This is a genomic window from Streptomyces sp. NBC_01451, assembly GCF_036227485.1.
Classification (GTDB): Bacteria; Actinomycetota; Actinomycetes; order Streptomycetales; family Streptomycetaceae; genus Streptomyces.
This window is the reverse complement of record NZ_CP109479.1, coordinates 8,306,821-8,362,574: the sequence shown is the minus strand read 5'-3', so window position 1 is coordinate 8,362,574 and position 55,754 is coordinate 8,306,821. Positions and strand designations below refer to the sequence as shown.

Annotated in this window: 58 protein-coding genes and 1 pseudogene (2 of these 59 only partly in view); 30 read left to right on the top strand and 29 right to left on the bottom strand. The window is 70.7% G+C overall.

The genetic code is table 11. The features are described 5' to 3' along the window. Positions 1-1,087: the 3' portion of a hypothetical protein gene (locus tag OG595_RS36785; protein ID WP_329279752.1), read on the top strand. It extends 5 nt beyond the left edge of the window; the window shows 1,087 of its 1,092 coding nt (coding positions 6-1,092); the start codon falls outside the window, past its left edge; the stop codon is at positions 1,085-1,087. Positions 1,088-1,242: 155 nt separating this feature from the next. Continuing rightward, complete coding sequence (locus OG595_RS36780; protein WP_329279750.1) at positions 1,243-2,544, top strand: MFS transporter; 1,302 nt, start codon at positions 1,243-1,245, stop codon at positions 2,542-2,544. A 31-nt stretch (positions 2,545-2,575) separates the two neighbouring features. Here OG595_RS36780 and OG595_RS36775 read toward each other — a convergent pair whose 3' ends face one another. Both OG595_RS36775 and tuf read right to left on the bottom strand, forming a co-directional pair. After that, entirely contained in the window at positions 2,576-3,421 is an 846-nt protein-coding gene (locus OG595_RS36775; protein ID WP_329279748.1) for a spermidine synthase, read from the bottom strand. A 95-nt stretch (positions 3,422-3,516) separates the two neighbouring features. Further along, a complete protein-coding gene (gene tuf, locus OG595_RS36770; protein ID WP_329279746.1) occupies positions 3,517-4,686 on the bottom strand; it encodes an elongation factor Tu in 1,170 nt (389 codons plus the stop codon). A 455-nt stretch (positions 4,687-5,141) separates the two neighbouring features. Between tuf and OG595_RS36765 the strand changes: the two genes are divergently transcribed. Then, the gene (locus tag OG595_RS36765; RefSeq protein ID WP_329279742.1) at positions 5,142-5,927 is read left to right on the top strand and encodes a TVP38/TMEM64 family protein; all 786 of its coding nucleotides are present in this window, start codon (positions 5,142-5,144) and stop codon (positions 5,925-5,927) included. 39 nt (positions 5,928-5,966) lie between these two features. Here the strand turns inward: OG595_RS36765 and OG595_RS36760 are convergent, their stop codons facing one another. From OG595_RS36760 to OG595_RS36750, 3 genes are read right to left on the bottom strand one after another with little or no spacing between them, the layout of a single operon-like run. Further along, positions 5,967-6,677, bottom strand: a complete 711-nt coding sequence (locus OG595_RS36760) for a cupin domain-containing protein (RefSeq protein ID WP_329279740.1) — start codon at positions 6,675-6,677, stop codon at positions 5,967-5,969. A 16-nt stretch (positions 6,678-6,693) separates the two neighbouring features. Beyond that, positions 6,694-7,629, bottom strand: coding sequence for a PmoA family protein (locus tag OG595_RS36755; protein WP_329279737.1), 936 nt, complete (start codon positions 7,627-7,629; stop codon positions 6,694-6,696). Then, positions 7,626-8,948, bottom strand: coding sequence for a Gfo/Idh/MocA family protein (locus OG595_RS36750; protein ID WP_329279735.1), 1,323 nt, complete (start codon positions 8,946-8,948; stop codon positions 7,626-7,628). The genes OG595_RS36755 and OG595_RS36750 overlap by 4 nt, the downstream gene beginning before the upstream one ends. A 346-nt stretch (positions 8,949-9,294) precedes the next feature. Between OG595_RS36750 and OG595_RS36745 the strand changes: the two genes are divergently transcribed. The 3 genes and pseudogenes from OG595_RS36745 (at position 9,295) to OG595_RS36735 (ending at position 11,374) form a co-directional block, all read left to right on the top strand. Continuing rightward, positions 9,295-10,170, top strand: a complete 876-nt coding sequence (locus OG595_RS36745) for an undecaprenyl-diphosphate phosphatase (protein WP_329279733.1) — start codon at positions 9,295-9,297, stop codon at positions 10,168-10,170. A gap of 491 nt (positions 10,171-10,661) precedes the next feature. Then, a pseudogene (locus OG595_RS36740) lies at positions 10,662-10,776 on the top strand (DUF742 domain-containing protein); the annotation flags it as partial. Continuing rightward, positions 10,763-11,374: a GTP-binding protein gene (locus OG595_RS36735; protein WP_329279731.1), complete on the top strand. Its 612-nt coding sequence runs from the start codon at positions 10,763-10,765 to the stop codon at positions 11,372-11,374. The pseudogene OG595_RS36740 and the gene OG595_RS36735, both read left to right, overlap by 14 nt. On the opposite strand, the gene OG595_RS36730 is transcribed toward OG595_RS36735, so the two are convergent. Together OG595_RS36730 and OG595_RS36725 are read right to left on the bottom strand one after the other, a co-directional pair. After that, complete coding sequence (locus tag OG595_RS36730; protein WP_329279729.1) at positions 11,355-12,878, bottom strand: M81 family metallopeptidase; 1,524 nt, start codon at positions 12,876-12,878, stop codon at positions 11,355-11,357. The genes OG595_RS36735 and OG595_RS36730 overlap by 20 nt on opposite strands. 57 nt (positions 12,879-12,935) lie before the next feature. Continuing rightward, a complete protein-coding gene (locus OG595_RS36725) occupies positions 12,936-14,132 on the bottom strand; it encodes an ROK family transcriptional regulator (protein WP_329279728.1) in 1,197 nt (398 codons plus the stop codon). 182 nt (positions 14,133-14,314) lie between these two features. Here OG595_RS36725 and OG595_RS36720 point away from each other — a divergent pair, with 182 nt between their 5' ends. From OG595_RS36720 to OG595_RS36700, 5 genes are read left to right on the top strand one after another with little or no spacing between them, the layout of a single operon-like run. Beyond that, the gene (locus OG595_RS36720) at positions 14,315-16,072 is read left to right on the top strand and encodes a peptide ABC transporter substrate-binding protein (RefSeq protein WP_329279726.1); all 1,758 of its coding nucleotides are present in this window, start codon (positions 14,315-14,317) and stop codon (positions 16,070-16,072) included. 3 nt (positions 16,073-16,075) lie between these two features. Then, entirely contained in the window at positions 16,076-17,035 is a 960-nt protein-coding gene (locus OG595_RS36715) for an ABC transporter permease (protein WP_329279724.1), read from the top strand. After that, positions 17,032-17,913 (top strand): ABC transporter permease, encoded by an 882-nt coding sequence (locus OG595_RS36710; protein ID WP_280874655.1) that lies wholly within the window; start codon positions 17,032-17,034, stop codon positions 17,911-17,913. Before OG595_RS36715 ends, OG595_RS36710 begins: the two co-directional genes overlap by 4 nt. Next, positions 17,910-19,652 carry an ABC transporter ATP-binding protein gene (locus OG595_RS36705; protein ID WP_329279719.1) on the top strand — a complete coding sequence of 581 codons (1,743 nt, stop codon included), beginning with the start codon at positions 17,910-17,912 and terminating at the stop codon, positions 19,650-19,652. Before OG595_RS36710 ends, OG595_RS36705 begins: the two co-directional genes overlap by 4 nt. Continuing rightward, positions 19,649-20,599, top strand: a complete 951-nt coding sequence (locus OG595_RS36700; RefSeq protein WP_329279717.1) for an ROK family protein — start codon at positions 19,649-19,651, stop codon at positions 20,597-20,599. The genes OG595_RS36705 and OG595_RS36700 overlap by 4 nt, the downstream gene beginning before the upstream one ends. A 270-nt stretch (positions 20,600-20,869) precedes the next feature. On the opposite strand, the gene OG595_RS36695 is transcribed toward OG595_RS36700, so the two are convergent. After that, the gene (locus OG595_RS36695; RefSeq protein WP_329279715.1) at positions 20,870-21,424 is read right to left on the bottom strand and encodes a nucleotidyl transferase AbiEii/AbiGii toxin family protein; all 555 of its coding nucleotides are present in this window, start codon (positions 21,422-21,424) and stop codon (positions 20,870-20,872) included. A gap of 248 nt (positions 21,425-21,672) precedes the next feature. Here OG595_RS36695 and OG595_RS36690 point away from each other — a divergent pair, with 248 nt between their 5' ends. From OG595_RS36690 to OG595_RS36680, 3 genes are all read left to right on the top strand, one after another. After that, a complete protein-coding gene (locus OG595_RS36690; RefSeq protein WP_329279714.1) occupies positions 21,673-22,458 on the top strand; it encodes an IS481 family transposase in 786 nt (261 codons plus the stop codon). Further along, complete coding sequence (locus tag OG595_RS36685) at positions 22,455-22,580, top strand: UDP pyrophosphate phosphatase (protein WP_329279712.1); 126 nt, start codon at positions 22,455-22,457, stop codon at positions 22,578-22,580. The genes OG595_RS36690 and OG595_RS36685 overlap by 4 nt, the downstream gene beginning before the upstream one ends. Positions 22,581-22,689: 109 nt before the next feature. Further along, positions 22,690-22,869, top strand: a complete 180-nt coding sequence (locus OG595_RS36680) for a hypothetical protein (RefSeq protein WP_329279710.1) — start codon at positions 22,690-22,692, stop codon at positions 22,867-22,869. Positions 22,870-23,003: 134 nt separating this feature from the next. Here the strand turns inward: OG595_RS36680 and OG595_RS36675 are convergent, their stop codons facing one another. Next, entirely contained in the window at positions 23,004-23,747 is a 744-nt protein-coding gene (locus OG595_RS36675; protein ID WP_329279709.1) for an SDR family NAD(P)-dependent oxidoreductase, read from the bottom strand. A 77-nt stretch (positions 23,748-23,824) separates the two neighbouring features. Then, on the bottom strand, positions 23,825-24,457 hold the full coding sequence (locus OG595_RS36670) for a DUF4291 domain-containing protein (protein WP_329279707.1): 633 nt from the start codon (positions 24,455-24,457) through the stop codon (positions 23,825-23,827). Positions 24,458-24,547: 90 nt separating this feature from the next. Between OG595_RS36670 and OG595_RS36665 the strand changes: the two genes are divergently transcribed. Continuing rightward, the gene (locus tag OG595_RS36665; protein WP_329279705.1) at positions 24,548-25,039 is read left to right on the top strand and encodes a nuclear transport factor 2 family protein; all 492 of its coding nucleotides are present in this window, start codon (positions 24,548-24,550) and stop codon (positions 25,037-25,039) included. Between the two features lie 177 nt (positions 25,040-25,216). Next, entirely contained in the window at positions 25,217-26,791 is a 1,575-nt protein-coding gene (lnt, locus tag OG595_RS36660; RefSeq protein ID WP_329279703.1) for an apolipoprotein N-acyltransferase, read from the top strand. On the opposite strand, the gene OG595_RS36655 is transcribed toward lnt, so the two are convergent. Continuing rightward, positions 26,709-27,620, bottom strand: a complete 912-nt coding sequence (locus OG595_RS36655) for a Gfo/Idh/MocA family protein (protein ID WP_329279701.1) — start codon at positions 27,618-27,620, stop codon at positions 26,709-26,711. The two genes, lnt and OG595_RS36655, sit on opposite strands and share 83 nt — an antisense overlap. A gap of 127 nt (positions 27,621-27,747) precedes the next feature. Here OG595_RS36655 and OG595_RS36650 point away from each other — a divergent pair, with 127 nt between their 5' ends. Both OG595_RS36650 and OG595_RS36645 read left to right on the top strand, forming a co-directional pair. Beyond that, the gene (locus OG595_RS36650; RefSeq protein WP_329279699.1) at positions 27,748-28,266 is read left to right on the top strand and encodes a DinB family protein; all 519 of its coding nucleotides are present in this window, start codon (positions 27,748-27,750) and stop codon (positions 28,264-28,266) included. A gap of 151 nt (positions 28,267-28,417) precedes the next feature. Then, the gene (locus tag OG595_RS36645; protein WP_329279697.1) at positions 28,418-28,918 is read left to right on the top strand and encodes a hypothetical protein; all 501 of its coding nucleotides are present in this window, start codon (positions 28,418-28,420) and stop codon (positions 28,916-28,918) included. 162 nt (positions 28,919-29,080) lie between these two features. Here OG595_RS36645 and OG595_RS36640 read toward each other — a convergent pair whose 3' ends face one another. From OG595_RS36640 to OG595_RS36610, 7 genes are all read right to left on the bottom strand, one after another. Beyond that, complete coding sequence (locus OG595_RS36640) at positions 29,081-29,620, bottom strand: hypothetical protein (protein ID WP_329279694.1); 540 nt, start codon at positions 29,618-29,620, stop codon at positions 29,081-29,083. Positions 29,621-29,804: 184 nt separating this feature from the next. Beyond that, complete coding sequence (gene ung / locus OG595_RS36635; RefSeq protein WP_329279692.1) at positions 29,805-30,488, bottom strand: uracil-DNA glycosylase; 684 nt, start codon at positions 30,486-30,488, stop codon at positions 29,805-29,807. Between the two features lie 139 nt (positions 30,489-30,627). Continuing rightward, on the bottom strand, positions 30,628-32,208 hold the full coding sequence (locus OG595_RS36630; RefSeq protein ID WP_329279691.1) for an ABC transporter substrate-binding protein: 1,581 nt from the start codon (positions 32,206-32,208) through the stop codon (positions 30,628-30,630). Between the two features lie 361 nt (positions 32,209-32,569). Continuing rightward, on the bottom strand, positions 32,570-33,328 hold the full coding sequence (locus OG595_RS36625) for an SDR family oxidoreductase (RefSeq protein ID WP_329279689.1): 759 nt from the start codon (positions 33,326-33,328) through the stop codon (positions 32,570-32,572). A 17-nt stretch (positions 33,329-33,345) separates the two neighbouring features. After that, positions 33,346-34,107: a 3-oxoacyl-ACP reductase FabG gene (gene fabG / locus OG595_RS36620; protein WP_329279687.1), complete on the bottom strand. Its 762-nt coding sequence runs from the start codon at positions 34,105-34,107 to the stop codon at positions 33,346-33,348. Between the two features lie 138 nt (positions 34,108-34,245). Then, the gene (locus OG595_RS36615; RefSeq protein WP_164319892.1) at positions 34,246-34,629 is read right to left on the bottom strand and encodes a DUF3037 domain-containing protein; all 384 of its coding nucleotides are present in this window, start codon (positions 34,627-34,629) and stop codon (positions 34,246-34,248) included. Next, a complete protein-coding gene (locus tag OG595_RS36610; RefSeq protein ID WP_329279684.1) occupies positions 34,626-35,408 on the bottom strand; it encodes a HipA family kinase in 783 nt (260 codons plus the stop codon). Before OG595_RS36610 ends, OG595_RS36615 begins: the two co-directional genes overlap by 4 nt. Before the next feature lie 114 nt (positions 35,409-35,522). Here OG595_RS36610 and OG595_RS36605 point away from each other — a divergent pair, with 114 nt between their 5' ends. Further along, entirely contained in the window at positions 35,523-35,960 is a 438-nt protein-coding gene (locus tag OG595_RS36605; protein ID WP_329279682.1) for a Rieske (2Fe-2S) protein, read from the top strand. Positions 35,961-35,969: 9 nt separating this feature from the next. On the opposite strand, the gene OG595_RS36600 is transcribed toward OG595_RS36605, so the two are convergent. Further along, positions 35,970-36,620 (bottom strand): cysteine hydrolase, encoded by a 651-nt coding sequence (locus OG595_RS36600; RefSeq protein ID WP_329279680.1) that lies wholly within the window; start codon positions 36,618-36,620, stop codon positions 35,970-35,972. Positions 36,621-36,734: 114 nt separating this feature from the next. Between OG595_RS36600 and OG595_RS36595 the strand changes: the two genes are divergently transcribed. Next, on the top strand, positions 36,735-37,202 hold the full coding sequence (locus OG595_RS36595; RefSeq protein WP_329279678.1) for a pyridoxamine 5'-phosphate oxidase family protein: 468 nt from the start codon (positions 36,735-36,737) through the stop codon (positions 37,200-37,202). Between the two features lie 220 nt (positions 37,203-37,422). Here OG595_RS36595 and OG595_RS36590 read toward each other — a convergent pair whose 3' ends face one another. Continuing rightward, on the bottom strand, positions 37,423-38,325 hold the full coding sequence (locus tag OG595_RS36590) for a LysR family transcriptional regulator (RefSeq protein ID WP_329279676.1): 903 nt from the start codon (positions 38,323-38,325) through the stop codon (positions 37,423-37,425). 38 nt (positions 38,326-38,363) lie between these two features. Here OG595_RS36590 and OG595_RS36585 point away from each other — a divergent pair, with 38 nt between their 5' ends. Further along, on the top strand, positions 38,364-39,386 hold the full coding sequence (locus OG595_RS36585; protein ID WP_329279674.1) for a DMT family transporter: 1,023 nt from the start codon (positions 38,364-38,366) through the stop codon (positions 39,384-39,386). A gap of 123 nt (positions 39,387-39,509) precedes the next feature. Here OG595_RS36585 and OG595_RS36580 read toward each other — a convergent pair whose 3' ends face one another. Continuing rightward, positions 39,510-40,841: an aminotransferase class I/II-fold pyridoxal phosphate-dependent enzyme gene (locus OG595_RS36580; protein ID WP_329279672.1), complete on the bottom strand. Its 1,332-nt coding sequence runs from the start codon at positions 40,839-40,841 to the stop codon at positions 39,510-39,512. Between the two features lie 25 nt (positions 40,842-40,866). Here OG595_RS36580 and OG595_RS36575 point away from each other — a divergent pair, with 25 nt between their 5' ends. Both OG595_RS36575 and OG595_RS36570 read left to right on the top strand, forming a co-directional pair. Beyond that, a complete protein-coding gene (locus OG595_RS36575) occupies positions 40,867-41,652 on the top strand; it encodes a pyridoxamine 5'-phosphate oxidase family protein (protein ID WP_329279670.1) in 786 nt (261 codons plus the stop codon). A gap of 5 nt (positions 41,653-41,657) precedes the next feature. Continuing rightward, entirely contained in the window at positions 41,658-42,290 is a 633-nt protein-coding gene (locus OG595_RS36570; protein ID WP_329279668.1) for an FMN-binding negative transcriptional regulator, read from the top strand. Between the two features lie 12 nt (positions 42,291-42,302). On the opposite strand, the gene OG595_RS36565 is transcribed toward OG595_RS36570, so the two are convergent. After that, a complete protein-coding gene (locus OG595_RS36565; RefSeq protein ID WP_329279666.1) occupies positions 42,303-43,208 on the bottom strand; it encodes a helix-turn-helix transcriptional regulator in 906 nt (301 codons plus the stop codon). A gap of 160 nt (positions 43,209-43,368) precedes the next feature. Here OG595_RS36565 and OG595_RS36560 point away from each other — a divergent pair, with 160 nt between their 5' ends. Beyond that, positions 43,369-44,259 carry an oxidoreductase gene (locus OG595_RS36560; protein ID WP_329279664.1) on the top strand — a complete coding sequence of 297 codons (891 nt, stop codon included), beginning with the start codon at positions 43,369-43,371 and terminating at the stop codon, positions 44,257-44,259. A gap of 3 nt (positions 44,260-44,262) precedes the next feature. On the opposite strand, the gene OG595_RS36555 is transcribed toward OG595_RS36560, so the two are convergent. From OG595_RS36555 to OG595_RS36545, 3 genes are all read right to left on the bottom strand, one after another. Beyond that, the gene (locus tag OG595_RS36555; protein ID WP_329279662.1) at positions 44,263-45,219 is read right to left on the bottom strand and encodes a DMT family transporter; all 957 of its coding nucleotides are present in this window, start codon (positions 45,217-45,219) and stop codon (positions 44,263-44,265) included. Between the two features lie 222 nt (positions 45,220-45,441). Further along, positions 45,442-46,437 carry an EamA family transporter gene (locus OG595_RS36550; protein ID WP_329279660.1) on the bottom strand — a complete coding sequence of 332 codons (996 nt, stop codon included), beginning with the start codon at positions 46,435-46,437 and terminating at the stop codon, positions 45,442-45,444. 102 nt (positions 46,438-46,539) lie between these two features. Continuing rightward, positions 46,540-47,124 carry a Clp protease N-terminal domain-containing protein gene (locus tag OG595_RS36545; protein ID WP_329279658.1) on the bottom strand — a complete coding sequence of 195 codons (585 nt, stop codon included), beginning with the start codon at positions 47,122-47,124 and terminating at the stop codon, positions 46,540-46,542. Positions 47,125-47,331: 207 nt separating this feature from the next. Here OG595_RS36545 and OG595_RS36540 point away from each other — a divergent pair, with 207 nt between their 5' ends. Together OG595_RS36540 and OG595_RS36535 are read left to right on the top strand one after the other, a co-directional pair. Then, on the top strand, positions 47,332-47,520 hold the full coding sequence (locus tag OG595_RS36540) for a hypothetical protein (protein WP_329279656.1): 189 nt from the start codon (positions 47,332-47,334) through the stop codon (positions 47,518-47,520). A gap of 103 nt (positions 47,521-47,623) precedes the next feature. After that, positions 47,624-48,052 carry a type II toxin-antitoxin system Rv0910 family toxin gene (locus OG595_RS36535; protein WP_329279654.1) on the top strand — a complete coding sequence of 143 codons (429 nt, stop codon included), beginning with the start codon at positions 47,624-47,626 and terminating at the stop codon, positions 48,050-48,052. A gap of 120 nt (positions 48,053-48,172) precedes the next feature. Here OG595_RS36535 and OG595_RS36530 read toward each other — a convergent pair whose 3' ends face one another. Next, on the bottom strand, positions 48,173-48,835 hold the full coding sequence (locus OG595_RS36530) for a PadR family transcriptional regulator (RefSeq protein WP_329279652.1): 663 nt from the start codon (positions 48,833-48,835) through the stop codon (positions 48,173-48,175). A 196-nt stretch (positions 48,836-49,031) separates the two neighbouring features. Here OG595_RS36530 and OG595_RS36525 point away from each other — a divergent pair, with 196 nt between their 5' ends. Continuing rightward, positions 49,032-49,730 (top strand): response regulator transcription factor, encoded by a 699-nt coding sequence (locus OG595_RS36525; protein ID WP_329279650.1) that lies wholly within the window; start codon positions 49,032-49,034, stop codon positions 49,728-49,730. Between the two features lie 108 nt (positions 49,731-49,838). Then, positions 49,839-50,648 (top strand): PhzF family phenazine biosynthesis protein, encoded by an 810-nt coding sequence (locus OG595_RS36520; RefSeq protein WP_329279648.1) that lies wholly within the window; start codon positions 49,839-49,841, stop codon positions 50,646-50,648. A 92-nt stretch (positions 50,649-50,740) separates the two neighbouring features. Here the strand turns inward: OG595_RS36520 and OG595_RS36515 are convergent, their stop codons facing one another. Both OG595_RS36515 and OG595_RS36510 read right to left on the bottom strand, forming a co-directional pair. After that, positions 50,741-51,541 (bottom strand): CPBP family intramembrane glutamic endopeptidase, encoded by an 801-nt coding sequence (locus OG595_RS36515; RefSeq protein ID WP_329279646.1) that lies wholly within the window; start codon positions 51,539-51,541, stop codon positions 50,741-50,743. Positions 51,542-51,856: 315 nt separating this feature from the next. Next, entirely contained in the window at positions 51,857-53,374 is a 1,518-nt protein-coding gene (locus OG595_RS36510; RefSeq protein WP_329279644.1) for a glutamate--cysteine ligase, read from the bottom strand. A 572-nt stretch (positions 53,375-53,946) separates the two neighbouring features. On the opposite strand from OG595_RS36510, the gene OG595_RS36505 reads away from it, so the two are divergent. Together OG595_RS36505 and OG595_RS36500 are read left to right on the top strand one after the other, a co-directional pair. Then, a complete protein-coding gene (locus tag OG595_RS36505; protein ID WP_329279642.1) occupies positions 53,947-54,531 on the top strand; it encodes a hypothetical protein in 585 nt (194 codons plus the stop codon). Between the two features lie 376 nt (positions 54,532-54,907). Continuing rightward, a complete protein-coding gene (locus OG595_RS36500; RefSeq protein ID WP_329279639.1) occupies positions 54,908-55,102 on the top strand; it encodes a DUF5999 family protein in 195 nt (64 codons plus the stop codon). A gap of 129 nt (positions 55,103-55,231) precedes the next feature. Here the strand turns inward: OG595_RS36500 and gcvP are convergent, their stop codons facing one another. Continuing rightward, on the bottom strand, positions 55,232-55,754 hold the final stretch of the coding sequence (gcvP, locus tag OG595_RS36495; protein WP_329279637.1) for an aminomethyl-transferring glycine dehydrogenase. Its footprint extends 2,363 nt past the window's final position; the window shows 523 of its 2,886 coding nt (coding positions 2,364-2,886); its start codon lies beyond the right edge, outside the window; its stop codon occupies positions 55,232-55,234.

Sequence of the window (55,754 nt, the reverse complement as noted above, 5' to 3'; positions counted from 1 at the left end):
GCCAGAACAGCAGCCGCCCGGGGGCGAGCAGAACCCGCAGGACCCGCAGCACGCGCAGGTCCCGCCGCACAATCCCTACCAGCAGCCGGGCTATCAGCAGCCGAACCCCTACCAGCAGCCCGGATACCAGCAGACCGGGTATCCGCAGCCCGGCCCCCACCTTCAGCCGGGGTGGGGCCCTCCGACGGCGACGGGCGCGCCGCAGTCACCGCAGGGCGGAGGCGGGAACGGAAACGGGAACCGGACGAAGATCACCGCCATCGTCGCGGCCACCGCGGTCGTGATCACGGCCGGGGTGACCGGTTTCCTCGTCCTGGGCGGTGACAAGGACAAGGAGGCGGGCTCCGACAACAAGGACAAGCAGTCGAGCGGGTCCGCGCCCGCCTCGACGCCCGGCCCGGCGTCCGCGGACCCGAGCGATTCGGCCTCCGCGTCCGCGTCGGCCTCGGACGACAACCCGCGCAACTCCGAGGCCGAACAGCCGACCGTCGCCGGCTGGAAGGTGGTCGTGAACCCGAAGTGGGGCACCGCCTTCGACGTACCGGCGGACTGGGAGGTGGAGACACCGGGCACGCTGATCGGCTTCGAGGAGGACGACGCCAAGGCCGGCGCCAAGCCGCTCATCACCATGTCGGCGCCCGCGTACTACAAGTCGAAGTGGTGCGTGTCGGACGACGACAAGGACGGCCGTACGTCGGACACCGCACTCGCGGCCGTGGGCACCAAGGGCGCGAGCGGCGCGAAGAACGCCGACGAGGTCGCCGTGAACCAGGTCCCCTGGTGGGTCTACGGCGGCTACACACAGCCGGACAAGAAGAGCCTCGTCCTCGACGAGAAGGCGACGCCTTACACCACGAAGTCCGGCATCAAGGGAAGCTACGCCCGGGCCCACTCGAAGAACACGCCCCGGACGGGCAAGTGCGCGAGCGACGGCAAGGCCATCACCTTCGGCTTCAAGAACTCGGCCGGCGACTACGTGGCGTGGAGCCTGTACGGCGCGACGGGTGTCCCCGCCGAGGTCTCCGAAAAGACGATCATGCAGATCCTGAGCACGGTTCGGCTGCACGGGGACCCGACGGGGGCGTGAGCGACCTGCGGGGCGAGGTACGGGGCGGTGTGTGGTGGGCGCCGGTGGCCGACAGGAGCCGGCGCTCGCTCAGGACCAGCTGAAATCGGCCGGTCCTGGTCCGGGCAGGTCGGAAATCGTTTGGCAAGCCGGCGGCGGCCCGCGATAGTCGCCCGGTGACCTCCGCCGAGTCCCCCACCGTGCGCCCCCGCCTCCCCTCCTGGGCCGGCCACAACTACAGGCTGCTGACCGCCGCTGCGGTCGTGACCAGCCTCGGCAGCAACGGGGCGACGATCGCCGCCGCGTTCGCCGTGCTGGAAGCGGGCGGCGACGCCGGCGACGTCGGACTGGTGGCCGCGGCACGGACGTTGCCGCTGGTGCTCTTCCTGCTGATCGGCGGTGTGATCGCCGACCGGCTCCCCCGGCATCATGTGATGGTCGCCGCCAACGCCCTCAACTGCCTTTCGCAGGCGGCGTTCGCGGTGCTCGTGCTGGCCGGGGAACCACAGCTGTGGCAGATGATGCTCCTGACGGCGCTCGGCGGCACCGGGCAGGCGTTCTTCGGCCCGGCCGCCGAGGGCATGCTGCTGTCCTCCGTGCAGGGCGACCAGGCCGCCCGCGCCTTCGCGGTGTTCCGCATGGCGATGCACAGCGCGGCACTCGGCGGCGCGGCTGTCGGCGGCGCGCTCGTCGCCGTCCTCGGCCCCGGCTGGGTCCTCGCGGTGGACGCGGTGGCGTTCGCGGTCGCCGGGGCACTGCGCTCCTTCCTCGACGTGAGTCACATCCCGGCGCGCCGGCCCGGCGGCGGAATGCTCGCCGATCTGCGGGAGGGCTGGCGGGAGTTCTCGGGACGGTCCTGGCTGTGGGCGATCGTCGTCCAGTTCGCCGTCGCCAACGCGGTGATCGGCGCTGCCCAGTCGGTCTACGGCCCGCTCGTGGCCCGCGACAGCCTCGGCGGGGCCGGGCCGTGGGGTCTGGCGCTGGCCGCGTTCGGGGGCGGCACGGTCGCCGGGGCCGTGCTGATGACGCGCTGGAAACCACGCCGGCTGCTGCTCGCCGGCACACTCTGTGTGTTCCCGCTGGCCCTCCCGGCCGCCGCGCTCGCCGTACCGGTGCCGGTGACCGTGCTGTGCGCGGTGATGTTCGCGACCGGCGTGACGCAGGAGGTGTTCGGGGTGAGCTGGATGACCGCGCTGCATCAGGAGATCCCCGAGGACAAGCTCTCCCGCGTCTCCGCCTACGACTGGTTCGGCTCGGTCGCGATGCTCCCGCTCGCCATGGCACTCGCGGGCCCGGCGGAACACACCTTCGGCCGCACACCCGCCCTGTGGGGCTGCGCGGCCCTGATCGTGGTGGTGACGGCGGGTGCCCTGTCCGTACGGGACGTACGAAACCTCACCCGGACCACGCAGGAGGTCACCCGGGACGCGGCCCAGGAGGCTTCGGTGAAAGGCGAGTTGGAGAGCACCGGCGGCTGACGGTCGTTCTGCCGCCCGCTCCCAGCGGGCCTCAGCCGATACCGAACCCTCCCTGCGGCGGCACCGGCGACGGCACCGCCTCCTCGTCCCGGACAGGTGCCGCGTCCCCGATGAAGTCCCGTAGCGCGGCCCCGTGTTCGAGGCGGGCCGGGAAGGCGTCGGAGGCGACGCGCCGGGACAGGGCGGGCGGGTCCAGGGGGCGGTGCGAGGCGACGAGCACCGCGTTGCCGAAGCGGCGGCCCCGCAGGACGCCGGGTTCGGCGATCAGCGCCAGTTCCTCGAACACCGTTGAGAAGGTGGCGAGTTGGGAACGCAGAAAGGCGAAGGGCGCCGAGTCCGCCAGATTGGCGAGGTAGACGCCGTCGCCGCGCAGCACCCGTCCGGCCTCCTCGGCGTACGTCAGGGACGTCAGGTGCGCCGGAACGCGTGAGCCGCCGAACACGTCGGCGACGAGCACATCGGCGCAGGCGTCGGGGGCGGCTTCGAGCCAGGCGCGGGCGTCGGCCGCGTGCAGGGCGATGCCCGCGTCGGCGGGGAGCGGCAGATGCTCCACGACCAGGTCGAGCAGCCCGCGATCCGCCTCGACTACGTCCTGCCGGGACCCGGGCCGGGTCACGGCGACGTACCGGGGCAGGGTGAGCGCACCCCCACCGAGGTGCAGCACGTCCAGCGCCCGCCCCGGCTCGGCGACGACGTCCAGCACATGCCCGAGCCGACGCGCGTACTCGAACTCCAGATGCGTCGGCTCGTCCAGATCGACGTACGACTGAGGCGCCCCGTCGACCGTGAGCAGCCAGGCGCGCTCACGGTCGACGTCGGGCATCAGCTTGGCGAACCCGTGATCGACGGCACGGGCGACGGGTATCGACTCGGTCACCTCGTCATTGTGCCTGTGCCGAGGCGCCCGAAGGGGCGCGGGGAGCTGCGCGCCAAGCCACCGCCGGCCCGCAGCCCCCCGCACATCGGCCGCGCTCACACCACGGCTGTCACGGTCCCCGCCCCAACGGTCCGCCCACCCTCACGGATGGCGAAGCCGAGCCCGGGCTCCAGCGGCACCTCACGACCCAGCTCGACGGTCATCGTGACGGTCTCACCAGGCCGCGCGACAGCCATCTCACCGAGGTCCACATCACCCACGACGTCCGCCGTACGGATGTAGAACTGCGGCCGATACCCCGTCGAGACCGGCGTCGTGCGCCCGCCCTCACGCCCCGACAGCACGTAGACCTGCGCGGAGAACCGCCGGCTCGGCACCACACTGCCGGGCGCCGCGACGATGTGCCCGCGTCGGACCGCGTCCCGGGGCACCCCGCGCAGCAGCAGCGCCACACTGTCCCCGGCCTGCGCCTCCTCCATGGGTTTGCCGAAGGTCTCCACGCCGGTGACGACCGTGTCGACGTCCGCGCCCAGCACCTCGACCCGGTCACCCACGCGGACCGTGCCGCGCTCGACGGCACCCGTGACCACCGTCCCGCGGCCGGTGATGGTGAGCACGTTCTCCACCGGCAACAGGAACGGCGCGTCCACGTACCGCTCGGGCATGGGCACATAGGTGTCCACCGCGTCGAGCAGCGCGTCGATCGCCGCCGTCCAACGGGGTTCCCCCTCAAGGGCCTTGAGGCCGGACACCCGTACGACGGGTACCGCGTCGCCGCCGTAGCCGTGGGCGGTGAGCAGTTCGCGGACCTCCAGCTCCACGAGGTCCGTCAGCTCGTCGTCACCCGCGTCGGCCTTGTTCAGGGCGACGACGATGTGGTCGACGCCCACCTGCCGGGCCAGCAGGACGTGCTCGGCGGTCTGCGGCATGATCCCGTCGAGCGCGGAGACGACGAGGATCGCCCCGTCGAGCTGCGCGGCCCCGGTGACCATGTTCTTGACGTAGTCGGCGTGGCCCGGCATGTCCACGTGCGCGTAGTGCCGGGTGTCGGTCTCGTACTCCACGTGCGCGATGTTGATGGTGATGCCCCGCGCGGCCTCCTCCGGGGCGCGGTCGATCCGGTCGAACGGAACGAACGTGCCGGAGCCGCGCTCGGCGAGCACCTTGGTGATGGCGGCGGTCAGGGTGGTCTTGCCGTGGTCGACGTGGCCCATCGTGCCGATGTTGAGATGCGGTTTCGTGCGGACGTATGCCGTCTTGGACATGGCGGTACCTCGAAGCCTCTTCAGCGGTACTGAGTGAAGGCCCCGGCGCGGAGAACGCGGCCGGGACGGGGACCCCGAGGAAGTGCGCCGACCCTCCCCCTGCGGGGTCCGCCGGACGATCCGGGAAGGGTCAGCTTCGGGCGCCGTCGACGGCAGCCACGATGATCGGGACGGCAGCCTTCGGGGCATCCGCGACCGCGGATGCTGCGAGGAGGAAGGCGTACCGGAACATGAGGCCGATCATCGCCGACGCGTCAGCGCACGTCGAATGGTTTTCCGGGAGCGACGGCTCGGCGAGTCGGGGAATCGGCTCCACAGTGGCGCATGTCACGGCGTGGTGTTTCCGCAGGGTGTGGGGGCACGTGTCACCTGGCGCGCCGGGAGATCCCCCGGTTGTTCCACCGTTGGGACCAACCATACGGCGATCACACATACGTGTCGGTTAGTGTCGCCGAATGCTCGATGCCACCACCCGCTCTGGGGGCACCGCCACGGCCACTCCCCCGGCCATCGCCACGGAGCTCTCCCCGCTCTCCCCGGCCGTCATCGTCGTCGCCCCGCCGCGCGGCACCGCCGCGCGCTGCACGAGAGCACTGCTCTCGCCGTGGGCGCGGCTGTCGCTCCTGGTGCTGCTGCTCGGCGCGGCGGCGTCGTGCGTCCTGCTCTTCGAACCGCAACGGCTGCTCGCCGACGGCTGGCCGCCCCAGATCGGCGGGACCGTCGCGGCGGTGGTCTTCGGAGCCGCGTACGGGCTGTGCACCGTGGCGTTCGTGCCCCGCCCGCTGCTGAACCTCGCGGCGGGCGCGCTGTTCGGTTCCCAGCTGGGCCTCGCCGCCGCGCTCGCCGGCACCGTCCTGGGCGCCGGGGCCGCCTTCGTACTGGGCCGCGTGCTGGGCCAGGACGCGCTGCGCCCGCTGCTGCGCGCCCGCTGGCTCCAGGCCGCGGACGGCCAGCTCAGCCGGCACGGCTTCCGCTCGATGATGGCGGCCAGGCTGTTCCCCGGGGTGCCCTTCTGGGCCGCCAACTACTGCGCCGCCGTCTCCCGCATGGGCTGGCTGCCGTTCCTCCTCGCGACGGCCCTCGGGTCCGTCCCGAACACCGCCGCGTACGTCGTCGCCGGGGCCCGGGCCTCGTCGCCGACCTCCCCCGCCTTCCTGATCGCGATGGCCTTCATCGCCGTACCGGCCGTACTGGGCGCCGTGGTGGCCTGGCGCAAGCGTCACCACCTGCGCGGTCACTGATTCCGGCGGTTCCGGACCCGGAAGCCGTACAGGCGCGCGCTAAGAGGTGCCCTGGTACACGTCCAGCCGCCCGCACATCCCGAACTTCCCGCGTGCGGAAGGCTGTTCGGCCCGTACGACGGCCTCCGCGAGGTGGGACGCGTCGCCCCGTTCCAGCCGGTCGAGCTGGTCGCCCGTCGCCCTGGACGCCGCTTCGGCGCCGCGCCGCCAGCGCTCGCGCCAGTCGGCGAGCCGGGGCCGTACGAGAGCAGCCGCCGCCTCGTGAAAGGCGGCCAGCGCCTCCGGCCCCTCCGCGTCCCGCAGCGCCCGGTACCCCTCCAGGGCGAGGTCGCGCCGGGCCCTGGCGACCCGCTCCTGCTCGGCGACGGGCGCGTCGGGCGGGATCACGGTCGCCGCGGCGTACGTCTCCGGGTCGGTCAGGTACCGCGGCGGCAGCGTGAGCACGGCGTCCCCGGCCTCCGGCAGCCCGCTGTTCTGCATGAGGACGGTGATGCGCAGCTCGTCCTCGTTGACCAGCCGGTGGACGGTGCCCGGCGTGAACCAGGCGACCGTGCCGGGCGAGAGCGGCGTCACCTCGTACCCGGAGGTCGTGAGCGTCTGCACCGCGCCCCGCCCGCCCGTGACGACGTACGCCTCCGAACAGGTCAGATGCATATGGGGAGTTCCGCCGCAGACACCGTCGGCGGCGGGCCAGTCGTAGACGGAGAGACGCGAGACGGCGACGCCGCCCGGCAGACCGGCGAAGGTCATCGCGTCGGCCCCGGGCTCACCACGGGTGCTCCTGCAGGTACTTGGCGACGCCCGCGCGCTCCCACTCACCGTCGGCGACGACGACCCGGTAACGGCGGGTGAGCGTGTCGCCGGGCGCCAGTTCCAGGTCGTCGTAGAAGGCCCAGGAGGGGGCGACGGCGGCGAACGGCTCGTTGCGCACGAACCAGTGGGCCGGGTGGGCGCCCGCACGCCCCAGGTGGTCGTTCTCGGGGGCGTGGGCGAAGACCAGCGTGGCGTGTCCGTCGGCGCCGTCGAACTCGCCGGAGTACGCCAGCCACGGTGCCTGCTCGCCCATCAGCTCGGGCCCCTCGGAGTCGGGGCCGAGAATGCGCCCGTCCCGGAAGGCGCGCGGGCCGCGCCAGAACAGGCCGGTGTAGCCCGCCGCCTCGCGCCCGGCGGTGGTGGGGCTGCCGAAGAGCAGCGGCTCGTCGCGCCGGTTGGTGATCGCGCTCGTCCAGGTCAGCGCCCAGGAACCCGCCGCCGGATCGACGTCGTGCACCTCGACCCGCCGCGACTCCTCCGCCCACAGCTCCCCGCTGTACGGGTGCCAGGTGAGCCGCTCCGCGATGACGGCCCGGCCCGCGTCCGCGGCGACCTCGTCGAAGCCGACATGGGCCATCGAGCCGACACGCTCGGGGAGGGCGAGATATCCCTCGCCGTGCACATAGGAGTTGCCGCCCCACAGGTTCGCCCCCGACAGGTGCGAGGCCGTCAGCTGAAGTCCCTTGTGCCAGCGGTGGTCGTTGGGCCGGTAGTCGGTGACAACGTTTCCGGCGAGCGTCCGGATCGGGTGCAGATACGGCTTCGGCGCCTCCCAGGCCGCCTCCGCCCCGTACACGTAGCTGAACAGCTCGACACCGGTGACGGGTTCGGTCACGGTGATGCGGTCGCCGTGCGCGTGGACGATGCGCAGGCCCTCGGACGTGGTCACGCGGACGCCTCCTCGGTAGCGGAACCAGTGCCGGATCCGGCGGCGGACCCAGTGTCGGATCCGGTGTCCGATCCTGTTGCGGAGCCGGACACATCGCCATCATCGCCGGTCACGGGAGCCCATCCGGGCGCCCCGCCGTGCAGCGCGGTGTAGTAGGGGTCGCCGGGGCCGATGTCGCCGGCCCTGACGGTCGTGTCCGTGAAGGCCGACTTGTACAGCGCGGTGATCAGCTCCAGGCTGGTACGTCCGTCCGCCCCGCTGCTGCGCGGCCGTTCCCCGGCGCGCATGCTCACCACCAGCTCGCGCAGCTGCGCGAGGTGCGAACTCGGCACGTCCGGCCCGAAGTCGCGCCAGGCGGCCAGCTCCGCCTCCGGCACGCCCGGCGCCGGGGTGATGGTCCAGTTGGCGTTGGAGTGCCCGTACAGATGGGTGAGTTCGACAGTGGCGCGCTCGCAGTCGATGCGGATACGGCTGACCTCGTCGGGGCTGAGCACACTGTTGACGACGGTCGCCAGCGCGCCGTTCGCGAACCGGACGAGCGCGGTGGAGACGTCCTCGGTCTCGACGTCGTGCACGAGCCGGCCGGCCATCCCCCGCACCTCGCTCCACGGCCCGAGCAGATCCAGCAGCAGATCCATCTGGTGGATGCCGTGTCCCATCGCGGGCCCGCCGCCCTCCGTCTCCCAGCGCCCGCGCCAGGGCACGGCGTAGTAGGCGGTGTCGCGGTACCAGGTGGTCTGGCAGTGCACGACGAGGGGCCGTCCCAGTGCCCCCTCGGCGAGCAGCCGCCGTACGTGGGTGGCGGCGGAGCCGAAGCGGTGCTGGAAGACGATCGAGGCGTACGGGCCGCCCTCGAGCCCCTCCTCCGTCTCGATGGCGTCGAAGTCGGCGAGCGTCGGCACCGGCGGCTTCTCGCACCACACCCAGGCCCCGGCGCGCAGCGCGGCCACGGTCTGCTCCCGGTGCAGGGTGGGCGGCGTACAGATGGTGACCAGGTCGGGGCGCTGTTCCCGGAGCATCTGCTCCAGATCGGTGTACGCGTGCGGAATCCCGCTCTCCGCGCAGAACGCCTTCACCGCGTCGGCGTTGATGTCGACGGCGGCGACGACCTCCGTCTCGCCCTCGTCGGCCAACTCGGCGAGCGCCGGCAGATGCGACCCGCGCCCGATGGCGCCCGCCCCGATGACGGCGGCCCGGATACGGCGGCCGGTGAGCGGCGGGAGGGGGGCGAGTGAGCTGAGGCCGGCAGGACCGGCGCCGGCGGGGGGCTGCCCCGGGACGGCGCGGGCGGTGTCGGGACTGGTTGCGGGTGTGGTCATGTGCGTGATCAGGACTCCATCGGACGCGGTGTCTGACGTGGGCCAACGCGTGATGACTCCGGACCTCCGGGGCAGCAAGCGCTTTCTCTTCGCTGGCAACGTATGTTCCGCCCAAGCGGCCGGTCAACACCACGACAAGGGTGTCCACCGGGTGGATGGCGCGGGGCGGCCGACAGGGGAACCCCGGCTTTGCCACCCCTTGACCCCGGCCCCTGTGCTCGGCCTGTCCCCGAGGGCCGCTAGGCTGCCCCCAACACACCTGATCTCCGCCACCCTTCGCTCCGCGCACGGCGGCCCGGTGTATCCGTCGGCCCTTCCACGATCAGCGCTTGGACCACGTAACTTCATGTCTTGGTTTGAATCCCTCATCCTCGGACTCGTCCAGGGGCTGACCGAGTTCCTCCCCGTTTCCTCCAGCGCGCATCTGCGCCTGACGGCCGCGTTCTCCGGCTGGAAGGACCCGGGTGCCGCCTTCACCGCGATCACCCAGCTGGGCACGGAAGCGGCGGTGCTGATCTACTTCCGCAAGGACGTGGGGCGGATCCTTTCGGCATGGTTCCGCTCGCTCACCAGCAAGGCGATGCGCAGCGACCACGACGCGCAGATGGGCTGGCTGGTGATCGTCGGCTCGATCCCGATCGGTCTGCTCGGGGTCACCCTCAAGGACCAGATCGAGGGTCCCTTCCGCGACCTTCGGATCACCGCGACGATGCTGATCGTGATGGGCATCGTCATCGGCGTCGCCGACCGCCTCGCGGCGCGCGACGAGACCGGCGGGAAGCACCGGGCGGCCAAGGAGCGCAAGGGCCTCAAGGACCTGAACGTACGGGACGGTCTGATCTACGGCGTCTGCCAGGCGATGGCGCTGGTCCCCGGCGTCTCCCGGTCCGGCGCGACCATCAGCGGCGGTCTGTTCATGGGCTACACCCGTGAGGCGGCGGCCCGTTACTCCTTCCTGCTGGCCATGCCGGCCGTGCTCGCCTCGGGTGTCTTCGAACTCAAGGACGCGTCGGAGGGCGGCCATGTCTCCTGGGGCCCGACGGCCTTCGCGACGGTGATCGCCTTCGCAGTCGGATACGCCGTGATCGCCTGGTTCATGAAGTTCATCTCGACCAAGTCGTTCATGCCGTTCGTCTACTACCGCATCGCCCTCGGCGTGGTGGTGATCGTGCTGGTCAGCATGGGTGCGCTGAGCCCCCACGCAGGCGAGTCCGGGTCCTGATCCCGGGCCGCACATGTAGCACCATCCGGCATTTCCCAGCGCCTGACTGCATCACCACGCCATGATCATCTCCCACTCGTCTCCCACCTGGGAGGCGGGACGCACTCCCCCTAGAGCGTGTGCGTCCGCAAAGCCGGGAGGGTGTGGAAGGGCCCGCACGGCTTGCCGTGCGGGCCCTTCCACACAGAGGGTAGAGCGGGTCGGCTGAGGTTCATGTCCGGCCCAGGCCGCGACCCTCGCCACGAGGAAACGCAGCCGCTCATCCACCGTGTCCCAGGAATCGCCGGTGAGGTCATCCAGCGCGGCGGCGGCCGTGAGGATGAGCCGGTCGAGGCGCGCTTCCATGTCCTCCCACGTGAACCGTACGGCCAGGAGCGCGTGTCAGCGGCATGTGAGCCGGGCGAGCTTGACCTCACCGCCCATCGAGAGATCCTGATCGGCCTCGGCGTCCCCGAAGACCGGATCCATCTCGACCGCGGACCGACCGGCACCTCTGCGACCTGCTGGAGGGGGGCTGGATCGCCGCCCGCCCGCCGTATCCCGTACCCCGTACCCCGGACATGGACCTGCTGCAGAAAGTTGAGGGACGGCCTTGGCCGACTCTGACGCCACCACCAGGACGGCACCCGACACGGTCAAGATCCTGATCGCCGGGGGATTCGGCGTCGGCAGGACCACCATGGTCGGCGCAGTCAGCTGGATCGTCCCGCTGCGCACCGAGGAACCGCTGACCTCCGCGGGCATGCACGTCGACGATCTCGACGGTATCGAGGAGAAGGCGGCCACCACGGTGGCGATGGACTTCGGCCGCATCACCATCAGCCAGGAACTGGTCCTGTACCTGTTCGGCACCCCGGGCCAGCAGCGCTTCTGGTTCATGTGGAACGGCCTGGCCATCGGTGCGCTCGGCGCGGTCGTCCTGATCGACGTCCGCCGTCCGGAGTCCGGCTTCGCCGCCATCGACTTCTTCGAACGCCGGGGCATCCCCTTCGTCGTCGGTGCCAACGGCTTCCACGGCGGCCGGCCCTACCCGGCCGGGGAGATCCGCGACTCCCTGGCCCTGCCGGACCATGTGAAGGTGCTGCTGTGCGACGCGCGTGAACGCGGTTCGTGCCGGGACGTGTTGATCGCGCAGATTGACCGGTTGATCGCCACCGAGTCGGGGTCGGACGGGAACGGCCGGCTCACTCGTCAGGGCCCGTGAGGGGTTCGTCGGACGGGGCGATGATCCGCGCCGTGAGGTCGGGCTCGTGCATCTCCGGGTCGAACGGGAACATCGGGCGGCGGATGCGGTGGTGGCCCAGGCGGGTCAGGTCCTGGTCGACGCCGCCCGGGGTGAGGGCCATCTTCCAGTCGGCGGCCATCGCGAAGAGCTCGGGCTCCAGGTAGCCGATCTTGACGACGACCAGATCGGCCTGACGGGGGCTCAGGTCAAGGTCGGTGAAGTCGTGTTCGTGGTGGAACGGCTTGCGCAGCCGGGTCAGGACCACGTGCACGCTGCCGACCTTCAGCACGACCTCCGTCCCTGCGTCCCGGTCGCCGTGCCGGATCGCGTGCACCACACCGGTGAGGGTGAGGGGTCCTGCGTGGCGGTCGTCGACCTCCGCGCCCGCGGTGACGGTGACCGTCGCCCCGACACCGGCCCGCTCGGCCGCGTCGACGGCGGCGGGGCCGGGCAGCGAGGCGTAGATCGCGACCGGGCCGGTGTCGTCCTTGAACTCCGGGCGGGACAGCAGGTGGTGGAGGCCCCACGTCACGTCTCCCGCGCCGCCCGCCGTGGGGTTGTCGCCCGTGTCGCTGACGAAGTAGGGGCGGGCGGCGGAGGCGAGGGCCGCGTCGAGACACTCGTCCAGGGTGCCGGTGGGGGCGACGAACGCGAAGTCGTGGCGTGCCTCCCAGAAGCCGCGGGCCAGGCGTTCGGCGCCCGCCGCGACGGTCGCCTCGTCCGGCCCGGTGACCACGACGGCCGCCCGGTTGCGCGCCTCGTCGGCCCAGGCGTAGCCGACCCAGATCGCCGCGTCCGTCACACCGTCGGCCGCCTCCACCTCGTCGACGGCCGCGTACACGCTCCTCGCGGGCTCGATCCGGGTCGAGGTCTGCTCGCCGGCCAACAGGACCGGCACCGGCACCCAGGCCTTGACCGGCCGGGGCGCGCCGCTCGTCAGGAGGTCGACGAGGTTACGGGCGGCGCGTTCCTTGGTGTCCATGGCGTCCTCGTGCGGGGCCATGCGGTAGCAGGTGATCAGGTCGCTGCCGTGGACGAGTTCGCGCGAGACGTTGCCGTGCAGGTCCATGGAGGTGGAGACGATGACGTCCGGGCCGATCACCTGACGTACACGAGCGAGGAGTTCGGCCTCGGCGTCGTCCACGCCCTCGACGGTCATCGCGCCGTGGATGTCGTACCAGAGGCCGTCGATCGGCCCCAACTCCCGCAGCCGGTCGAGGAGTTCGGCGGTCAGGTCGGCGTACGCCGACGCCGTCACCGTGCCGCCGGGAAGTGCCTTGCCGACCAGGGCGCCACGCCACTCGGCTGCGGTGCGCAGCTCGGTGCCCGGGTCCAGGAAGGGGTAGCGTGCGAGGACGTCCTGGCCGCGCCGCGGGTGGAAGGCGGGGGCCTCGGTGCGGGCGGGCGAGAAGGTCGACGACTCGATGCCGAGTCCGGCGATCGCGATCACGGGTCGGGGGACGGAGCTGCGGGGCTGCGGCATGGCCTCTCCGGGCTGTGCGATGGGCTGCGTGATGGGCTGCGTGATGGGCTGCGTGCGTCAGGGTTTCTGGTGGCCGATGACCCTCTGCAGGGCCTGCGCCAGGGCGCGTTGGAGCGCGAACTGCCCCGCGCCGACCAGGCCCGCGTCAGCGCCGAGGCTGGCCCGCTCGATCACCAGGTGCTCGGTCACCAACGGATGGCAGCCCTCGTAGAGCTGGCTGCGGACGGCGGCGACGAACGGCTCCAGGGTGGACAGGATGCCGCCGAGATACACGGCGTCGGGGTTGAAGAAGTTGACGTTGGCGGCGAGCACCTGGCCGAGGTAGCGGCCGGCCTGGCGGACCGCACGGGTCGCCTCGGGATCGGCGTCGGAGGCGAGGCGGACGACGTCCTCGGTGGAGGTGACCGGCAGGCCCCGCTCGCGCAGGATGCGGACCAGGGCCGCGCCCGAGGCGACCGTCTCCAGGCAGCCGGTGTTCCCGCAGGAGCAGGGGATGTCCTGGGCGGCCTCGACCCGGACGTGCGTGATCTCACCGGCCGCGCCGGTGGCGCCCCGGTAGAGGCGGCCGTCGGCGATGACGCCGGCGCCGATCGCGGTGCCCGTCTTGACCATGATCGACTGACGGCGGCCGACGGGCTGGACGGTGTGCTCGCCGACAGCCATGCAGTTGGCGTCGTTCTCGATGGCCGCGGGGACGCCGAAGCGGTCCTCCAGCCAGGCGCGCACGGGGAAGCGGTTCCAGCCGGGCATCCGGGACGGGAGCGTGACGACGCCCTGCTCGACGTCGACCGGGCCCGGCAGGGAGAGGCCGACGCCCCTCAGCAGCGGACGCCCGTGCTTGTCGGCGAGCGCCTCCAGCGTCTCGGCCAGGCCCGGCAGCGCCGCCTCCGGGCCGTCCGCCGTCGGGAACGGCACGGTGGAGACGTCGGTGAGCCCGCCGCCGGGCAGCACCACGCCCACGTGCGCGTGCCGGCCCCCGAGTTCGGCGGCCACCGCGAAGCCGTCGCTGCCGCCGAGCCGCAGCACCTTGCGCGGCCGTCCGCCGGCGGAGGCCACCGTGCCCTCCTCGGCGACCAGCCCGTGGTCGAGCAGCTGGCCCACCGTGAACGAGATCGTCGAGGGCGCGGAGCCGAGCAGCCCGGCCAGTTCCGTGCGGGTCGCCGCCTGTCCGGAGGCGAGGAGTTCGAGGACGCGCTCGGCCAGTGAGGAGAAGCCCGCTGCGTGACGCCGGGGCGGATGGCTTTTTTCGACCATGGGCGAAGTAATTTCCAATCTCGACGGCCAGGGCGTCGAGAGTAAGCCTCACGGGCACCCTGCGGAGTTTTTTCAGAACAGCAGTAACAGGCTTTTTACGGCAGCACGCCTGTTTCTTCGTCCCCACGAGTCGTTCACTGGGCTCACTTCGCCCTTCAGTCCTCTTGCCTTCGAGGAGAGCCATGTCCCCTGCTCGCACGAGACTCCTCACCGGAGCCGCCCTCAGCGCGGGCACACTGCTGCTCGCGGGCTGTTCCGGGTCCAGCGGTACGTCGTCCTCCGGGTCCCACGACTCGATCAACTACGCGCTGCCGGCCAATTTCACGCCGAACTGGATCCTGCCGATCGGTACGGCCGCGCACCTCAACACCAACAACATCTCCATCGCGAACACGCTGTGGGAACCGCTCATCGCCTACGACGGCTCCACCGGCACCATCGGCTGGAACAAGAAGGGCTCGGTGGCCACGGCCGCCGACTTCGCGGCCGACAACAAGAGCGTCACCATCACGCTGGGCGACCGGCACTGGAGCGACGGCGAGCCGATCACCTCCGCCGACGTGAAGTTCTGGTTCGACCTCATCAAGGCCAACAGGTCCGAGTGGGCGGGCTACAACCCGGGCAAGGCGCCGGACAACTGGACGTCCTTCAAGACCGTGGACGCCCGCCACTTCACGATCACCTTCGACAAGGCCTACAACCCGCAGTGGATGCTGGCCAACGAGCTGAGCGCCATCAACCCGCTCCCCCAGCACGTCTGGGACAAGCCCGGGGACGCCAAGCAGGACTGGACGTACCTGAACAACGCGGCGAAGAACATAGGCGGTTACGCCTCCAACGCCCTGTGGAAGACGACCAGCGGCCCCTACGACATCAAGTCCTTCTCGACGGCCGGCAAGGTCGTGCTCACCGCCAACAAGAAGTACGACGGCGGCGAGAAGCCCGGCATCCCCACGGTGAACCTGCTCCCCTTCACCACGGCGGACGCCGAGAAGAACGCGCTGCGGTCGGGGACCGTGGACTACGGCTACATCGAGGCGACCGACCTCGACCAGAAGGACAGCTTCACCGCCCAGGGCTACGAGGTGAAGCCGTGGTCCGGCTGGGCGATCACGTACATGCCGTACAACTTCAACAACCCGTCGATGGGCGCGGTGTTCAAGCAGCTGTACGCCCGTCAGGCCGTTCAGCGCTCCATCGACCAGACCACGTTGGCGAAAGTCGTCTTCAACGGCACGGCGGTGCCCGGCTACGGGCCGATCCCACAGGCCCAGACGTCCGACTTCGTGTCACCGACACAGAAGGCCAACCCGTACCCGTTCTCGACCTCGGCCGCCAAGTCCCTGCTGACCGGCCACGGTTGGACCGAGCAGGGCGGGGTCATGACCTGCTCCAGCGCGGGAACGAGCGCGTCGCAGTGCGGTGAAGGGGTGGCCAAGGGAACGAAGTTCCAGATGCAGGTGCTGTCGCAGTCGGGTTCGACGGTGACCGACAACATGATGAGCGCGATCCAGTCCTCGCTCGCGAAGACCGGCATCAAGTTCTCCATCAAGACCGCGCCCGTCAACTCGGTGCTGTCGCAGACCCCGCAGTGCACGGCGAGCCAGTCGATCTGCAAGTGGCAGCTGTCCTTCTTCGGCACGATGGGCAGCTGGTACTTCAACGCCTTCCCGACCGGTGACTCGCTCTTCCAGACCAAGGGCGGCTCGAACTTCGGCAACTACTCCAACACGGCGGTGGACCAGCTCATCTCCGCGTCCACGACGTCGAGTTCGAACCAGGCTGTCCAGGAGTACAGCGCGGCCCTCGCCAAGGATCTGCCGGTGATCTGGCTGCCGGAGCCCGACTACCAGATCTCGGTGATGAAGAAGGGCCTGGGCGGCTTCTCGCAGGACTCGCTCGCCAACTTCCACCCGGCGCAGTGGAAGTGGACCAGCTGAGTCATGGAGACTCTTCTCTACCTGGCCCGGCGGGTGCTCCAGTCCCTCGTGGTGATCCTCATCGTCACGGTCGTTGTCTTCTGCCTGCTGCACGCGCTGCCCGGGGGTCCCGCACGCGGGATCCTCGGGCCGCAGGCGACGGCCCAGCAGATCGCGTCGTTCAACCACGAACAGGAGCTGGACCGGTCGTTGCCCGTCCAGTACGTCCACTATCTCGGCACCCTGCTGCACGGTGACCTCGGCACGTCGTACACGCTCAACGAGGCGGTCTCCAAGCTGATCGAGCAACGGCTGCCGAAGACACTGGTGTTGACCGTGCTGTCCGCGCTGGCCGGGCTGCTTCTCGCGATTCCGCTCGGCATGTGGCAGGCGGTGCGGCGCAACAAGCCGGCCGACTACGTGATCACGACCTTGAGCTTCGTCGCGTACTCGACGCCCGTGTACTTCCTGGGGCTGATCCTGGTGCTCGTCTTCACACAGACCCTGCACTGGTTTCCCTCCCAGGCGCCCCAAGGGGACACGCTGGCCGACGTGTTCGCGGATCCGGTGGGGCTCGTACTGCCGGTCGTGACGGGCGCCGCGTCCATGGTGGCCGTCTTCAGCCGGTACATGCGGGCCTCGACGCTCGAGAACCTCTCCGAGGACTACGTCCGCACGGCACGGGCCGGTGGGGCGCGACAGGGGGCGATCCTCTTCCGGCATGTGTTCCGCAACTCGCTGACGCCGGTGATCGCGATGCTCGGGTACTACGTGCCGGTGCTGTTCGGTGGGGCGCTGGTCGTGGAGCAGCTCTTCAACTACCCCGGGATGGGGCTGCTGTTCTGGAGTGCGGCGCAGTCCTCCGACTATCCGGTGCTGCTGGGGTGCGTGCTGGTCATCTCCGTGGCGACGGTGGTGGGGACGTTGCTCGCGGACGTCGTCCAACGGATCGTCGATCCCCGAGTGAAGGCGGGCCCGGCATGACGGCCGTACTGCAGACCACGCCCACGGCGGAGCCGGTGGCCAACTACCGCCTGTCGCTGCGACGGTTCACGCGCAACAAGCTGGCCGTGGCCGGACTCGCCGTGGTCGTCCTCTTCCTTCTGTTCTGTTTCGTGGGCCCGCTCCTGTACTCCACCGACCAGACTCATACGGACCTCACGCAGGTCAACCTCGGTCCGGGCGGCTCCCATTGGCTCGGCACCGACGCAGTGGGCCACGACGAGCTCGGGCGGTTGATGTACGGCGGCAAGGTCTCGATGCTCGTCGGGCTGGCGGCCGGAGTCCTGGCCACCGTTATCGGCACGCTGTGGGGCGCCACGGCCGGGTACGCCGGCGGTTGGCTGGACGCGGTGATGATGCGGATCGTGGATGCCGGGATCGCCATCCCCGCGCTGTTCATCCTGCTGGTCGTCTCCGCCATCACGACCCCGGACACACTCGGCCTGATCATCGTGCTCGGGCTGGTGTCCTGGCTGGTGCCGTCGCGGCTCGTGCGGGCGGAGACGCTCACGCTCAAGAGCCGGGACTACGTGCTGACGCTGCGCGCGACCGGCGGCACCCACGGTCGGGCCATCCGGCGGCACATCCTGCCGAACTCGGTGTCGACGATCGTCGTCGCGGCCACCTTCCAGGTCGCCGACGCGATCCTGCTCGTCGCGTACGTGTCGTATCTCGGCCTGGGGGTCCAGCCGCCGAAGACCGACTGGGGCGGCATGCTGTCCGCCGGGCTGACGGCGGCGTACTCCGGGCGCTGGTGGCTGATCGTTCCGCCGGGTCTCGCGATCATCCTCGTCGTGTGCGCGTTCAACGCGATCGGCGACGGGCTGCGCGACGCCTTCGACGTGAGGGGCCGAGGGTGACGGAAACAGAGGGGACGAAGGTGGCGAACATCCTGGAGGTCGAGGATCTCGGGGTGACCTTCGGCACCGACACAGGTGACGTGCACGCCGTGCGTGAGGTGTCGTTGTACGTCCGGCCCGGCGAGACGCTGGCGCTGGTCGGCGAGTCCGGGTCCGGGAAGTCGACGGTGGCGCTCGCGGCGATGGGGCTGCTGCCGTCCAACGCCCGTGCGTCGGGGCGGATTTCCATCGACGGCACACAGGTCGTCGGGGCCGGTGAGGCCGAACTCTCCCGGCTGCGCGGCCGCACCGCGTCGATGGTGTTCCAGGAGCCGGCCACCGCGCTCGATCCGCTGACCCGGGTCGGTGCGCAGATCGCCGAGGTCGTACGCAATCACCGGCCCGTCTCCCGTGCCGCGGCCGCACGTGAAGCCGTCGAACTCCTGCGCAGGGTCGGCATTCCCGAGCCGGAGCGGCGGGCGTCGGCGTTTCCGTTCCAGCTGTCGGGCGGGCAGCGACAGCGGGTCGTCATCGCGATGGCGATCGCCAACTCACCGGGTCTGCTGATCGCGGACGAGCCGACGACCGCCCTCGACGTCACCGTGCAGGCCGAGATCCTGGATCTGCTCAGGGCGTTGGCGGCCGACTCCGGCACCGGCGTGCTGCTGGTGACGCACAACATGGGCGTGGTCGCCGACTTCGCCGACCGGGTCGCGGTGATGCTGAACGGTGAGGTCGTTGAGAGCGGGTCCGTGGAGCAGGTGCTGTTGCACCCCGAACACGACTACACGCAGCGATTGTTGGAGGCCGTTCCTCGGCTGACCGTTCAGGCGCCGGTGGTGAAGGCATCGGCCGAGGAGGCATCGGTGGTGGCGGACGTACCGCAGGAAGTGGCGGGTGAGCCAGGGGACGCGAAGGGAGGACCGCCGGCCCCGGAGGGGGATGCCGTGGTCGAACTCCGGGGCGTCTCCGTGCGGTTCGGGCGTGGACCGGGTGCCGTGCAGGCGCTTCAGGAGGTGTCGCTCACGGTGCGGCCCGGGGAGACGGTCGGACTGGTGGGCGAGTCGGGGTCCGGCAAGTCGACGGCGGCGAGGGTGGCGTTGGGCCTCGTCGCGCCGACCGGTGGCACCGTGTCCTTGTTCGGGCGGGAGCTCGGCCGGACCCGGGGCCGTGCGCGCCGGGCCCTGCTGTCCGGGGTCGGCGTGGTGCTCCAGGATCCGGTGGCCTCGCTGGATGCCCGGATGAGTGTCGGGGAGTGCGTGGCCGAGCCGTTGCGGATGCATCGCCGGGGCCTGTCGGCGGCCGAGCGGCGGGCGCTGGTCGCGGAGGTGCTGGAACGGGTGCGGCTGCCGAGGGAGTTGGCGCGGCGCGGGCCCCGTGAGCTGTCCGGCGGTCAGCGGCAGCGGGTCAGTCTCGCGCGGGCACTCGTCCTGGAACCGCGGCTGCTGGTCGCGGACGAGCCGACGAGTGCGCTGGACGTGAGTGTGCAGCGGACCGTGCTTGAAGTGATCGCGGAGTTGCAGGGCGAACTCGGGTTCGCGTGTCTGTTCGTGTCGCACGACCTCGCGGTGGTCCAGCAGTTCGCACAGCGGGTCGTCGTCATGCGGGCCGGACAGGTCGAGGAACAGGGGCCGACCATGACCACACTGCTGCGTCCGGAGACGGAGTACACACGCCGGCTCATCGCGGCCGTGCCCGTGCCGGACCCGGTCGTGCAGCGCCGCCGCCGGGAAACCCTGCGTACGGGGGTCACCGCGTGACGCGCTCTCCCGAGGTGGTCGCGGGCGTCGACATCGGCGGCACAACCACCCAAGTGGTGCTGTGCGCCGAGGACCTCGGCATCGGCGACCGCCTGGAGGTGCCCACCCCCGCGGACCGGGGCGGGACGGCGATGGTCGGCACCGCGCTGGAAGCCGTACGACAGTTGCTCGGGCGAACTCCCGGGCGGCTGCTCGGGGTCGGGGTCGGGGCGGCCGGGCTGGTGGACGTGCGGGCCGGGCGGATTCTGGTGGCCAGCGACTCCTTCCGGAACTGGGCCGGGTTCGAGGTGACGGCGACGGTCGAACGGGCACTGGGCGTACCGGCGTTCCTCGACAACGACGTCAACGCGTTCCTGCGCGGGGAGGCGGCGGCCGGTGCGGTCGCGGGTGAACCGTATGTGCTCGGCATGACGTTGGGCACCGGGGTCGGCGGGGCGCTGTGGCTGGAAGACGCCCTTTACGACGGTCCGCACGGGGCGGCCGGCGAGATCGGGCACGTGCCCGGCTTCGGTGACCTGCCGTGCACCTGCGGTGGGCGCGGCCATCTGGAGACACTGGCGTCGGGCCGCTCGATCGCCGCCCGGTACCGCGAGCGCACCGGCCGTGACCTGACAGCCCACGAGGTCGCCGACGCGGCGGCCCGGAGCGAGGCGGACGCGGTCGCCGTCTACGAGGCGGCGGGTGCGGGCGTGGCCCGGGCGCTGCTGATCACGGCGGGGCTGCTGGACGTCACGACCTGCGTGATCGGCGGGGGTGTCAGCCGGTCGTGGGCGCTGCTGGAGCCCGCCGTACGCCGGACGCTGACCGCCGAGCCGCCCGTCAGCGGACGTCCCCTGCACGTGCTGCCCGCGGCTCTCGGCGGGGACGCGGTGGCGGTCGGTGCGGCGGCCCGGGCGTGGGCGGAGCTGGGTGCGGTCGGGGCGGCGCGGGAGCGGGCGGGGGCATAGGCATCGCACGGCGTGCTCACAGATGAGCGGCTGAATCCACGATGAACGGCTCGACGAGAAATGACCCAGTCGGTCGTGTTGACCTGAGCGCCAGGGTGAGTACGGCTTGGACGTGCTTCTTTCCCTCGGCGCGTTTGCGGTCGTAGAACTTCCGCGAGTTCGGGTCGCGTCGGGCGCTGACCAGCGCGGAGGTATGAGGATCTCGGCAGCCCAGGCGCGCAGCCGTCGGCGCATGTCCTCCACCTGGCCGCCATTGATGCCGTATGCCTCCTACTCCCGGTCCGGCCAACGGTCGCCCGCCCTCAGCGCTTGGGCGAAGTAACGCGGATCGAACCCGGCGTCGTGCTCCAACGCCAACTCCAGCAGTTGCCCACCCGAGTACCGTCCGGAGGCGAGCGCGGCATGCACATCGAGGTAATCCCGTGGCGCCGCCCGTCCGAAGAGGGTGGTCACTTTGTTGGCCACGGCGTCATCGGCATGCAGGATTGGACCGATCTCCAACACGGCAGGCGGGTGAGCCCTCCAGTCGCACCCGAGCTCCACCTTCGCCGTGCGCCCCTGTCCATCAGCAACCGCGAACCGGGCGAACACTCCACCGGACTTCTCCACCTCAACGGTGAGGCCCGCCGCCCGGTAGGCCTCAGCCACCGCATCGACGGCCTCGGAGTAGGCCATCGGGTCAGCGATGTCCGTGAACAGGTCGACGTCGTCCGACAGCCGTTCCAGGAACCCACGCGCATGGAACGGCGTACCCGCCGGCCACTGTCCGCCCGTGACGTCATCGACGCCTGTGCGGAGGGCACCCGCCAGGAGCTCGCCCGCCACAGGCTCACCCCCTACCGATTGCACCAGTTGAGAGCCCCGGTGCCACGCCTGTCCCTGGACGTACGGCGCGGAAAGCGGCGCTACCCGCTCGACCTGGACCGGCTGCCGCCCGCCCAGGGGATCGCCCCACTGCGCCTGCCGAAAAACTCATCCGTCCTGGTGAGGGCTAGTGTAAGGGTGGTGTCGAGCGCGGGCGCTCGGGCGGGTGCTCTGGGCACCTGGTGAGTGCCCCGGCAGGATGATCTGCCGTGCTGCTGCGACTTGCCTACCTGTGTGTGGCGAACGTGTTCGCCCTGCTGCGCCTGCACGGTGAACTGCTCGTCCTCGGCGTGAAAGTGGCGGCGTCCACGGTCTGGGAGATCCTCATGGACGCCGGCATCCCGCCGACAGCCGAGCTGACGTCCAGTACCTGGGAGGACTCCTTGCGTTCCCAGGCCGATGCCCTGCCGGCAGGTGACTTCTTCGAGACCATCACTCTGTCCAGGACGCGGCTGTACGTGTTCACGGTGATCGGGGACGCCGGCCGGCGCACCCGGATCCTGGGCGCGACGACGCACCCGACCGCCTCCTGGGCGGCACAGTCCGCCAGGAACCTCGTCATTGACCTCGAGGACACCGGCTGCGAGGCCCGCTACGTGATCCGGGACCGGCACGGGAAGTTCCCCGAACTGTTCGACACGATCCTCGCCGATCCGGGGATCGAGGTCGTGCTCAGCGGCATCCGGATCCCCCGCATGAACTCCGTCATCGAGAGATGGGTGCAGACCTGCCGCCGTGAACTGCTGGACCGCACCCTGATCTGGAACCAGCACCATCTCCTGCACGCACTGCGGGAGTTCGAGCAGTTCAACAACGCGCACCGGCCGTACCAGGGCATCGCGAACACCTGCCCGCTGCACCCGCTCCCCGAACCGATCACCGATCACCGATCCGGACGAGATCGTCCGCCTCGACATACATCGAACCGACCGACTCGACGGCCTCCTTCACGAGTACCAGCATGCTGCGCGACCAGACCGGACGAGGGCTTATGAAGTTCATCTCGACCAAGTCGTTCATGCCGTTCGTCTACTACCGCATCGCCCTCGGCATCGTCATCATCGCCCTGGTGGCGACGGGCGCCCTGAGCCCGCACGCGGCGGAGTCCTCCGGCTGACCCCCGGACCACGCCCACGACGGAAGATCATCCGAGGGTGACCAACCACATACCGTACGAGTAGCCACCTGGTAGCGCAGTGTCAGTCCTTGCGCCTACGCTGGTGCGCATGTCCCCCGATTCCCTGGCCCCTGGTTCCGTGCGGTCTGCTGCTGCGTTGAACGAGCAGATCCGCGCGCTCTGGCTCCGCTCGGGCGGATCCCTCTCGGCCCAGGAGCGGGAGGAGTACGAGCTGTTGGTGGTCAAGTGGGCCGCGGCGATACGGGGCGAGATCATCGAGGCCGCCTGACCGCGAGACGGACACCAGGAGAGCGGGGCGCACGTCCCCTCCCCGCACCACTGACTCACACGTCTGACCCACGACCACACACCCTCTCCCCTCCGGCCTCCCGCCTCCCGCCTCCCGCCTCCCGCCACGCTGCGTCACCGCCCGCCGGACACCCGCAGCACCGCGCCCGTCGTGTACGAGGCCTCCGCGGACATCAACCAGGCGACGGCTGACGCGACTTCGCCGGGCAGCCCCGGCCTGCGGAGCGGAATCGTCGGGGCCATGCGTTCCGCCCGGTCCGGGTCGCCCATCGTCGCGTGCATCTCGGTGTCGATGACGCCCGGCGCCACCGCGTTGACGCGGACGCCGTCCGGACCGAGTTCCTTCGCCAGGCCCATGGTCAGCGCGTCGAGCGCCGCCTTGGTCGCCGCGTAGTGCACGTAGTCGCCCGGGCCGCCGAGGGTGGCAGCCGCCGAGGACACGTTCACGATCACGCCGGAACCCCGAGCCGTCATGGAACGCGCGGCCCGGCGCGAACACAGCAGCGTGCCCAGCAGATTGACGTCCACCACGCGACGCAGATCCACGGGATCCGCGTCGGCGAGCCTGCCCAACGGCCCGGTGACACCGGCGTTGTTCACCAGTCCCGTGACCGGCCCGAGCAGCTCCTCCACCGTGTCGAACAGCCGGTCCACGTCCGCCTCGACCGAGGTGTCGACCCGGACGGTCACACACCGCGCTCCGGCCTCCCGCACCCCCGCCGCGACCGACTCGGCGGCCCGCACGTCCCGCACGTACCCCACCGCGACGTCATGCCCGTCCGCCGCGAGCCGCAGACAGACCGCGGCACCGATCCCCCGACCACCACCCGTGACCACCGTGACCGACGACCCGCTCATGGTCGTACCTCCGTCTCCCACTGCTCCACACCCGACGGTCCGCCTCTCCCGCCCCTCTTCCGCCTCATCCACACCTTCTACGGTCGCAGGTGCGCGAGTACGTCCTCGTCGAGCGGGTACGGCCGCTCCACCGGCAACAGGCCGGCCGCGCGGCCCAGTTCACCCGCCCGGACGAGGCCGTGAACCTCGGCGGCGAGCGGCGTCACGTCCTCGATCCCGACGATCCACTCATCGGCGTACCGATCCGCCGCCTCCCCCGAGAGCCCGAGCTGCAAGGACCGGTAGGGCAACGGACCGAGCCGCAGATCGCGCTCCGGGTCCCACTGCACCCGCGCCACCGCCCGCCTCAACTGCCGCTTCCAGGCAACCTGGTCCTCGTGCAGCCCGGATACGTAGTGCGACAGACACGCGTTCCGCAGCGCCCAGAGGAATCCCTCCCGGCTGATCTCGACGGCCAGCACGGTCTCCTGCCCTTCCTTCGTGCCCCATCCGCAGCGGTACATCATCCAGGTGAAGGAGGGCTTGATCCATGTCATACGGCCTCTCTTCCACACCGCCGGAAACCGGCCGTCGCGTGCCGCCGGGAGCCCGATCCGCGGATCGTAGGCCTGATAGACGGTCAGAGTGGAGGCCGTATGAAGGGCGCGTACGCGGAACCTGGGTTCCTGGTCGTGGGAGACCTCGGGCAGATCGGCTCTCTGATCATTCACGCGACCAGCCTGGGAGTAGGACACGCCCGTCGGCCACCGAATATCCGCGCTTCCCTTGGCTGTGCCCCTCCCGTGCCCAACACTGAGCCGATGACGCAGCGTGTGGAGCTCGCGACCGTGCTGGACCGGCTCTCCCTCGACGGACTCGTCACCGCGTACGCGGTGGCCGTGGACGACGGCGACTGGGAGGCGTACCTGGAACTGTTCGCGCCGGACGGGCGGGCGGACTACCGCTCGGCGGGCGGCATCGAGGGGGACGCCCGGCAGGTCGCCGAGTGGCTCAGGCAGAACATGGAACTGTTTCCGATGCGGCAGCATCTGATCGTCAACCGCCGGGTCGGTTTCGGTCTCCTGGAGCAGGACACCGGCGACACGGCCCTCGTCCAGGCGGACTACGTCAACCCCATGCGCCTCGCGGACGGTGCCGGTGAAGGCGGGTCCACCGAACCCGACTTCGTGTGCGGCGGCCGGTACACCTTCGGTCTGATCCGCACGGAGGACGGCTGGCGGTTGCGCGAGGTGGTCGTACAGGAGAAGTGGCGACGCATGCCCGGCCACCGCCCGAGACAGGCCATCGACTGACCGCCGGTCCCCGCCCGCGGACCAGCCGCCGTACGCCGTACGAGGAATCCGCCGGGCCTGGCCGGAGTCCTGCTGGTCCGAGATCGTCCCCACCACGCACACTGGACCCACGTAAGGGTTGACCGACTGGGTAGTCGACCTGGTGATCCTGGGAAACCGACTGGTAGGAGGCGCCGTATGAAACTGCCCGGCCACTGGCTCGCCTCCCCGTGGCGGCGTTCCGTCGTCGCCGCGCTGGCCGGTGCCCTGCCGATGTTCGCCTTCCCCGCACCGGCCCTGTGGTGGTTCGCGTACGTCGCGCTCGTGCCCTGGATCCTGCTCGTCCGGTCCGCGCCGACCGGCAGACGGGCGGCGTACGACGGCTGGTTCGGTGGCCTCGGGTTCATGCTGGCCGTGCATCACTGGCTGCTGCCGAGCCTGCATGTGTTCACTGTCGTCATCGCCGCGCTGCTGGGCGCGCTCTGGGCGCCGTGGGGTGTCCTCGTACGCCGCTTCCTGGGAGGCAGCCCCTCCGCCGGCCGGATCACCGCCGGACTCGTCGTGCTGCCCTCGGGGTGGCTCATGGTCGAGTTGGTGCGCTCCTGGCAGGGGCTGGGCGGGCCCTGGGGCATGATCGGATCCAGCCAGTGGCAGGTGGCGCCGGCGCTGCGGCTGGCCTCGGTCGGCGGAGTGTGGCTGCTCAGCTTCCTGGTGGTGACCGTGAACGTCGCGGTCACCGTCCTGGTCGCGGTGCGCGCGTCCCGGGTCCCGGCCGTGGCCGGGCTCGTCGCGACCGCCGCCGTGACCTCCGCGGCCTGGGTGTGGTCACCGCGTCCGGAGGCGGACGGCCGGGTGCGGATCGCCGTCGTGCAGCCGGGCGTCGTCGACGGCGCCGACAGCCCCACGAAACGGTTCGCGCTGGAGGAGTCGCTCACCCGCCGGCTGGCCGGCCAGGACGTGGATCTGGTCGTCTGGGGCGAGAGCAGTGTCGGCTACGACCTCGCCGACCGCCCCGACCTGGCGAAGAGACTTGCCGCCCTCTCGCGCACGACCGGGACCGACATCCTCGTCAACGTCGACGCCAGGCGCTCCGACCGGCCCGGCATCTACAAGAGTTCGGTGCTCGTCGGCCCGGACGGCCCCACCGGTGACCGGTACGACAAGATGCGGCTGGTGCCCTTCGGTGAGTACATTCCGGCGCGTTCACTGCTGGGCTGGGCCACCTCGGTCGGCAAGGCCGCAGGCGAGGACCGCAAACGCGGCACCGAGCAGGTGGTGATGAACGTCGGGCACGGACTGCGCGTCGGCCCCATGGTCTGCTTCGAGTCCGCGTTCCCGGACATGAGCCGTCATCTCGCCCAGGACGGCGCCCAGGTACTGATCGCCCAGTCGTCGACCTCGTCGTTCCAGCACAGCTGGGCCCCCGAGCAGCACGCCTCGATCGCGGCCCTGCGAGCCGCCGAGACCGGCCGTCCCATGGTCCACGCCACACTGACCGGCGTCTCCGCCGTCTACGGCCCGAGCGGCGAGCGCGTCGGCTCCTGGCTCGGCACCGGTGCGAGCACCTCGGCGGTGTACGACGTACCGCTGGCCCGGGGTGTGACGGCGTACGTCCGCTTCGGCGACTGGACGGTGCACTCGGCCGTGCTCGTCATCGTCGTGCTGGGTGCCGTCGAGGGCCTGGGCCTGCTCAGGCGGCGCCGGTCCGCTCCTCCACCGCCCGTACCACCCGCTCGCACAGCTCATGGGTCGCCAGTGCGTCCCGGGCGCTGAGCACCTTGCCCGCGCGCACCGCGTCGAGGAAGGCGAGCACCGCCTGTTCGATGCCGCGCTGCCTCGCCACCGGCACCCAGTCGCCGCGCCGCCGTACGGTCGGCTGCCCCTTGTGGTCGATCACCTCGGCGAGGTTGATCACCTGACGCTTGGTGTCCTGCCCGGACACTTCGAGGATCTCCTCTGCGGAGCCGCTGAGCCGGTTCATCACCCCGAGCGCGGTGAAACCGTCCCCGGCGAGCTGGAGCACCACGTGGTGCAGAAGCCCGTCCACCGTGCGGGCGCGCACCGTCACGTCCTCGACCGGGCCCGGCACGAGGAAGCGGAGTGTGTCCACGACATGGATGAAGTCGTCGAGGATCATCGCGCGAGGCTCCTCGGGCAGCCCGATGCGGTTCTTCTGCATCAGGATCAGCTCGCGCGGGTGGTCGGCGCACTGGGTGTACCCGGGCGCGAAACGCCGGTTGAACCCGACGGCGAGCGAGACCCCGCGCTCCTCCGCCAGCCCCACCAGCCGCTCCGACTCGGCGAGTTCGTACGCCAGCGGCTTGTCCACATACGTCGGTACGCCCGCCTCCAGCAACCTGGCCACGATCTCCGGGTGCACGACGGTGGGCGCGTGCACGAACGCCGCGTCGAGACCCTGGTCGATCAGCTCGTCGAGGCCGGTGTGACGCTGCCCGGCCGGCAGGCGGAGGCCGTCGGCGACCCGGGCGAGTGTGGCGGGCGTCCGCGTGTGCAGATGCAGTTCGACGCCGGGCCGCGCGCCCAGTACCGGCAGATACGCCTTCTGCGCGATGTCACCGAGTCCGATGCAGCCGACCTTCACGGGGTCTCCTTCAGCGGTTGCCTGCCGGGGTCATGCCGGAAGCATAGGGCCGCCGAAGGTCTCGGCGGCCGGCCGGGCCCGCGGAAAACACGTGGTGGGGGCGGTCCCGGTGAGCGACCATGCCTCCATGACGACTCAGAGGCCGCGCAGTGAACCCGCCCAGAACGCCGACGAGCGCACCATGCTGGAGGGATGGCTGGACTACCACCGGCAGACCCTGGCGTGGAAGTGCGAGGGGCTGACCGACGCCCAGCTCAGGACCGCCTCGGTGGAACCGGCCGAGCTCTCCCTGCTGGGGCTCGTGCGGCACATGGCGGAAGTGGAGCGGAACTGGTTCCGCAAAGTACTGGTGGACGACGATCCGGGGCCGATCTACTACACCGAGGAGGACCGGGACGGCGAGTTCCATCTCACCGAGGCGGACACCTGGGACGAGGCGTACGGAACCTGGCAGGCCGAGATCGGGATCGCCCGGCACAACGCCGCCGGCTTCGGTCTCGACGACCTCTCCAAGGGCCGCAGCAGGCACAGCGACGAGCCGTTCAACCTGCGCTGGATCTACACGCACATGATCGAGGAGTACGCCCGCCACAACGGCCACGCCGACCTGATCCGCGAACGGCTCGACGGAACGACCGGCGACTGAGCCACGTCGGCGGAGGGTCGCGCGTCGGGGCGCCGACATCGTCAGCCGGGGCCCTCCCCCGCCCTCCGTAAGGGGCCGGAGATCACCCGTGTGGGGCATCCTCCGCTTGTCCGCGGCTGCGAAACCGGCCGGAACCAGCAGAGTTGCGCGGGTGCATCGAACGACGACCACCGCAACTCTTCTGGTCACCGTGGCTGTCACGGCCCTCTCCGGCTGCGTCACGGTCCAGCACCCGACCGCTCCCGGCCCGCTCCCGGCACCGGTCCAGCCGTCGGCGCCCCGTCCGGAAGGCCGGGCGGAACCGCAGATCGTGCAGGCGCCCGCCCGGGAGGCGTTGGAGCTCATCGGCCCCGACCGCGGGCCGGCCCAGGCCCCGCGGACCCCGCAGTCCGACGGTGAGCCGCACCGCCCGGCCGGAGCGGCTCCCGCGGCCCCACCGGCCGCCGCTCCGGCACCTCCGCCCCGCCGGACCAAGCCGAAGAAGCGCCCGCCGAAGCCGGAGCGCCGCCACACCCAGCCCCGCGTCGAACTACCCGAGGTGTCCCGCCCGGTTCACGAGAACACGGACGTGTGCGCCCTCGGCAGGAAGTACGGCGGCTGGGGGAAGGACAGCCCCCAGACGGTCATCTGCAAGGAGGCGTACGGGCATTGAGCGACAGAGGCCGCGGTCCACAGTCCGGACTGCGGCCTCAGGAGATCAGCGGAGATCAGCCTGCGTCGGGCCGATGCGGGACAAGGGCCACCGTGCGCCGACCTGCACGAGCCCCCCACAAAGACCTCCAGGAATTTCCAGGATCCCCCAGGCCCCGGCCCCCTAGGGCCGCTGTCTCGGTGGCCCCCAGGAATCCCCTCCCGGTCCCCCGGAGGAGTCCCCCTCCCCCAGCCGCAGTTCCAGTCGCCCGATGGCCGCCCTGACCCCGTCGCCGTAGCTGTCGTCGCCCAGGGCGTCGGCCGCGTCCCGGGCGCGACGGATGTGGGTGCGGGCGGCGTCGGGACGGTCCAGCTTGACGTAGTCGGCGGCGAGGTTCAGGTGCAGCGAGGGGTACAGGGCCCGCACCGCGAGCGCCCCCTCGTGCTGGACGACCTCCGCGACCCGCTCGTCCGACAGTTCCTGTGCCGCCGACAACGCCCTCAGGTCCCACGCCAGTTCGTCCGAGGGGTCGTCCTGCGTGTCGGCCATGTAGTGCGCCAGCGTGCAGCGGTGCAGCGGGTCGCCGGCCACGCCGATCTCCGCCCACAGCCCCAGGAAGCGCCCCCGCGCCTCCTCGCGGTCACCGCCGTGATGCAACATGACGGCCTGTCCGATCCGGGTCATCATGGCATCCGGTGCCACCTGTTCCTGACGCTCCGTCACCGCGCCCTCCGCCCTCGTCCGCTGTGCCCGCTGTCCCGCCCGACGCTAACCGCAGGCACTGACAATCCCGGTCAGGCCAGCCGGTACGGCACCGGACCGGCCCTGTGACCGGCGCGGGACGGCCCGGTGACGCGGCGCACCGCTCCCTGGTCGGCCCGGGCCGGGAATCAGTGCGGGCCGAGGCTCAGCCCAGGTCGGGAATCGTCCAGTCGACCGGCTCGTGCCCCTGTGCGGCCACCGCCTCGTTGATCTGTGTGAACGGGCGCGAGCCGAAGAACTTCTTCGCCGACAGCGGCGACGGGTGCGCCCCCTTGACCACCACGTGCCGCTCCTCGTCGATCAGCGGGAGCTTCTTCTGTGCGTAGTTGCCCCACAGGACGAAGACCGCCGGGTCGGGACGGTCGGCCACCGACCGGATCACGGCGTCCGTGAACCTCTCCCAGCCCTTGCCCTTGTGCGAGTTGGCCTCGCCGGAGCGGACCGTGAGCACCGCGTTGAGGAGCAGCACACCCTGTTCGGCCCACGGCATCAGATAGCCGTTGTCGGGGACGGGCGTACCCAGCTCCTCCTTCATCTCCTTGTAGATGTTGCGGAGCGAGGGCGGGGTCTTCACCCCGGGGCGGACCGAGAAGCACAGGCCGTGGCCCTGCCCCTCGCCGTGGTAGGGGTCCTGGCCGAGGATCAGGACCTTCACCTTGTCGTACGGCGTGGCCTCAAGGGCGGCGAACACCTCTTCGCGCGGAGGATAGACAGGACCTTTCGCCCGCTCCTCCTCGACGAACTCGGTCAGCTCCTTGAAGTAGGGCTGCTGCAGCTCGTCACCCAGGACGCCGCGCCAGGACTCGGGCAGCATGGCGATGTCGGTCACGTGAACTTCCTCCGATGTGCGGTGTGTTCCACTCACCGAAGAACCTACCGGCGCCCACTGACAACGGGTCACCGACAACGGATCCCGGGGCTCCCGGCGCCTTCCGCGCGCCTGCCGGGAGCGCCGTTCGCGGGCTCCGCTACCAGCTGGTCTTCCAGTACAGCTCCCACATCACCATCATGGTCGCCGGGTCGATGGACACCTCGGTGCCGCCGATGTCCTCGTTCGCCGCCACATGCTGCTTGCCCTGCCACAGGGGCAGCAGCCGGGCGTCGTCCAGGAGGATCTGCTGAGCCTCCTTGAACTCCTCGCCGACGGCCCCGCGGTCGCTCTCCCGGCGGGACTCGGGCAGCAGCTCACCGGTGATCTGGGGCGACGTGTACGGCGTACCGAGCGCGTTCTGCTCACCCACGAAGGGGGCGATGAAGTTGTCGGCGTCGGGGAAGTCGGGGAACCAGCCGCGGCCGAACACCGGGTACTCGCCCTTCTGGTAGCCCTCCACGTACGTCTTCCAGGGGCGGCTCTGGAGCGTGACGGTGAACAGGCCGGAGGAGTCCAGCTGCCGCTTCAGTTCCTCGAAGGCCGGCTTGGTCTGGGAGCCGTAGCGGTCGCTCGTGTACCAGAGGGTGAGCGGGACCCGCTCGGTGATGCCGTCCTCAAGGAGGATCTTCCTGGCCTTGGAGGAACTGGGATTGCCGAAGTTGTCGAAGAAGCCCGTGGTGTGGCCGACCAGACCCTTGGGGATCATGGAGTACAGCGGCTCGACGGTGTCCTTGTAGATGTTGTGGGCGAGCGCCTGACGGTCGACGACCTGGGCGATCGCCTTGCGGACCGACAGCTTGTTGGACCACGGGTCCTTGGGGTTGAACACCAGGTAACTGATCTCGGTGGTGGCGTTCTCGATGAGCTGGAGGCCCTCCTCCTTCTCGTTGTCCTCGATGTCGACGACGTCGGCGGCGCTGAGACCGCGGTAGACGACGTCGATGGACTTGTCCCGGAGGGCGTTCGCCACCGCCGACGAGTTCTGGAAGTAGCGGATGGTGACCGCGTCGTTCTGGAGGTCCGCGATGCCCTTGTAGTTGCTGTTCCTGACGAGTACGGCCCTGTCGCCCTCCTTGTAGGACTCCAGGGTGTACGGCCCCGAGCCGTTCACCTTGCCGTCCTGGCGGAGGGACTTCGCGGGGTACTCCTCGGGGTCCACGATCGACATGGCGGGCGTGGAGAGCACGAAGGGGAAGGTCGCGTCGGCCTGGTTCAGGTGGAAGACGATTCCGCGGTCGCCCTTCACCTCGATCCGGTCGAGGCTGGTCAGCAGACCGGCGGGGCCGCCGTTGACGTTGATCGTCCTGATCCGGTCGATGGAGTACTTGACGGCCTTCGCGTCCAGTTCGTGTCCGTCCGAGAACTTCAGGCCCTCGCGCAGCTCGCAGCTGTACACCGTGCTCGAACTGTCGGTGAACTCGCAGCTCTTGGCGGCGTCGGGCTTGGGCTCGGACTCGCCCGTGTCGAAGTTGAGCAGGGTCTGGTGGACGTTGCGGAAGAGCTCCCACGAGTTGTCCCAGGAGGCAGCCGGATCCAGTGTGCTGGGTTCACTGGTCGTCCCCACCACGATCGGCTTCCCGTCGTTGGAGGAGTCGGAGGAGAAGACTCCGCATCCGGCGACCATGGATATGGACGCGGCTGTCGCCAGCTGCCGCAGGCCCCGGTTCCGGTTGAACACGTGCACGCTCCTCGATCTGCCATACCAAGCCAACGGTCGGCAGACCATACCGCAGTGCCCCACCGGGCGGTCCAGCTTCGCGGGAGGCCCGTTGATCAGCACGTATCGGACAGCACCGTCATCGGACTGTGTGACCTCGGACGTCGACACAGGAGCTTTTTCTGTCAGCCTGGGGCGCATGGGTTTGCGCCGGTCGACATGGAGACTTTCCGCCGCTCATCTTCCGGTGGATGTCGGAGTAGACATCAAATTCGCCGACATAGGGAGACGCGGGACAGGGTTCGGGAAAGCCGCGAGGCGGGGCGGGCGCCCCCTCATCGGGTGCCGCCCGCCCCGCCTCGCGCACAGGGTTCCCCGTACGTCAGCTGTTGCCGGCCTTGAGGAAGATGCCGCCGTCGACCACGAGCGTCTGGCCGGTGATCCAGTCGGCCTGGGCCGAGGTCAGGAAAGCGGCGGCGCCCCCGATGTCGGCGGGCACGCCGAGCCGGCCGAGCGGATAGGCGGCTGCGGCCTCCGCTTCCCGGCCCTCGTAGAGCGCCTGCGCGAACTTCGTCTTCACGACGGCCGGCGCGATCGAGTTGACCCGCACCAGGGGCGCGTACTCGTGCGCAAGTTGCAGCGTCAGGTTGTCCATCGCGGCCTTGCTGACGCCGTAGGCGCCGATGAACGGCGAGGCCGAGAGGCCGGCGACGGACGTGATGTTGACGATCGCGCCGCCGTTCTCCTTCTGCCAGGCGTGCCAGGTCTTCTGGGCGAAGCCGAGCGCCGAGACGACGTTGGTCTCGAAGACCTTGCGCGCCACGTTGAGGTCGAGGTCGGCGATCGGCCCGAACACCGGGTTCGTACCGGCGTTGTTGACCAGGAAGTCGACGCGCCCGAACGCCTCCAGGGTGCGTTCGACGGCGACGGCCTGGTGGGCCTCGTCGTGGGCCTTGCCCGCCACGCCGATGACCCGGTCGGCGCCGAGTGTCTCGACGGCTTCCTTGAGCGCGTCCTCGTTGCGTCCGGTGATGCACACCCGGTCACCGCGCGCGAGCAGCGCCTCGGCGATGCCGTAGCCGATGCCCCGGCTGGCGCCGGTGATGAGGGCGACCTTGCCCGAGAGTTCCACTGTCGTCATGTTCCTGTTCCCCGGTCCTAGTCGAGCGGTCCGCCGGCGACGTACAGCACCTGGCCGGAGACGAATCCGGCGGCCTCGCCCGTGAAGAAGGCGATCGCGTTGGAGATGTCGTCCGGGTTGCCCACGCGCTGCACGGGGATCTGGGTCGCGGCGGCGGCCTTGAAGTCCTCGAAGCCCATGCCGACGCGCTCGGCGGTGGCGGCGGTCATGTCGGTGGCGATGAAGCCGGGGGCGACGGCGTTCGCGGTGACGCCGAACTTGCCGAGTTCGAGGGCGAGGGTCTTGGTGAAGCCCTGGAGACCGGCCTTGGCGGACGAGTAGTTCACCTGGCCGCGGTTGCCCTGGGCGGAGGACGAGGAGAGGTTGACGATCCGGCCGAACTTGGCGTCCACCATGTACTTCTGGCAGGCCCGCGACATCAGGAAGGCGCCGCGCAGGTGCACGTTCATGACCGTGTCCCAGTCGGAGACGCTCATCTTGAAGAGCAGGTTGTCGCGCAGGACGCCCGCGTTGTTGACGAGGATCGTGGGCCCACCCAGTTCCTCGGCGATGCGCGTGACAGCGGCCTCGACCTGGGCCTCGTCGGAGACGTCGCAGCCGACGGCGATCGCCCTGCCACCGGCGGCGGTGATCTTCTCGACGGTGTCCTTGCAGGCGGCCTCGTCGAGGTCGATCACCGCGACGGCGCGGCCCTCCGCCGCCAGTCGTACGGCGGTCGCGGCGCCGATGCCGCGCGCACCGCCCGTGACCACGGCGACCCGCTGCTCAGTGGTGGACATTGCTGGTTCTCCTCGCCCTTGAAAAGCCTGCGGCCCACGGTACGCCCTCAGGTGAGCGACCGCTTAGTACCTTCAGTACACGTGACGCTAGAAGTCCTGGCACCCGGTGTCAACGGCATGCGGTACCGGTGTGAGCCATTACCTGACCAGCAGGGCGAGCAGCCGCTCCGCCTCGGCTCCCGGATCGGCGGTGAGGCCCGTGTGCACGGGCCCCGGCTGGACCACCGTCGAGCGCGGCGCGATCAGCCAGCGAAAGCGCCGCCCGGCATCGTCCAACGCGGCCTGGCCTGCGGCTTTCCCGCCCGCGCAGACCCCTTCGACGGCACGCAGCGCGGCTCGCACACCGGCCACGTCGGCCTCGGGGTCCAGCGCCCGCAGCTTGCCCTCGTCCAGGTGGGTACGCGCCGCGACGAAGGACTTGGCGCGGCAGTACACCAGGACACCGGCGTTGAAGCACTCGCCGCGCTCGATCCGCGGTACGACCCGCAGCAGCGCGTACTCGAAGACGTCCCGCTCGCTCACTTCTCCCCCTCGACGCCCTGGATTCCCTCAGCGCCCTTGATGCGCTCATGGATGACGGCGGCGCGCGCGAGGAGCGGCTCCGCGTAGGCCCGCCGGAGCGCGTCCGGCGAGTCGAAGCCGGGCTCGTCCGCGAGCCACGCGTCGGGGATCTCGGCGGTCACCTCGGCGAGCAGTTCCCCGGTGACCAGCGGCGCCAGTTCGGCGGCGGCCGAGGCGATGTCCGGGCCGAACGGCGCGAGCGCGTGCTCGGAGACGTCGTACGGCTTGGCGGCGGAGGTCCGGGCGCCGGGCCAGTTGTGGTGCCAGATCATGGTGGCGCCATGATCGATGAGCCACAACTCACCGTGCCACATCAGCAGGTTGGGGTTGCGCCAGGACCGGTCGACGTTGTTGACGAGCGCGTCGAACCACACCACCCGCCCGGCCTCCTCGGCGCTCACGTCGAAGGCGAGGGGGTCGAAGCCGATCGCCCCCGACAGGAAGTCCATGCCGAGGTTGGTGCCGCCGCTCGACCGCAGCAGCCCCTGCACCTCCTGGTCGGACTCGCCGAGGCCCAGCACCGGGTCCAGGGCGACCGTCACCAGCCCCGGCACCCGCAGTCCCAGCCGTCGGGCCAGTTCACCGCAGACGACCTCGGCGACGAGCGTCTTGCGGCCCTGTCCCGCGCCGGTGAACTTCATGACGTACGCCGCGAGATCGTCGGCCTCGACGAGCCCCGGCAGCGAACCGCCCTCACGCAGGGGCGTGATGTAGCGGGTTGCGGTGACTTCCTTGAGCATCGCCCCAGGTTACTGGGGCGTTCGCGGCCGGATGCCCGTACCGCCTGAACGGCGCGCACGCAGGGTTCGTATCTTCGTACGGATCAGGAAACGCCTGCGGAAGGAAACGTCAGCATGAGCAGCGCCTCGCTTCAGCCCGTATCGGGACCGGCTCGTCGTACGGTCATGGCGGCGGCCGGCGCGGCGGGGCTCGCCGTCGCGCTGACCGCATGCGGTTCGGACGACGACACGTCGGACTCCGCCACCGAGCAGGGCGCCGCCGCCGGCACCGCCCTCGCGAAGACCTCGGACATCCCCGAGGGCGGCGGCAAGATCTTCAAGGAACAGGGTGTGGTGGTCACGCAGCCGACGGCGGGCACCTACAAGGCGTTCTCGTCGAAGTGCACGCACGCGGGCTGCGCTGTGACGGGCATCACCAACGGCGTCATCACCTGTCCGTGCCACAACAGCGAGTTCTCGGTCGCGGACGGCAGCGTGAAGAAGGGCCCGGCGACCGAGGCGCTGGCCGCCGAGTCGATCACCGTGTCCGGGGACTCGATCACGCTCGCCTGACCCCCGGCCTCACGCACGCCCGGTGCGGCGGGGCCGCTTGAGACAGCCCAGCACCTCGTCGGTGGTCGCGACCGTGGCGACCAGCGCGAGGGTGTTGCGGATCATCGCGGGGGTGTAGTCGGAAGGCACCCCCGCGATGGCGTCCCCGGGCACGACGACGGTGTATCCGCGGTTCACGGCGTCGAACACGGTGTTGGGAATCGCGACGTTGGCCGAGACCCCGGTGACGATCAGCGTGCGGCAGCCCAGGTTGCGCAGCAGGGCATCGACGTCGGTGCCCTGGATCGGCGACAGACCGTGCAGCCGCCGTACGACGAAGTCCTCGTCGGCGACCTCGATCGGCGGGGCGACGCGCACCGCGCTGGTGCCCGCGAGCTGCTGGACGGGGAGCCGTTCGGCGGCCCGGAACAGCCGGGCGTTACGGTTCGCGCCCCGTCCGTCCGGGCGGCGTTCGGCGATCGCGTGAACGACCTGGACACCGGTCTCGTGCGCGGCGACGACCAACCTGGCGACCTGGGCGAGCGCCCCCGACGACCGCGCCTCCCTGGCGAGTTCGGGCAGGGCACTGTCCGGTCCGACGACGCCCTGCTGGCACTCGACGGTGAGCAGGACCGTGGTCGCGGGGTCGAGGAGTTCGCTGAGCTGTTCGTACGACGGCATGGCGCTCCCTGGTCACGGACCGTACGGGTGGGCGGGCGAGACTAACGTCCGTCGCGTGCGGGCGGAAGGCAGCCCATATTCTTTTCTGACGTAAGAGAACAAAAGGGGGATCGCATGACCGCCACTCAGCGCCGAGGCCGGAAGATCATGATGACGCCGGGCGAGCTGGACGAGTTCCTGGCGACCCAGCGCACCTGCCGGGTCGCCACCGTGTCGGCCGGAGGCGCTCCGCATGTGAGCACACTGTGGTTCGCCTGGGACGGCACCTCGATGTGGCTGTACTCGGTGGTCCGCAGCAAGCGCTGGACCGACCTGCGCCGCGATCCGCGGGTCGCGATCGTCGTCGACACGGGCGAGGAGTACGACGAACTGCGCGGCGTCGAGCTGTCCGGCACCGTCGAGTTCGTCGGCGAGTCACCGCGCGTCGGAGAACTGCGCGCCGAACTGGACGTCCCGGAAACCCTGTTCGCCCGCAAGAACTTCCGCCTGGACGAGATGCCCCACGACGGCAGACACGCCTGGATTCGCCTCACCCCGGAGAAGACCGTCTCCTGGGACTTCCGCAAACTACCGGCCCAGTAACGGACCTTCTCCGACCCGTCCGACACCACTCGGCCGGTCCGGCACCACTCAGCCCGTCCGACACCACTCAGCCCGTCCGGCGTTTGAGGACGAGGCCCCTTCAGGGCCGACAGCGGGGGCCTGGGGGCGCAGCCCCCAGGAACAGGACGGGACGGGTAGGGGCAGCGGGGGCGAAACCCTGGACGCGCACCCCCACACCCGCCAACCCGCGGAGCGCCCCTCACCCGACCCCCCGCCCCACCACCCGCAACGCCTCGACCGCCGCACGGATCGACGGCCGCCGGTCGGCATCCGCACGCCAGACCACGTACACATGCCGCCGCACACGCTGCCGCAGCGGAACGGTGACGACTCCGGCCGGCACCGGATCACGGCCCAGCAGCGGCACGATGCACACGCCGAGCCCCGCCGCGACCAGGGCCAGTTGCGTATGTGTCTCCGCCGCGCGATGCCCGATGCACGGCTCGACACCCTTGGAACGCAGCGTGAACATCAGCCACTCGTGGCAGAACTCCCCCTGCCCCCAAGTGATCCACTCGTCCTCGGCGAACTCCTCCAGGTCCACCTCGCTCCGGCCGGCGAGCCGATGAGCGACCGGCATCGCCACGTCCGCCGGGTCGTCGAGGATCGGCGCCTTGACCAGACCGTCGGGCAGCGGCATCGGCTTGTTGTACCAGTCGAGCACGACCGCCAGGTCGAGGTCCCCGCGCACGACCCCGGCGACCCCGGCCTCCGGTTCCAGCTCGCACGAGCGCAACCGCAACCCGGGATGCTCCGCGCGCAGCATCGCGAGCGCGGCGGGGAACAGTCCGCGCGCGGCGGTCGGGAAGGCCGAGAGCCGCAGTTCGCCCACCACCTGCCCACGCTGTGCCTCCAGGTCGGACTGGGCCAGCTCGACCTGGGAAAGGATGCGCGCGGCGTGGTCCGCGAGCAGCCGACCGGCGTCGGTGAGCCGCACTCCCCGCCCGTTCTTGGCGAGGAGCTGCTGCCCCACTTCGCGCTCCAGCTTGGACATCTGCTGCGAGACGGCCGACGTCGTCACATGCAGCCCGTCGGCGGCCCCGCTGACCGAGCCGTGCCGGGCGAGGGCGTCGAGGGTGCGCAGGCGCTCCAGGTTCAACATGTAAGCGATACTACGAGATAAGGCGAACACATGCTCGCTTGTGCTACGAGATCGACTCCGGGATCGTGGCACCCATGACCCGCCTCACCACCCCGAAGCCCACGACAGCGACACCGGCCCTCGCACCGACGGCCGCGCCCACGACCGCCCGGTCGATTCGCCGCCCGGCCCTCGACTGGCGCATCCGCTTCGGCGTGCTGTCCCTGATCTGGGGCTTCAGCTTTCTGCTGATCAAGGTCGGCACACAGGGGTTCGCGCCGTTCCAGGTCACCTTCGGCCGACTGCTGTTCGGTACGGCGGTCCTGGCGGCAGCGCTGGCGGTGAAGCGGCAGCGGCTGCCACGCGACGCGCGCACGTTGGCCCATCTCGCGGTGGCCGCGTTCCTGCTGAACGCGCTGCCGTTCTCGCTGTTCGCGTACGCGGAGCTGACGATCCCGTCCACACTCGCAGGCATCTGCAACGCGACCTCACCCCTGTGGGGCATGGCACTGTCCCTGGTCGCACTCTCGGAGGACCGTCCGACCCGGGTGCGGGTGGCCGGTCTCGGCCTGGGCTTCACAGGCGTACTGACCGTCCTCGGCGCCTGGCAGGGCTTCCACGGCCTGGACGTGACGGGCACGGCACTGGCGCTGCTGGCCTCGCTCAGCTATCCGATCGGCTGGATCTACGTCCGCCGCACACTGGCGGGCTCCAGCCATTCGCATCTGTCGCTCAGCGGCGCCCAACTGCTGCTGGCCACCCTCCAACTGGCCGTGGTCACACCGCTGTTCACCGGGATACCCGACAGCCTCCCCGTGGGGCCGCTGCTCGCGGTCGTCGCGCTGGGCGCACTGGGCACCGGCTTCGCGATGCTGCTTCAGTACGGCCTGGTCGCCGAGACGGGCCCGACGACCGCCCAGATGGTCACGTACTTCATCCCGGTCGTCGCCACGGCCGCTGGCGTCACCCTGCTCGGCGAGACCCTGACCTGGTCGACACCGGTGGGCGCGGTGGTGGTACTGGCCGGGGCCGCGCTCACCCAGGCCGGCCCTCGCCGACGCCGCACCGAACCCCGGACATAGCCGCACGCCGCGGGCGTTTCGGGGTGGGCCGGCTGCGGCTCCGTCATGGCTGGTCACGCCCCGCGCCAGAGCCCCGGACCGACACAGCCCCACGCGCCTTCGGGCCGCCATCGCCGGACCGCCTCAGACATGGGTCCGCGCCTGTGCCGGTCCCACCGCCGAGGCGATCGCGTCCGCCAGGGGACCCGTCTCCTCCGGGGTCAGCGTCGCGACGGTCACCCGGATACCGGACGGAGCGTCCATCCGGAAGCGTGCGCCGGGGGCGACGGCCCAACCGGCGTGCAGCAGCCGGGCGACCGCCCCGGTCTCGTCCGGGACGGGGATCCACACGTTCAGTCCGCTGCGCCCCCGGGCCACGACCCCGCGCTGCGCGAGCGCGTCGATCAGGGCGTCCCGGCGCCGACCGTAGGCCGAGGCCACCGCGCGGGGGTCCAGCGCCCCATCGGCCCACAGCCGCACGACGGCCCGTTGCAGCAGCCGACTGACCCAGCCCGGCCCGAGTCGCTGCCGGCCCAGGACCCGGTCGACGGTGACGGCGTCCCCGGTGAGGACGGCGAGGCGCAGATCGGGGCCGTACGCCTTGACCACCGAGCGGACGAACGCCCAGTGCCGGGTGGTCCCGGCCAGCGGATGGAGCGGCTGGTCGACGATGCGGTAGCCGTGGTCGTCCTCGATGAGCAGGGTCTCCGGATGTTCCCGGAGCACGGAACGCAGGGCACGCGCACGTGTGGCGCTCACCACGGCCCCGGTCGGGTTCTGCGCCCGGTCCGTGACGATCAGGGCCCGCGCCCCGGATGCCAGCGCCTGCCGTACGTCCTCGGCGAGCGGTCCCTCGTCGTCGACACCCACCGGGACCATCCGCAGCCCGAGGGCCGGCACGAGGTCCAGCAGCCCACCCCACCCGGGATCCTCGACGGCGACGGCGTCACCGGGCTTGAGGTGTACGGCGAGGACCCGCTCGATACCGTCCAGCGCACCGGAGGTGACGGCGAGGGGCCCGTCCGGGACACCGTCGGAGTCGAGGTCGGCGCGGGCGATGCGGGCCAACTCCGGTTCCACGGTGGCGTCTCCGTAGAGCACGGGATCCCGGTCGCCCTGCTCGCCCGCGGCCGTGAACGCCGCCGCCAGTGACGGCAGCAGCGCCGGGTCGGGGTTCCCCCGCGCCACGTCCCGGACACCGGACGGGACTTCCACCCTGATGTACTCGCGCCCGGTGGTGGCCGGCTTGGAGCGCACCCGGCTGCCGCGCCGCCCATGGGTTTCGATGACACCGCGTTCACGCAGCGTGCGATAGGCGGCGGCGACGGTGTTGGGATTCACCCCGAGCGTCGCCGCCAACTCCCGCATGGGTGGAAGCAGTTGCCCGGGTTCCAGCTCCCCGGCACCCACCGCGCGTTCGACGCTCGCGGAAATCTCTGCTGCACCCCGGCCTTTGATCGGATATTCTCCTAGCACAACACACATTATGCACTAGTGCAATATGGATCGCAAGGAGACCGCGATGCCGGGGACCGCGCAGGACGCACAAGACACGCACGACGCGCAGGACGACGTACAGCAAGCGACATCGGCGGCACCACAGGGAGACCACCCCTCACCCCCGCAGCCCGCCGGTGGCACCTACACACCGACCGACCGCACGGTCCCCACCCGCTCCGCCGAGCGGGCCTCGTACGACAAGGAGACGGTGCACGCGATCCTCGACGAGGGGTATGTGTGCCACCTCGGGTTCGTTCGTGACGGCGCGCCGGTCGTGCTGCCGACGCTGTACGCGCGGCTCGGCGAGCGCCTCTACGTGCACGGCTCGACGGGCTCGCGCCCGCTGCGGATGACGGGCCGGCCCGACCCCGGCCTGCCGGTCTGTGTGACGGTCACCCACGTGGACGCGCTGATCCTGGCCCGGTCCGCCTTCCACCACTCGATCAACTACCGCTCGGTGGTGGTCCACGGCACCGCCCACCAGGTGACGGACCCGGAAGAGAAGCGCCTGGCCCTGGACGTCCTGGTCGACAACGTCGTGGCCGGCCGCTCGGCCGACTCACGGCCCGCCAACACCAAGGAACTGGCCGCCACCGCCGTGATCCGCATCGACCTCGACGAGGTCTCCGCGAAGATGCGCACGGGCGGGGTGAACGACGAGCCCGAGGACCTCGCGCTCCCCCACTGGGCCGGCGTGGTCCCGCTGCGCAAGGGCTACGAAACCCCGGTCGCGGACGCCGAGCTGGCGCCCGGAACCCGGCTTCCCGACTATCTCAAGGCCCGTTGATCCCGATGCTGATCCACCCGTGGGACGCGTCGCGCGACGACGCGGAATGGCAACAGTGGCTGACCGGACATGACTTCGGCCAGCTGTCCGTCAACGGCCTGCCGGGCGAGGCGCCTCACGTCCAGCCGCTGCACTTCGCGTACGACGCCGAACGTGCCGAGGCGGTGACCCATCTGGCCCGCCCCAACCCGCTCTGGCCCGCGCTGGAGAGAAACCCGGTCGTCCTGCTCAGCGTGGTCGACGACTACACGTTCGTCCCCGGACCGTGGCAGGCCGCGCCGGACGGCCCGTCCGAGCACGGGACACCGACGAGCCTCTACGCGGCCGTCCAACTCCGCTGCACCGCCCACGTCGTGGACGATCCGGCGGAGAAGGCGGCCCTGCTCGGTCGTCAGGTGAGCCACTTCCAGCCGGAGGGCGGCTCGGCGCGAGTGGCTGCGGGCGAGGCGCCGTTCGGACCGATGCTCGCCGGCATCCGTGGCATCAGGCTCGAAGTGACCGACGTACGGGCCAAGTTCAAGTACGCCGAGAAGAAGCCGGCGGAGGTCCAGGACCGTATCGCGGCCGGGCTGGCCGCCCGGGGCGGGCCACGGGACGCGGCGGCTCTGGCGGTCCAGCGGCGCCGGCGGGGACTGTAGCCGGAGCGGACCTCACTGTCCGTCGACGCTCTGCTCATCGACAACCGGCGTATCCGTGTCCTGTTCGCCGGTGTTCATGTGCCCTGTGGACTGCGGGGCGTTGAGGCTGCCCAACAACGCCAGCAGCTCCGCGTTCCGGCTGCCGGGCTCGGCGTGGAAGACGACGAGGGTGAGGCCGTCCGAACCGCCGACGCCGAGCTTGTCGCAGTACAGGTCGATGTCGCCCACCTGTGGGTGGGTCATCCTGCTGACGCGTGCGCGCATGGGGAAGACGGAGTGGCGGCCCCAGAGCAACCGGAAGCGTTCACTGCGCAGGGACAGTTCTCCGACCAGCTCGACCAGCCGCGGATCGTCGATGTCCGCACCGGCCCGCGCGCGCAGGCTCGCGGCGACCCCCGCGGTCAAGTCCTCCCAGTCCCGGTGCCGTTGGCGTTCACCGGGGTCGAGAAACACGGTCCGGAGCAGGTTCACGCCAGGGACATGGTGCGGGGCCAGCGCGCTGTACAGCGCGTTCACCGCGACCACGTCCGCGTACCTGTTCTGCACATAGGCGGGGTTCGTGGTCCAGCCGTCGATGAGCTGCTGGATGCTGACCGGCACCGGTGCGGGCCTGGCGGCCCGCCTGCGCCGCACGGGCCGCCGCCCGGTTCCCACCAGGCCGATCAGATGACGGGTCGCGTCGGTGTCCAGACGCAGCACCCGGGCGAGCGCTTCGAGCACCTGCACGGACGGATTGCGGTCCCGCCCCTGTTCGAGCCGCAGGTAGTAGTCGGAGCTGATCCCGGCGAGCGTCGCGACCTCCTCGCGGCGCAGGCCGGGCACCCGGCGCAGCCCGCCGCCGCTGAGCCCGACGTCCTCGGGCCGCACCTGTTCCCTGCGGGCCCGCAGGAACTCCCCGAGCACGTTGTTGGCGTCCATGCCCACCACCGTAGAACGGGCGGCTCGGGATGTGGGTGTCCCTGTCGCTCCCAGGAACAGCGGGGTACTGCCACCCGCACACCGATCGCGTCAGAGTCGGCCCGGACCACAGACGACAACCGCGACGACGACACAGCGGTACGCGACGAAAGGCATCACCATGGCCGACACCGTCTCCGGCGGCACCCTCACCCCGGCCGAGGGCCTGACCCTGACCCGCATGGGCTACGGCACCATGCAACTGGCGGGACCCCACGTGTTCGGGCCGCCCAAGGACCCCGACGAGGCCGTGGCGGTGCTGCGCGAGGCCGTCGACCGGGGCATCACCCACATCGACACCAGCGACTTCTACGGGCCCACGGTCGTCAACGAACTCATCAGGAAGGCCCTCGCCCCCTACCCCGCGGATCTCCGCATCGTCACCAAGGTGGGCGCCCGCCGCGGCGCCGACGCCGGCTGGCTGCCCGCACTGGACCCCGAGAGCCTCAGGTCGGCTGTCCACGACAACCTCCGGCACCTCGGCGTGGACGTGCTCGACGTGGTGAACCTGCGCCTGGGCGCGGAGCTGACCGGCGGATCGGCGCCGCTCGGCGAGAAGTTCGAGGTTCTGGCCGAGCTCCGGAAAGAGGGCCTGATCCGGCACCTCGGGCTCAGCGCGGTCACCCCCGAGCAACTGACCGAGGCGCAGACCATCGCCCCGGTCGTCACCGTGCAGAACCTCTACAACCTGGCCAACCGCGGGGACGACGCGCTGGTCGAGCGGTGCGCGGCGGAGCACATCGCCTTCGCTCCCTTCTTCCCGCTCGGCGGCTTCACGCCGCTCCAGTCGCAGACCCTCACCGACGTCGCCGCCCGCCTCGGCGCCTCACCCCAGCAGGTCGCCCTGGCCTGGCTGCTCCAGCGCTCGCCGAGCATCGTCCTCATCCCCGGCACGTCCTCACGCGCACACCTGCGCGAGAACATCGCCGCCGCGGACCTGACACTGCCGGCGGACGCCATCGCGGAACTCGACACGATCGGCGACGCGGCGGACGCCTCGCAGGGCGACTGAGTCTCAGCCGAACACCCCTCCGGGCTCCACCCGCCGCTCCGCACCGGCACCCCGTGTCTCCGCCACCGCGAGCCCCACGACCGCGCCCAGCATCAACAGGGTGCCCGCGACGGTCGCCGCCGTCAGCCGCTCACCGAGCAGGGTGACGGCGAGAAGTGCCGCGCTCACCGGCTCCAGGAGCATGACCACGGAGACGGTCGCCGAGCGGACGACGGCCGCCCCGGCGAAGTACAGCCCGTACGCCAGGGCGGTCGGTACGGCGGCGACGTACGCCAGAAGCCCGACGAACCGCAGGTCGTCGCCGGTGTCCGGGAAGAGCCCCTCGGCGAGTCCGAAGGGCAGCAGGCAGAGCGTCGTGACGCCGAAGGCCCTGACGGACGTACCGAAGGCGTCCGTTCGGCCCTGACGTCCCCACCAGCGGGTGAGGAGGGCCATCACGGCGTACCCGGACGCGGACACCGTGGCCCACGCGACACCCGACGGCCGTACCTGGGCGCCGCCACTGCCCAGCACCAGCACCGTGAGCCCGGTGAGCGCCCCGGCGACGGCGACGATCCCGCCCGCCCCCAGCCGCTCGCCCATGGTCAGCCGGGCGCCCAGCGCGATGAGGACGGGCCCGGCGCCCAGCGTGACGACGGTGGCGACCGCGAGGCCGGTGGCCTGGACGGACGCGAAGTACGCGGTCTGGAACACGGCGAGCGAGAAACCGGTGGCACCGGCGCGCAGGGCCTTCCGCCGCCCCGGTTCGGGCACGACGGCCGTACGGCGGCGCAGCGACCGGGCGAGGAGCAGCAGTACGAAGCCGCCCGCGCAGCGCCAGAAGGAGAGGGCGACGGGACCCATGTCACTCACCCGGTAGACAAGGGAGGCGGCAGCGCCCGCGGTACCCCAGGCCACACCGGCGACGGTCAGGAAGATGAGGCCTCGCCCGATGGGCAGGCCGGAAACAGCGTTCGACACGAGAGTCACTCCGCAGACGCGCGGAGAGAGGCGGAAAGGCCGCCCACCGCGCGGAGGTTGACGAAAGGACCCGGGCCCTCAGGGCTCCACGGGGTCCTCGGACGTCGTCCGCGGGCAGCACCGTTCGGTCCGACGGCGATACGCCGGACATGTTCTCCGGAGAGCCCGCCTCAGGCGGCCGGAGGCGGAAGGACGAGTGCGTGCGCGTGCATGATCGCGACCCTACGCGGCGGTGCGGCGGTCCGCCACATCCTTTTCGGGTCCCCTGGCGACCGGCTCCGGGGACCCCTTGGCGGGCGCCGACGACTGCGCGATGAACGCGCCCGCCAGCACCACCGCGCCCCCGACGATCTGCGGCGCCGACAGGTGCTCGCCCAGCAGCACCCAGGCGAGCACGGTCGCGATGACCGCCTCCAGACACGCCACGACCCCGGCGACCTGCGGCGAGAGCCGCCGCACGGCGAGCACACCGGTGACGTAGGCGACGACCGTGGCGACCAGCACGAGCCAGCCCAGCAGCAGCCCGGCCGCGACAGGCCTGCCGTCCATGTGCGCGGTGCCCGCGAGCACGGACCAGTCCATGCGCCACGGACGCGCGACGACGGTCAGCACCAGGGCGCCGACCAGGAGGCCGTACGCGATGACACCGAGGGGGTCCGGCGCCTCGTCGCCCGCGTCGCTGCCCTGGTCGGACAGGACGAAGTAGCCGACCTGACAGCAGGCGGCGGCGAGCGCGAGCAGCAGTCCCACGGCGTCGAAACTCAGCCCGGACCACACCTCCACGACACAGGCCAGCCCGCCGACCGCGAGGACGACACCGAGCGCGGCGGCACGGGTCACGGGACGCCGCTGCACGAACCGCACCCAGCCGAGCACGAGGGCGGGCGCGAGGTACTCGACGAGCAGGGCGACCCCAACGGGGATGCGGGAGATCGCGGCGAAGTAGCAGGCCTGTACGCCGGCCACGGCGAGCAGGCCGAACCCGGCGAGCAGCGCGGGCCGCCGACGCACCAGCGCGCGGTGCCGCACGGCCAGGGGCAGCATCACGAGAGCGGCACCCGTGACGCGCAGCCACACCACATGGAGCGGATCCAGACCCGCCTCGATCAACGGCTTGGCCGCGACCCCGGACCCGCCGAACGCGACCGCCGACACCAGGGCGAGCCCGAGCCCGACGCCCCTGCCCCGACCGACCTCACCGCTCCCTGACGTACGCATCCGGCACATGATGGCAGGCGAAGACATGACCGTCACCCCCGATGACACCTGTCTCACCGACTGGACGGGCCCGCAGGGGTCTTCCGAGTCGGCGACCGCGCCTCAGCCGACGCCGTCGACGCCCCCGGCGTACTCCTCGTATCCCAGCGCCGTCATCAGTCCGGCCTGGAGCAGCCGTGCAGGCAGCTCCCCGACGTCGACTCCGCCCCGTCGCAGCACCTCGACGGCCCGGGACTGCGGATCCACCACGATCGCCGCGAGCAGATCGATCCCGCGGGCCCGTGCGGCACCGCGTCGCCCGGCCCGCTCGCACGCCTCCTCCAGCGCGCCCGCCGCGACCGGTGACCAGCCCGCCGTGTGCGCCGCCCCCGGCAGCACCGGCAGGGCCCCGGAGTCCTCGACCGAGCCCTGCCAGCGCAGCCCGTATCCGATGCTGCGCTGCACGAGATAGCCGAGCAGTCGCACGACCTGCGGATCTCCGCCCTCGAACACGGCGCGCACCTCGGGGTCGGACTCCAGGAGCGTGTGCAGCAGATGGGCCGTGTCGATCTGACGGTCCCCGTCCCGCAGCGCCCGTCTGCGCGCACCGGCGACCACCGCTGCCAGCTCGGCGGTGAGCCTGGCATCGTTGTCCACGCGGTTCGCACCGTGCTCAGTGGTCGACTGTCGGGGGATACGGGGTTGCACACCCTCACCCCATCAGTCCCGGCGAATCCGGTCATCCCCGCGACGCACCATTTCCGCGTCCCACGGAGGGTGGGCATCGCGCGCGGAATCTCCTCCTCAGGGAGGACATCACGCCGCTCCGACACGAAGCCGACGCAAGGGGCGCGCGCCCCCATTCCGCGCGCCCCGTGCGCAACCGGGGCACCCCCTCGCACGTCCCACACCAACATGGAGAGCAGGTGCTGGCTGGTGGCGCTGCCGGCCACGGACGGCAGACAGTACGTGTACCGCGTGTACGCCCCGGAGGACGCGCTGCTCGCCGACCTGTTCTGGGAGGCGTGGCACTGTCACGACGAAGGCCCCTTCCCGCGCGCGTGGGACCTGTTCGACGCGGCTGAGATAGAGCGGGTGGGCTGAGGGCTCACCTCCGCACCAGATCTGATGACCCGTCAGTATTGAATGTTCCAGCCCTTGCGGCTACGTTCCGCGACACCGCAGCCCGAGACACAGAGGTGGTCGCATGGCCGAAATAAGCGCGGAGGCACGCATCCAGGCTCCGGCGGAGAAGATCTGGGCGCAGCTGACGGACTGGTCGGCGTACGGAGCGTGGAACGCGACCCACACGAGCTTCCCGAAGGGCGGCCCCTCGACACTGGAGGTCGGCGGCACCTTCGAGGAGAACATGAAGCTGATGGGCTTCCCGGCCGAGGTCGACTGGACCATCGAGGAACTGGAGCCGGCCCGCACACTGGCCATCCGGGGCAAGGGCCCGATGGCGGTGACCGTCGCCACGCGCTACACCCTCACACCCGACGGCGACGCCACGAACGTCCGTATCGACGGGGAGTTCACCGGCGCCGCCGTCTCCCTGATGGCCGGCAAACTGAAGGACTCGGGGACGGCCGCCCTGAACGAGTCCCTGCGCAAGCTGGCCGGCCTGGTCGCCTGAGCCCGGCGGCAGACGCCGTACGACAACAACACGAAGGCGCCCCGCGGACACTTCCGCGGGGCGCCTGTGCGCACCGGGGGACGCGCCGCCCGGGGCGGACACGTCTCCGAGGGCGGCCCATCAGTCCTCGTCGGCGAGGATCAGGTACAGCTTCTTGCGCGCTTCGTTGATCACCGTGAGCGCCTTCTCGCGCTGCTCCTTGCTGCCCGTCTTCCAGACCTGGCCGAACGCCTCCATCAGACCGAAGCCGGCCTGGCGGATGTCGTTCAGCGCCTCCCAGTCGACACCGCGTCCGGCTTCTTCCCAGGGCGCGTCGGGGCCCTCGTCGGCCGCCGCGCGACCGGACTCGGTGAGCGCGAACAGCTTCTTGCCGCCCTCGCTCTCGTTGGCGATCAGGCCCTCGTCCTCCAGCAGCTGAAGGGTGGGGTAGACCGAGCCGGGGCTGGGCTTCCACGCCCCTCCGCTGCGCTCGGCGATCTCCTGGATCATCTCGTAGCCGTGCATGGGCCGGTCCTTGAGCAGAGCCAGGATCGACGCGCGGACATCACCGCGCCGCGCCCTGCCCCGCGGTCCGCCCCGGCCGCCGCGCCCGCCCCAGGGACCCGGGCCGAAGCCGGGACCACCAGGACCGCCGGGACCACCGAAACCGGGCCCGAAGGGGCCGAAGGCCGCCCGCCGCCCCTCGAAGCCGCCCCGCCCGAAGCCTCGGGGACCGCCATGACCGTGTGCGTGTGCATGGCCGGGACCGAAGCCCGGACCGAATTCCTCTCCATGGGAACGCATCGCAACCACTCCATTCGTTGTCTTGTCGTTGATCTGTCGCGATGCGTCAACGATATATCGGAATAGCTCGCACGACAACCCCCGAGAAGAAGTGACCCAGACCACAGAAGAAACGATGACGTTTCGATAGCGCCGAGAGCTAGGCTGACGCACAACGAAGTGAACGAAACAGTTTCGTACAAGGAGAGTGCCCCCCATGGCCTCCGTACTCGTCGTACACCGCCACTCCCTGGAACGTCTCGGCCTGCGCATGCTCCTGGCATCCCAACCCGACCTGACTGTCGTCGGCGAGGCGACGAGCGGTGCGGAGGCTGTTCGCATGAGCGCCGCTCTCGGACCCGACGTCGTCCTCATGGACAGCCTGGTGATCGACACGGACGGCGTCGACGTCATCCGCCGCATCAGCCGGCCCCCCACCCTGCTGCCGGTCCCCGCGCCCGCGAGAGCCGCAGAACACCGCCCGCGCGTGCTGGTCCTGACCCCCACCGACCACGAACGGCACGCCTACACGGCCCTGCGCGCCGGAGCCGGCGGGTTCCTCCCCCAGGACGCCACCCCCGAGGAACTGACCGCGGCCGTCCGCATCGTGGCCGCCGGAGACGCCGTCACCACCCCCGGCCTCACCCGCGCGCTCATCGACACCGTCCGGCACGAACGCACCGTCGGCTCGCTGGAACGGGAAACCGAGCTCGGCGCGCTCACCAGGCGCGAACGCGACGTCCTCACCGCGGTCGCCGCCGGCTGGTCCAACACCGAGATCGCCACCCGCCTGTCCATCTCACCGACCACGGTCAAGTCCCACGTCAGCCGCATCCTCACCAAGATCGGCGCACGCGCGCGCGTGCAGGCGGTGGTCTTCGCATACGAGTCCGGCCTGGTACGCCCGGCCGCCTGACACCCCGCACCGCCGCCATCCGACCCGCCCGGTCAGCCGCCGAACCAGGTCCAACAACCGCGAATTGGCTTTGGTGCCCCACCCCGGCGCCCGTCTAGCGTCGTCCACATGCGCATTCGAATCGTCGACGCCTTCACCGACCGCCCCTTCGCCGGCAACCCGGCCGGCGTCATGCTCCTCGACGCCTTCCCGGACGACAGCCGGCTCCAGCGGATCGCCCTGGAGGTCAACCACGCCGAGACGGCCTTCGCCCACCGGCTGCCCGAGGGCGGCGAGGCCGACTGGGCGCTGCGCTGGTTCACCCCGGCCGCCGAGGTCGCGATGTGCGGCCACGCCACGCTCGCCACGGCCCACGTCCTGCACACGACCGGCTCCCACTCGGGACCCGTACGGTTCGCCACCCTCAGCGGTGTCCTCAGCGCGACGACCCACGAGGACGGCTCCATCACCCTCGACTTCCCGACCGCCCCGCTGACCCGAGTCGAACCCCCCGCCGGGGTCGCCGAAGCGCTGGGCGCGGTGCCGCTCGCGGTCTTCGACACCGGCCCGAACATCAACGACCTGCTGATCGAGGTCGCCGACGAGAAGACGGTCCTGGGCCTCAGCCCCGACCTCAAGGCCCTCACCGCCCACTCGGAACGAGGCGTCATCGCCACCGCCCGCGCCGACGACCCCGCCGCGGGCTACGACTTCGTCTCGCGCTGCTTCTTCCCCCGTATCGGCATCGACGAGGACCCGGTCACCGGCAGCGCCCACACAGCCCTCGCCCCCTACTGGTCCGAGCGCCTCGGCCGCCCCGCCCTCACCGGCCTCCAGGCGTCCGCTCGCACCGGCCTGGTCCGCACGGAACTCCGCGGCGACCGCACCCTGCTGACCGGCCGAGCGGTCACCACCATCGACGGCGAGCTGCTCGTCTGAGGGCGCAGGAAGGGCCGTACGAATCCCTCGCACGGCCCGTCGTCCACCCCAGCCACGTCGTCCACGTCGGCCACCCCATGCGCGTCAGCCGCTCATGCCGTGGGCAGCCACCCCACCTTCCCCGCCAGCAGCGCGTACCCGACGAACGCCCCGATGTCGAGCAGTGAGTGCGCCACCACCAGGGGACCCACCCGGCCCCACCGCCGGTAGAGGTACACGAACACCACCCCCATCACCATGTTGCCGATGAACCCGCCGATGCCCTGGTACAGGTGGTACGACCCGCGCAGTACGGAACTGGCCACCAGCGCCGTCCCCGGGGTCCACCCCAACTGGTTCAGCCTGCGCAGCAGATAGGCGACGACGATCACTTCCTCCAGGACGGCGTTCTGCACCGCCGAGAGGATCAGGACCGGGTACTTCCACCACACTTCGGGCAGCGCCTCCGGCACCACCGTGAGGTTGAAGCCGAGGCCACGGGCCGCCAGATAGAAGGCGATTCCGCTGCTGCCGATCACCGCCGCGACGGCGGCCCCACGGCCGAGGTCGGGCCACGGCCGGGTGCGGTCGAAGCCGAGCGTCCGCAGCCCCTTCCCCTCCCGCAGCAGGAAGTGCGCGACCAGGGCGACCGGTACCAGCGACGTCGTGATGCCGAAGAGCTGCCAGGCGAGATCCAGCCATGGGCGCCCCGGCGCCGCCGAGGCGTTGAGGGTGGCCGCCTGGTCCTTGAGGCCGCCCGGTTTCGTGACCGACCCGACAAAGCTGATCAGGGCGGAGACACCGCTGGCCCCGAGTGAAAGCCCCAGAACCAACAGCGTCTCGTCCCGGAGAGTCCGTCGCGACGGCCGCTCCTCAGGAACAGAACCAGCCACCGCGCCCGCCTCCACCTGCACTCCTGCCTCCAGTTGTGTGATCCCGCGGCTCCGGGCGTGCCCCACCGTTTCCCTGCCATACGGCTCGTGCGGCCGATTCGGCTCATACGGCTTTTCGCGCACGTGTTCGTTGACCAGGGGCGGGACAGCACCGTCATGGGACGTCACAGCTTGCCCGATCCACCTGAGAAGGGCGCGGGTGGCCCCCGTGCACGCGCGCGTCGCCGCTCGGAGCGGTCGCCACAGCACGTGCTCCCGCCCGTCGCCGCAGGCACGGCGGCCACTGTGGGAGGCCGCCTCGGCATCGGGGTGGCCTCCCGCGGAAGCACGGAGTGATCAGCCCAGGGGCACGGGTTCCGGCAGCCCCACGGGCCAGGTGTGCACCGGCTCACCGAGGTGCATCAGCTCGCTGTAGCGCCGGGTGGTAGCGGCCAGCGCGGCTTCCCGGGACAGCCCCTTCTCCAGCGCCCGGTGGAAGGTGGCCGCCTGCCAGGACGCCCCGTTGGTCCGCCGCCGGCACCGCTCCTCGATCACGCCGAGGTACAGGTCCCGGTCTGCGGGTTCGACCCCCCACGCGTCGAGGCCGGCCTCGGCGAGCGGCAGCAGTTCGTCCCGTACGAGATGCACGGCGTCGACCTCCGCCGTGCCGCCGAACCGGCCGCCCCGGGGCCACCGGAGCCGCGCGTCGATGCCGTGGCGGCAGGCGGCGTCGAAGTTGGCGGCGGCGGCCTCGAAGGGCAACCTGGTCCACACCGGCCGGGGCTCCTCGGCGAGCGCCCGGACGACCCCGTAGTAGAAGGCCGCGTTGGCGATGACGTCCGTGACGGTGGGCCCGGCGGGCAGTACCCGGTTCTCGACCCGCAGATGCGGAACGCCCTCCGCGATGCCGTAGACCGGGCGGTTCCAGCGGTACACCGTGCCGTTGTGCAGCACGAGCTCGCCCAGCTTCGGCACGCCCCCTGCGTCGAGGACGCTCAGCGGGTCCTCGTCGTCGCAGATCGGCAGCAGCGCCGGGTAGTAACGCAGGTTCTCCTCGAAGAGGTCGTACGCCGACGAGATCCACCGCTCCCCGAACCAGGTGCGCGGCCGTACGCCCTGTGCCTGGAGCTCCGGCGGACGCGTGTCCGTGGACTGGGTGAACAGCGGGGGCCGCGACTCGCGCCACAGCTCGCGGCCGAACAGGAAGGGCGAGTTGGCCCCGATCGCGACCTGCGCGGCGGCGATCGCCTGCGCCGCGTTCCAGACGTCCGCGAACCGCGCCGGAGTGACCTGGAGGTGCAGTTGCACGGAGGTGCAGGCGGCCTCCGGAGCGATGGACTTCGACGTGCACGAGAGGCGCTCCACGCCGTCGATGTCGAGCGTGAAGTCCTCGCCGCGGGCCGCCACGATCTGCTCGTTGAGCAGGGCGTAGCGGTCGACGTCGGAAAGGTTGGACGAGACCAGGTCGTCACGTTCGAGCGTCGGCAGAATGCCGATCATCATGATCCCCGCGTCCACCTCGTTCGCTTTCCGGTGGGCATATGCCAGCGACGTACGGAGCTCTTCGGCGAGCCGGTCGAATACCCGGCCCGCGAGGCGATGGGGGGCGATGTTTACTTCCAGATTGAACATGGCGAGTTCTGTTTGGAAATCTCGGCTCGCGATCCTTTCGAGTACTTGCCCATTCATCATTTTCGGCATGCCGTCGGGCCCGACGAGATTCAACTCGATCTCCAGGCCCAGCAGATTCTTCGGGCGGTCGAACCGCTTCTCGGCCAGCAGCCGCTCCAGCCCCGCCAGACACTGCCGGAGCTTGGTGCGGTAGCGCCGGCGATCGGACAGGTCGAACGGCCCCGCCACGACCTTCTCCCCCATCGGAGTGTCCCTCCTCGAATGGGCGGGCCGAAGATCCGGCCGCTGATGTCCCGGGTCACGTGGGATAATGCCCACCAAACGCGATCGATAACGTCCAGCGTGTTCACGTCACCCGCAACACCGGCCGGCGCGACCCGCGGCACATTCGTCCGGCATGGCCCCGCAGATGGTTCGGACCGGGACGACCCGACAGTTCCGCGCACTTGCGAACTCGTGAAAAACGCCGACGACAATTGGCCGACCGCCCTCGGCGCATCCACCGAGGTCATCGCCGTGCGACCCGCCGGGAATCGCCAGAAACACCTCGCAACGCCGACTGAACAGACCCTTGCTCTTCACGCGGAAAACAGTTAGACGAAACATAGTCAGAACACGTGTCGTATAAACTCCGCGAACAAGGGCAGAGAGTCGGCGTCCAGGTCCTGGGTCCTGCCATCCAGGTGACGTCGGCAGGCCGCACCCCGTCAGCGCACCCGGCCCCCGCCTCTTCGGCCCCGAGACTTCGAGAGCTGACAGCGCCGTCCGCCCCCGCCCTCGCGCCACCGTGCCTGTCGAATGAGAGGCGTTCCACCATGCCCCTGCATGTCCCCCCGGCTCCCGCACCCGCACTGCGCACCGTCCTCACGGCACTCGGTTCCCCCACCGCCGTCCGCGAGGCCCGCACCCCTGCCCTTCGCAACGCCCAGGGGCCCACCACCCCTGAACTCCCGCTGCCCGTGCACGTCCTGGACCGGATCACCCCCGAGGGCACATCAGCCACCCGACTGACCGGGTGGCGCTTCCTGATCCGCGCCGGCGACCGTGCGGTGGCCGCGGCGGAGACCATGCTGACCCCGGACGGCTGGGCCTTCTCGCACTTCTTCGAAGGGCCCTACATCGCCGCCACCGAGCGCGCCCTGCGCCAGGCCGAGACGATGAAACAGCCCTACCAGGCGCGCCTGCTGTCCGTCCCCGAGCTGTACATGCTCACACTCTGGCTGCACGGCGACACCACCGCCGACGGAGCCGAGGGCCACCCGGCCGCGACCGACCTGCTCGTCCCGCTGGCACCGGCCCCACCGGGCATCGCGGCCCACCGTCCGCACCGGGTCGCCGAACTGCTCCCCGTCCTGACCCATCGGGTGACTCCGGCCCCGTTGCTGAGTTCCCCCGCCTGAACGCACACGACACGGCACTCTCCGTATTCTCACGTGCCCCGCCGCCGAATTCCCGGCAGCGGGGCACGTCGCTCTTTCGCGCGCTATTACGCTCGTACGAGCCGTAAACGGTTTGCGCCCCGTCCGGACTAGCCCGATCCGGCCATCAGGAACCACCCAAAGGGACAGCCCAGTTGGGCTGAACCGTCTGCGCGGGTGATGCGTCTTGAACCTGTGAGAAGTGGTGCGGCCAAATACCTGCGGATTGACGCCCGTGGGGCAACACTGGGTTCGAACCGATTTATCACAACGGGGGGCGGCCATGAGCAGTACTTCGAGCCGCAGGACAGACAACACAGCCATCTCACACTCCACGACAGAGCGAAAGATCCCATCAATGTGCCAGCACCAGCCACCGTGCCCGACAGCCGACTCCACCGACCGGGAGTCCGCCCGCCTCATGGCGCACCACCCGGAGCAGGGATGGAGCCTGCTGTGCAACGGCGTCCTCCTCTTCGAGGACACCGGTGAGCTCCTGCCCGACGGCCAGATCATCGCCCCGCACCGCCCGGCGGTGATGACGGCCGCCTGACGGCCGCGCACACGGACGAACGGCAGCCTCCCGACGTCAGGAGCAACTGCCCGAACGGCTCGACAGACGAAGAGGGGCCGGCCCGCAGACATCTGCTGCGAACCGGCCCCGACGCATGTCCGAGGGTGACTACTCCTCGTAGGCGTCCAGCGGCGGGCAGGAACAGACCAGGTTCCGGTCACCGAAGGCCTGGTCGATCCGGCGCACCGGCGGCCAGTACTTGTCGGCCGCCGAGACCCCGGCCGGGAAGACCGCCTCCGCGCGCGTGTAGGCGTGCGTCCACTCCCCGCCGAGCGCGGCGGCGGTGTGCGGCGCGTTCCGCAGCGGGTTGTCGTCGGCCGGCCAGTCGCCCGCGCCGACCTTCTCGATCTCGCCGCGAATGGCGATCATCGCCGCGCAGAACCGGTCCAGCTCCCCCAGGTCCTCGGACTCGGTCGGCTCGATCATCAGCGTCCCGGCCACCGGGAACGACATCGTCGGCGCGTGGAAGCCGTAGTCGATCAGCCGCTTCGCGATGTCGTCGACGCTCACGCCCGTCGCCTTGCTGATCGGCCGCAGGTCGATGATGCACTCGTGCGCGACCAGCCCGCCCGGCCCGGTGTAGAGCACCGGGTAGTGCGGCTCCAGCCGCTTGGCGATGTAGTTGGCGCTC

Excerpts from the sequence above, each read along its gene's own strand:
- OG595_RS36505 (WP_329279642.1), top strand. The coding sequence starts at position 53,947 with ATGCCCCTGCATGTCCCCCCGGCTCCCGCACCCGCACTGCGCACCGTC.
- OG595_RS36590 (WP_329279676.1), bottom strand. The coding sequence starts at position 38,325 with ATGTTGAACCTGGAGCGCCTGCGCACCCTCGACGCCCTCGCCCGGCAC.
- OG595_RS36560 (WP_329279664.1), top strand. The coding sequence starts at position 43,369 with ATGGCCGACACCGTCTCCGGCGGCACCCTCACCCCGGCCGAGGGCCTG.
- OG595_RS36540 (WP_329279656.1), top strand. The coding sequence starts at position 47,332 with ATGGAGAGCAGGTGCTGGCTGGTGGCGCTGCCGGCCACGGACGGCAGA.
- OG595_RS36520 (WP_329279648.1), top strand. The coding sequence starts at position 49,839 with ATGCGCATTCGAATCGTCGACGCCTTCACCGACCGCCCCTTCGCCGGC.
- OG595_RS36730 (WP_329279729.1), bottom strand. The coding sequence starts at position 12,878 with ATGCCGCAGCCCCGCAGCTCCGTCCCCCGACCCGTGATCGCGATCGCC.
- OG595_RS36685 (WP_329279712.1), top strand. The coding sequence starts at position 22,455 with ATGAAGTTCATCTCGACCAAGTCGTTCATGCCGTTCGTCTACTACCGC.
- OG595_RS36625 (WP_329279689.1), bottom strand. The coding sequence starts at position 33,328 with ATGACGACAGTGGAACTCTCGGGCAAGGTCGCCCTCATCACCGGCGCC.
- OG595_RS36710 (WP_280874655.1), top strand. The coding sequence starts at position 17,032 with ATGACGGCCGTACTGCAGACCACGCCCACGGCGGAGCCGGTGGCCAAC.
- OG595_RS36605 (WP_329279682.1), top strand. The coding sequence starts at position 35,523 with ATGAGCAGCGCCTCGCTTCAGCCCGTATCGGGACCGGCTCGTCGTACG.
- fabG (WP_329279687.1), bottom strand. The coding sequence starts at position 34,107 with ATGTCCACCACTGAGCAGCGGGTCGCCGTGGTCACGGGCGGTGCGCGC.
- OG595_RS36530 (WP_329279652.1), bottom strand. The coding sequence starts at position 48,835 with ATGCGTTCCCATGGAGAGGAATTCGGTCCGGGCTTCGGTCCCGGCCAT.
- OG595_RS36600 (WP_329279680.1), bottom strand. The coding sequence starts at position 36,620 with ATGCCGTCGTACGAACAGCTCAGCGAACTCCTCGACCCCGCGACCACG.
- lnt (WP_329279703.1), top strand. The coding sequence starts at position 25,217 with ATGAAACTGCCCGGCCACTGGCTCGCCTCCCCGTGGCGGCGTTCCGTC.
- OG595_RS36675 (WP_329279709.1), bottom strand. The coding sequence starts at position 23,747 with ATGAGCGGGTCGTCGGTCACGGTGGTCACGGGTGGTGGTCGGGGGATC.
- OG595_RS36535 (WP_329279654.1), top strand. The coding sequence starts at position 47,624 with ATGGCCGAAATAAGCGCGGAGGCACGCATCCAGGCTCCGGCGGAGAAG.
- OG595_RS36525 (WP_329279650.1), top strand. The coding sequence starts at position 49,032 with ATGGCCTCCGTACTCGTCGTACACCGCCACTCCCTGGAACGTCTCGGC.
- OG595_RS36500 (WP_329279639.1), top strand. The coding sequence starts at position 54,908 with ATGTGCCAGCACCAGCCACCGTGCCCGACAGCCGACTCCACCGACCGG.
- OG595_RS36680 (WP_329279710.1), top strand. The coding sequence starts at position 22,690 with ATGTCCCCCGATTCCCTGGCCCCTGGTTCCGTGCGGTCTGCTGCTGCG.
- tuf (WP_329279746.1), bottom strand. The coding sequence starts at position 4,686 with ATGTCCAAGACGGCATACGTCCGCACGAAACCGCATCTCAACATCGGC.
- OG595_RS36725 (WP_329279728.1), bottom strand. The coding sequence starts at position 14,132 with ATGGTCGAAAAAAGCCATCCGCCCCGGCGTCACGCAGCGGGCTTCTCC.
- OG595_RS36565 (WP_329279666.1), bottom strand. The coding sequence starts at position 43,208 with ATGGACGCCAACAACGTGCTCGGGGAGTTCCTGCGGGCCCGCAGGGAA.
- OG595_RS36750 (WP_329279735.1), bottom strand. The coding sequence starts at position 8,948 with ATGACCACACCCGCAACCAGTCCCGACACCGCCCGCGCCGTCCCGGGG.
- OG595_RS36570 (WP_329279668.1), top strand. The coding sequence starts at position 41,658 with ATGCTGATCCACCCGTGGGACGCGTCGCGCGACGACGCGGAATGGCAA.
- OG595_RS36715 (WP_329279724.1), top strand. The coding sequence starts at position 16,076 with ATGGAGACTCTTCTCTACCTGGCCCGGCGGGTGCTCCAGTCCCTCGTG.
- OG595_RS36510 (WP_329279644.1), bottom strand. The coding sequence starts at position 53,374 with ATGGGGGAGAAGGTCGTGGCGGGGCCGTTCGACCTGTCCGATCGCCGG.
- OG595_RS36575 (WP_329279670.1), top strand. The coding sequence starts at position 40,867 with ATGGATCGCAAGGAGACCGCGATGCCGGGGACCGCGCAGGACGCACAA.
- OG595_RS36650 (WP_329279699.1), top strand. The coding sequence starts at position 27,748 with ATGACGACTCAGAGGCCGCGCAGTGAACCCGCCCAGAACGCCGACGAG.
- OG595_RS36720 (WP_329279726.1), top strand. The coding sequence starts at position 14,315 with ATGTCCCCTGCTCGCACGAGACTCCTCACCGGAGCCGCCCTCAGCGCG.
- OG595_RS36665 (WP_329279705.1), top strand. The coding sequence starts at position 24,548 with ATGACGCAGCGTGTGGAGCTCGCGACCGTGCTGGACCGGCTCTCCCTC.
- OG595_RS36610 (WP_329279684.1), bottom strand. The coding sequence starts at position 35,408 with ATGCTCAAGGAAGTCACCGCAACCCGCTACATCACGCCCCTGCGTGAG.
- OG595_RS36745 (WP_329279733.1), top strand. The coding sequence starts at position 9,295 with ATGTCTTGGTTTGAATCCCTCATCCTCGGACTCGTCCAGGGGCTGACC.
- OG595_RS36595 (WP_329279678.1), top strand. The coding sequence starts at position 36,735 with ATGACCGCCACTCAGCGCCGAGGCCGGAAGATCATGATGACGCCGGGC.
- OG595_RS36760 (WP_329279740.1), bottom strand. The coding sequence starts at position 6,677 with ATGACCTTCGCCGGTCTGCCGGGCGGCGTCGCCGTCTCGCGTCTCTCC.
- OG595_RS36765 (WP_329279742.1), top strand. The coding sequence starts at position 5,142 with ATGCTCGATGCCACCACCCGCTCTGGGGGCACCGCCACGGCCACTCCC.
- OG595_RS36550 (WP_329279660.1), bottom strand. The coding sequence starts at position 46,437 with ATGCGTACGTCAGGGAGCGGTGAGGTCGGTCGGGGCAGGGGCGTCGGG.